This window comes from Kitasatospora sp. NPDC101108 (assembly GCF_055584725.1).
In genome coordinates this window covers 1-57,671 of the sequence record NZ_JBVJLM010000022.1, presented here as the reverse complement: position 1 = coordinate 57,671, position 57,671 = coordinate 1, and the positions used below count along the sequence as shown (strand labels likewise).

Here is a 57,671-nt window from a genome sequence, read left to right as displayed (position 1 = left end):
TGAGCTTGCCGGCCGCGCCCCAGTTCTCCGGCTGGTACTCCTGGATCCACACGTACACGCTCTCGGCGGGGACCTCCAGCGCCTCCACGAACGCCTCGGTGACCTTCTTGACCAGCTCGCGCTTCTGCTCGACGTTGCGCGGGCCCTGCTGAATGGTGACGATCGGCATCTTCGGCTCCTGAACGGTTCTCCGGCCGGGCTCTTCCGTCCGGCTCTTCCGCCGGTCTCCCCGGCTGGGAACAGTCCACCCGATCAGGCCGCCCGCACCCAGACCCGAATCGCTCTGACAGCGATCACGAATCCTGATCGTCCCAGGTCGGAGGCGTTTCGCGGCAGGCCGTCAGGAGCAGCCGGGGGAGCGGGGCGGACCGCCGTACGGCGAGCGAGGTCGGCAGCGCCAGCGGGGTGCGGCAGGGCCGGAAGGCCACCCGGGGGGAGTTGGTCATCCGGGCGTTGGCGGCGTAGACCACCGTCCACATCGGGGTCCCGGTGCCGATCGAGGCCAGGGTGTCCTGGAGGGCGCCGTGCGCCGGCCCGAGGACCGGCCGGAACCCTGCCCGTTCGCAGGCGCCCGTCACCAGGTCCACCAGCGCCGGGTTGTTGCCGCGGTCGGTGAGCCGGAGCGGAAGGGTGGCGAGGTCGGAGAGATCCACCTCGGGCCGTTGCGCGAGGGCGTGCCGGGCCGGCAGCGCGAGCACCAACTCGTCCTGCCAGACCGGCAGGAAGCGCAGCTCGGGACTGTTCTCGGCGATCGCCCCGCGCACGAAGGCGGCGTCGAGCCGCCCGTCCGACAGCCGCGCCAGCCGCTCCCGCACCGGCACCGACTGCAGTTCGACGCGCACCCCCGGCGCCTGCCGCTGACAGGTGTCCAGGATCAGGTCGAGCCGCTCGCCCAGCCCGCTGACGGTGCCCAGCCGCAGGACCGCGGGCACGGCCAGGTCGGCGGCCAGCGCCCGGGCGGCGTCCTCGGCCGCCAGGACGTCCCTGGCCGCCGGCAGGAACCGCTCGCCCGCCGGCGTCAGCCGCACGTACCGGGGTGACCGGTCGAACAGCTCGACCTTCAACTCCCGTTCCAGCCGCCGGACCTGCTGACTGACGGCGGGCTGCCCGAGCAGCAGCCGCTCGGCGGCCCGGCCGAAGTGCAACTCCTCGGCGACGGCGACGAAGCAGCGCAGCTGCCGTAGCTCCATGCGGACCGGACCCCCTGCTCGGTGTGGCGACTCTCAGCCGGCGGTCGGCCGTACGAGCTGCTCGCCCGCGCTCCGGCCCTTGTGGCTCACCTTGGGCAGGCGCGCCAGGAACGCGTCGAACTCGGCGCGCTGCGCCTCGGTGAACGGCGCCTTGAGGACCGTCGCCGACTGGGGCGGGGTGCCCACCTTCTGCGAGAGCACGACCCAGGCCACCGGGTTGTGCGCGACCTTGTTGACCGCGGACCAGGGAATGCGGCGGTCCGTGGCCGGGGTGGTCAGCTGGAGGGCGTCGTCGGTGATCCGGACAGTCGTCGCCCCGACGTAGCGGGGGGCGACCTTCAGCCCCATCCGCCTGCCGCCCGCGTTGATGTTCACCACCTGCACGAACCCGAAGCAGAAGGCGGCTGTCGCGAACCAGATGCTGCCCGCGGCCGCACAGGCCACGGCCAGCAGCAGCCACAGCCCGACGATGGCCCACCGCAGCCAGGGCCGGGCGGACGCGTTCGCCGTCACCGAGGCGATGATGTCCTCGGTGGTGGCCTCGTAGGTGACCTGGATGTCCATGCTCGTCCGCTCCTGCTTCGTAGTGGCGGCACATCATGGCGGCCGTGCGTCGTCCACGGCAAACAGGGGCGGACCAGGGGCGGACCAGGGGCCGGCCGTCTCCAGGTGGTCGGAGGCACCCCTCCGGGTGGTCTATAGTTAACCCATCACCCAGATGCGCGGGTGGCGGAATAGGCAGACGCGCTGGATTCAGGTTCCAGTGCCCGAAAGGGCGTGGGGGTTCAACTCCCCCCTCGCGCACAGCGAACGGCCGGTAGATCCTCGGATCGACCGGCCGTTCTGTTTCCCCGCTCAGCGGCACGCTGAGCCGCCTCCCGCCCGCGAACAGGGGCCGCACTAGGCTGGGCCGGTCGGCCGTACACACCTGGGGGGAATCGGCACGTGAGCTTGATGGAGCAGGATCCGCGGGAGATCGGCGGGTACCTCCTGGAGGGCAGGCTCGGCGCGGGCGGGATGGGCGTCGTCTACCGGGCCCGGTCGGTGTCCGGGCGGCAGGTGGCGGTCAAGGTGATCCGGCCCGAGCTGGCGGCGGACGCCGAGTTCCGGGCCCGGTTCCGGCTGGAGGTCACGGCGGCGCGCAAGGTCAGCGGCGCGTTCACCGCGCCCGTGCTCGACGCGGACGCCGACGCCCCGGCGCCCTGGCTGGTCACCCTGTTCGTCCCCGGCCCCTCCCTCGGTGAACGGGTCGCCGGCCAGGGCCCGTTGGCCCCGCCCGAGGTGCGCCGCCTCGCCGCCGGGCTGGCCGAGGCCCTGCGGGAGATCCACCGGGTCGGGCTGGTGCACCGCGACCTCAAGCCCGGCAACGTCCTGCTTGCCGAGGACGGCCCGCGCGTCATCGACTTCGGCATCGCCCGCAGCGCGGGCGAGACCCAGCTCACCAGCACCGGGGTCGCCGTCGGCACCCCGCCGTTCATGGCGCCCGAGCAGTTCCGCGACGGCACGGCGACGACGGCCACCGACGTCTTCGCCCTCGGCTCGGTGCTCGCGTTCGCCGCCACCGGGCGCGGTCCGTTCGGCGCGGACTCCTCGCACGCGGTGGGCTTCCGGGTCGTCTACGAGGAGCCGGACCTGGCCGGCCTGGCGCCCGAGCTGTACCCGCTGATCATCGGGTGCCTGGCCAAGGACCCGGCGCAACGGCCCACCGTGGACGGGCTGTTGAGGATGATCGCGGAGGGTGCCCGGGAGCGGACCGTCCAGCTGCGGACGGGGCCGGTGGCTCCGGCCGTGCCGCCGGCGGTCGCCACCCCGACGGCCCCCAACCCGGTCGCTCCCGCGCCCGCGGCGCCACCCGGGCCGCCGCCTGCCGTCGCTCCGTCCCCGCCGACCGTCGGCCCCGGCCGCCCCCGTCGGCGGAAGGCCCTGGTGATCGGCGCCCCGGTGGCCGCCGTGGTGGTCGCCGCGGCGGGCACGCTCGGCTACGTCGCCTGGCAGGACCAGCAGCGGCGGACCGGGCCGTCCGCGCTCCCCTCCGGGGTCAGCTGCGCCCCGGCGGGCAAGGCCACGGTCGGCGCGGACGGCATGGAGGCCGCCCTGGTCCAGCAGTGGACGGCGGACTTCGGCAAGGCCTGCCCGAACGACGAGCTCAGCTACAAGCCCCCGACGGACCGCACCGACGATCCGTTCAAGTACGCCAACGCCAGCTCCTTCGCCAACGCCGAGGCCGACGGCATCGCCTTCGACACCGCCGTGACCGACCAGCAGGCGTTCCAGTACGGCAGGCACTGCACCGACGGCCGGATGTCCCAACTCCCGGTCACCGTGGCCCCGGTCGCGGTCGTCTTCAACGTGCCCGGGGTGACGGACCTGGTGCTCGACGCCCCGACGCTCTCCAAGGTCTTCCAGAAGCAGATCGAGACCTGGAACGACCCGGCGATCAGGGCGCTCAACCCGGCCAGGGCGCTGCCGAGTTCCCCGATCGACATCCGGGTCCCGGCCGGCCAGGCGTGGTCCGGCTACGTGTTCAAGCAGTACCTCAGCAAGGCCGGCGGCTGGCCCTACGAGGTGGACGCGGTCTGGGAGTCCACGCTGAAGGCCGCGCCCGGCACGACCGAGGCGAGCATCCCCGGCGTCATCGCCGGCGCACCCGGGTCGATCGGCGTCGTCCCGCTGAAGAACGTCGGGAACCTCCACACGGTCCGGGTGCGGACCGGTGACTCCGACGTGGCCCCGAGCGTCCAGGCCGCCGAAACGATGGCCGCGACCGGCACGGTGGAGACCTCGGACAGCCGGTTGGCGGTCAAGCTCGACTACCAGCGGCAGGTGAAGGGCGGATATCCCGTGGTCGGCTTCGGCTACCTCGGCTTCTGCGAGCGGGGCGGGGGCTCCGCGGCCGTCATGGCGGCCTTGGCGTCCTACGCGGCCAGCGGGCCGGGCCAGGCGACGGGCGAGGCGCTGACGTACGGCACGCTGCCCCCGGCCGTGGCCGAGCAGGTGCGGAGCACGCTGGCCGGGCTGCGGGCGCGATAGCGCGGGCGCGCCCGGACGGCCGTCGGCTGCCCGGGCGCGCGCGGATCCGCCGGGTGCTACCCCTCGACCTGGACCTTGTCGGCCTGCATGCCCTTCTGGCCCTGGACGGCTTCGAATGTGACCTTCTGGCCCTCCACCAGGGACTTGAAGCCGCTCCCCTCGATCGCCCTGAAGTGCACGAACAGGTCGGGGCCGGACTCCGGGGTGATGAAGCCGTAGCCCTTCTCGTCGTTGAACCACTTCACGGTGCCGCGCTGGCGCTCGGCCATGTCCACTCCTCGGGATCGGATCGCACTGTGCCGCGATCCTCTCACGCAGAGGGGCTCATTCGACACGAAGAGTAGCCGGTGTGGGCGTCGGCGTCGGAACGGCTCCCGCCGCGGGCCCATCGGCGGTGGTCGGGCCGCCTCGTCAGACCCGGGGGTCGATCGGCGTGAGGGTGCCGAGCCGGTCCTCGACGTGCTGGGCGGCGGCCAGGCAGAGGTCCTCGCGGAACGGGCGCCCGATCAGCTGCACGCCGGTGGGCAGGCCGTCCGTGTCCAGCCCGGTGGGGACGGCGACCGCCGGGACGCCGACGAAACTGGTGACCGAGCAGAGCCGCATCGCCGAGGCGACCCGGGCCCGCCCGGCCTCGTCCCGGGACTCCAGGCCGGGTTCCACCGGCGGCTCGGTGAAGACCGGGCCGAGCAGCAGCGGGTAGGCGTCCAGGAACTCCGTCCAGGAGCGGCGGATGTTCATCCAGGTGCCCATGAGCCCGATCAGCCCGGCGGCGTCGACGGGCGGGCTGTGGCGCATGGTCAGCTCGATGTAGCGGTCGCCGCCCTCGCCCAGCAGCTGCCGCACGGCGGGCCAGCTGGGGGTGAACTCGGTGTTGGTGAGCTGCTGGTAGGCCTTCAGCGCCTCGTCCAGCCGGGGGACGTCGGGGACCTCGTCCACCTGGTACCCGGCGTCGCGCAGGGCTTCGGCGGCGGCCTCGACGGCGCGGCGGACGGAGGGGTGGACGCCGTGGCCGCCCGGGTCGGCGACCACGGCGACCCTCGTCGGGCCGTCCGGGGGCTCGCCGTACAGCGGGGCCGGGACGGCGCGCGGGTCACGCGGGTCCGGCCCGGCCAGCGTCTCGTAGGCGAGCCGAAGGTCGGCCACCGTACGGGCCAACGGGCCGTCCGTGACCAGGAGTTGGGAGGCCGGTCCGGGGTCGTCCGGGCCCAGCATCCGCTGGTCGGCGGCGAACCGGCCGGTCGTCGGCTTGAGCGCGGCGACCCCGGAGAACGAGGCCGGGATGCGGACCGAGCCGCCGGAGTCGTTGCCGAGCCCCAGCGCGGACATGCCGGTGGCCACCGCCACGCCGTCCCCGCCGCTGGAGCCGCCGGGGGTGCGCGCGGCGTCCCAGGGGTTGCGGGTGTCGCCGTAGAGCTCGCTGCGGGTGTGCATCCCGGCCAGGATCAGGGTCGGCATGTTGCTGTGCCCGATCGGGATCGCCCCGGCGGCGCGCAGCCGGGCCACCGGGACGGCGTCGGCGGGGGCGATCAGCTCACGGAAGCGCGGTGTGCCGAAGGTGGTCGGGACGCCCTCGACGCGGATGCACTCCTTCACCGTGAACGGCACCCCGGCGAGCGGGCCGAGCCGCTCGCCGGCCGCCCGGGCCCGGTCGGTCTCCCGGGCGGCGGCGCGGGCGCGGTCGGCGAGCAGCTGGGTGACGGCGTTCACCTGCGGGTTGACCTCGGCGATCCGGGCGAGGTGGGCGTCCACGACCTCGCGGGCGGACACCTCGCCGCTGCGGACGGCGGCGGCGATGGCGGTGGCGGGGAGTTGCCACACGGGGGCTCCTCGGGGTTGGTTCCGATGCGGTTGCATCGGAACCTTAGCGGGGGATCCGATACGCTTGCATCGGATTAGTGCGGATGCGGATGCGGGCGTTCGGGCGCGGACCTTCGGGGCGCGTGCGGCGTTCGGGGACGCGGACGGGAAGTGCGGGGAGCGGTATGCCGAAACAGGTCGACCACGAGGACCGGCGCCGCCGGATCGCCGACGCCGTGTGCGCGCTGATCGACGCCCAGGGCCTCGAAGGCGTCACCCTGCGGGACGTCGCCACCCGGGCGGACGTCTCCATGGGCGCCGTCCAGCGCTGCTTCCGCACCAAGGAGGAGATGCTGCAGTTCGCCCTCGGCCACGTCGGCGCCCGCGTCACCGAACGCGCCCACGGCCGGGTCGTCGGCAGCCCCGCCCAGTCCGCCGCCAGCACCGTCGGACACGTCGTCGACGAGATCGCCCTGCTGCGCGACGAACACCGGGCCGAGGCGCGGATCTGGCTCGCCTTCCTCGCCGCGGCCGCCGTCAACCCGGCCCTGGCGGCCGCCCTGCGGGCCGGCTACGCCGACCTCGAAGGACTGCTGGCCCGGCTCGTCGCGGAGGCCTCGGACGCCGTCGACGCCCGGCGCGAAGCCCGTACCCTCCTCGCCCTCGCCGACGGGCTCACCGCACACGTGCTCCTCGGCCACCGGACGGCGGCGGAGGCCGAGGAACTGCTGCACGCCCACCTCGCCGGGGTGTGGGCGACCGGCGCCGGTCGCTGAGGACCCGTCCGAATTCCGTTGCCACGGGACGGCGTTACAGCGAGGATCTGTTCGTGGCCGAGCTGAATCCGTACCCGAAGATCCCCGCCCGGCGGCGCCCCGGCACGCCCGGGAGCCGCGCATGGGTCGCGGCGGAGAAAGTGCACGGCGCGCACTTCGCCGTCATCTGCGAAGGCCCCTCCGTGCGGCCCGCCAAGCGGCGCGACCTGCTGGGCGACGAGGAACTCGACGCCTTCTTCGGCGTCAGCCGGATCTGGCCGCAACTCCTCGTCGCGGCCGGGCGCTTCGCGGCGGTGCTCCGGGCGACCCGGGGCGAATCCGCCGTCGTCACCGTCTACGGCGAACTCGCCGGCGGCCGCTACCCGCACCCCGACGTGCCCGCCGTCACCGGAGCCGAGCCCGTGCAGACCGGCGTCTGGTACGCCCCAGGGCTGCGCTGGCTGCCCTTCGACGCGACGGTGGAGACGGCCGGAGGGCGGTGCTGGATCCCCGACCGCGAACTCCGGGCCGCCGCGTCCGCCGCAGGCCTCACCTGCGTGCCCCTGCTCGGACACGGCAGCCTGAACGCCCTCCAGGACCTCCCGGTCACCTTCCCGAGCCGCGTCCCGGCGCTGTTCGGACTGCCGGAACTGGCCGACAACCTCGCCGAGGGGTACGTGCTCAAACCGGCCGGTGAATGGTACGAGTCGGACGCCGCCCGGCCCGTCGTCAAGGTCAAGCAGAAGGCCTTCGCCGAGGACGACCGCTACGACGGCGCCCGGCCCTACCTCCCGCCACCGGGGGGCGCCGCGGGCGTCCCCGCCTGGCTCCTCGTCCAGGCCTCCGCCTTCCTCACCCCCACCCGCGCCGCGGCCGCCGTCAGCAAACTCGGGCCGCGGGTCGCGGCGGGCACGGTGGCGGCGGAGATCGCCCACGACGTGGCCGACGAACTCTCCGACGCCCTCGGCGGCCTGGAGCCCGCCACCATGACGGCACTCGCGCACGCCCTCGAACCCGCGGCCCTCTCCCTCGCCCGCTTCGACGCGGCCGACCGGCGGTGACACCGCGCCGCCCCCGGCCGGGAAAAACTTTCCGCCCGATGTCGAAGGCCCGTGCCGCGGCTCCGACCGAGGGGTGACGGCACGCCGAAGGGGCGGGCGGGACGACGAGGAGAACGACCGTGAAGTACGTCGCGATGATCTACGGCAACCAGGCCAAGTGGGACTCCTTCCCCGCCGAGGCCTGGCCCGAGGCGATCGCCCGGCAGGAGGCGTTCAACACCAGGTACCGGGAGACCGGCGAACTCATCGGCGCCTACGGGCTCGCGGACGCGGCCGCCGCGCAGCTGGTGCGGCGCGCCGAAGGAGTGCCGGTGATCACCGACGGGCCGTACCTGGAGACCAAGGAGTACCTGGCGAGCTTCTACCTCCTCGACTGCGAGAGCCTGGAGCGCGCCCAGCAGATCGCCGCCGACATGCCGTTCGCCGACCTGGAGCCGGTGGAGCTGTGGCCGATCCTGCACGAGTCGCCGGCGAACGGGTGAACACCCCCGCTGCCGCCGTCGAGGACCTGCTGCGCGAACTGGCGCCGCAGGTCCTCGGCGTGCTCGTACGACGCCACGGCGGATCCTTCGACGCCTGCGAGGACGCCGTGCAGGACGCGCTGCTCGCCGCCGCCGTGCAGTGGCCGGCGGACGGGCTGCCGGCGAACCCGCTCGCCTGGCTGGTCACCGTCGCGGGCCGCCGCCTGATCGACCGGGTGCGCAGCGAGGCGGCCCGGCGCCGGAGGGAGGAGGCGATCGCGCTGGCCACCCCCCGGTCGGCACTGCTGGCCCCGGCGGCCGACGCCCCCGACCCGGCCGCCGACGACTCGCTCGCCCTGCTGTTCCTCTGCTGCCACCCGGCACTGTCCGTGCCGAGCCGGATCGCGCTGACCCTGCGGGCGGTCGGCGGCCTGAGCACGGCACAGATCGCCGCAGCCTTCCTGGTGCCGGAGGCCACCATGGGGCAGCGGGTCAGCCGGGCCAAACAGACGCTCAAGGCCACCGGCGGCGGGCTGACGCTCCCGGAGGACGGGAGCGGGGCGGAGCGGCTGCGCGAGGTGCGGCACGTGCTGTACCTGATCTTCAACGAGGGCTACACGGCCAGCGGTGGCGAGGAGTTGACCGCACCGAGGCTGGCCGCCGAGGCGATCCGGCTGACCCGGCTGCTGCTGCGCCTCACCCCCGGCGACGCCGAAACGGCCGGTCTGCTCGCCCTGATGCTGCTCACCGACGCCCGCCGCGGCGCCCGCACCGGGCCGTACGGGGAGCTCGTACCGCTGGAGGAGCAGGACCGTGGCCGCTGGGACGGTGAACTGATCGCCGAGGGGCTGGAGTTGCTCGCCGCCGCGCTGCCGCGCGGTGCGGCCGGGCCGTACCAGGTCCAGGCCGCGATCGCCGCCGTCCACAGTGAGGCGGGAACGGCCCGGGACACCGACTGGCCGCAGATCCTGGCGCTGTACGACCTGCTGCTGCGTTTCGACGCCAACCCGATGGTCGCCCTCAACCGGGCCGTCGCGGTCGCGATGGTCCACGGCCCGGCCGCCGGCCTGGCCCTCCTCGACGACCTGGCCACCGACAAACGCCTGGCCCGCCACCACCGCCTCCTCGCCACCCGGGCCCACCTCCTCGCCCGCCTCGGCACGGACCCCGCAGCCGCCGCCCACACCTACCGCCAAGCCGCCGCCCGCACCACCAGCGCCCCGGAACGCCGCTACCTGACAGACCGCGCCCGCCACCTCCTGGCCGATTCCTGACCACCCGGAAGCCATCTCCCGCCAATCCCGGGCCCGGAGGGGCGGCGCGCCGGGTGCACAGGAAGTCGGCCCAGCCGACGTTTCGTTTGCGGGGCTGCTTTTCGGCGGGCCGGGGTGGCCGGGCTGGGGGTGTGCGGCGCGCGCCGCGCGGGTTGGCGTCGGTTCGCACGTGCGCGGGGGGTTCTCGGCACTCGGCTCTTATTGTACTGTCCGTCTAATAAGCGGGGGAGCGGGAACCCGCAGGAGCAGGCACCTGGAGGCAGCCATGGCTCTCACCCGGCAGGCGACCGAGCACGGCCACACGGCGGCCGACGACGACGTATCGAAGCGGCTGCTGGAGTCGGCCGCCACCCTGTCCTTCGACCCCATGACCGAGATCGACTGGGACGCCCCCCTCCCGGAGGAGCACTACGGCCTCAATCCCGAGTGGAGCACCCTCTACGGCACCCGGCTCTGGGACGAGATGACCGAGCGGCAGCGGGTCACCCTCACCCGGCACGAGGTCTGCTCGATCATGAACACCGGCATCTGGTTCGAGATGATCCTCCAGCAGATGGTGCTGCGCGACCAGTACCTCAAGAACCCCGCCAACGCCGAGTTCCAGTTCGCGCTCACCGAGATCGCCGACGAGTGCCGCCACTCGATCATGTTCGCCCGCGCCTGCCAGAAGATGGGCGTCCCCGCCTACCGGCCCAACAAGGTGATCGCCCAGGCCGGGCGCGCCTTCAAGGCGCTCGCCAAGGGTGAGCTCGCGTACGGCGGCATCCTGGTGGCCGAGGAGGTGCTGGACGTCATGCAGCGCGACTGGATGCGCGGCGAGAACGTCCTGGAGATCGTCCGCGGCACCTCCCGGATCCACGTGGTCGAGGAGTCGCGGCACATGAAGTTCGCCCGGCAGGAGATCCGCGAGCGGATGCGCCACGCCGGCCCCGCCCGCCGCCGTACCTCGGCCACCGGCATCGCGATCGGCGCGTACGTCATCGTCAGCAGCATGGTCCACCCGGGCGTGTACAGGGCGGCCGGGCTGGACGTCGCACGGGCGCTCGCGGAGGTGAAGGAGAACGAGCACCGCAAGGCGATGATGCGCAACAGCTCCCGGCACCTGATGGCGTTCCTCGCCGAGGCCGGTCTGCTCACCAGCCGCTCGGCGGCCGTCTACCGCCGCGTGCACATGCTCTGACGACGAACCAGGGCGACGAGTCGGAGCGACGAACCAGAGCGACCACCCCGGACGACCGACCAGCTAGAGCGAGGACCCCACCCCGGCCATGGCCTACGCGATCACCCGTACCTGCTGCAACGACGCCTCGTGCGTGTCCGTCTGCCCGGTCAACTGCATCCACCCGACCCCGGAGGAACCGGAGTTCGGCAGCACCGACATGCTGTACATCGACCCGCAGGCGTGCATCGACTGCGGCGCCTGCGCGGACGCCTGTCCGGTGGACGCGGTGTTCCCGGTCGACCGGCTGCGCGGGCCGGACGTCGTCTTCGGCGACCTCAACCGGGACTGGTTCCGCGACCACCCCAACGACCACGCCTGGGGCGCGCCCAGCTTCCCGCGCAGTCTGCCCGGCGAGCTCGGCACGCTGCGGATCGCCGTGGTCGGCACCGGCCCCTCCGCCGGGTACACCGCGCAGGAGCTGCTGCGCTGCACCAGCGCCGAACTCACCATGATCGACCGGCTGCCGGTCACCGGCGGTCTGCTGCGGCACGGGGTGGCGCCCGACCACCAGTCCACCAAGCGGATCGCGGAGAGCTTCGCGAGCGTCTTCCACGACCCCCGGCTGCGGATGCACCTCAACGTGGACGTCGGTACCGACGTCACCCACGAGGAGCTGGCCGCGCACCACCACGCGGTGGTGTACGCGGTCGGCGCGGCCGCCGACCGGCGCCTCGGCGTGCCCGGCGAGGACCTGCCGGGCAGCCTGCCCGCGACCTCCTTCGTCCGCTGGTACAACGCCGACCCGACGGTGCCGGCCGACGCGGTGGAGCTGTCCGCCGAGCGGGTGGTGGTGGTCGGCAACGGCAACGTCGCGGTGGACATCACCCGCATCCTGCTCACCGACCCCGACCGGCTCGCCGCCACCGACATCGCCGACCACGCGCTGGCCGCGCTGCGCCGCAGCAGGGTCCGGGAGGTCGTGCTGCTGGCCCGGCGCGGGCCCGAGCAGGCGGCCTGGACCAGGCCGGAGTTCCTGGTGCTGGCCCGGCTGCCCGGCGTCGAGCTGGTGGTCGAGGACCATCCGGAGGTGCGGGCGGCGATCGAGGCGGCCGCGCCGGACTCGCGGGCCGGGCTGCTCGCCGGCCTGCCGCTGGTGCGCCACGACGGGGGCGCGGAGCCGGGGCCGGGGCGGCGGATCGTGCTGCGCTTCCTGTCGGCGCCGGTCGAGCTGACCGGCGAGGACGGCCGGGTCTCGGGGCTGACCGTCGAGCGGACCACGCTGACGGCGGACGGTGAGCCGCTCGGGGTGGCGGGGGAGAGGGACGCCCTGCAGGCCGGGCTGGTGGTGCGTTCGATCGGGCACCGGGGTGTACCGCTGCCGGGGCTGCCGTTCGACGAGCGGACCGGGACGGTCGCGCAGCGCGGCGGACGGGTCGTCGACCCGGCCACCGGACGGGCGCTGCCGGGCGCGTACGTGGTGGGCTGGGCCAAGCGCGGGCCGTCCGGCGGGATCGGCGCCAACCGGGCCTGCGCCCGGGAGACGGTGGGCGCCTTGCTGGACGACGCGGTGGCCCGTGCGCTGCCCGAACCGGCCTCGGGGCGTGCGGAGTTCGAGCGACTGGTGCGGCGTCGCCGGCCGGACGCGACGGGGCTGAAGGAGCTGCGCGCGGTGGACCGGGCGGAGCGCGAGCGGGGCGCGGCGCAGGGGCGGCCGCGGGTGAAGCTGGCGACGGTGGCGGAACTGCTGGCGGCGGGCCGACGACGCTGAGGCGCGCCCCCGACCCGGCGCCCCCGACCCGGCGCCCGGGCTCAGCACCCGGGCTCAGCACCCGGCGCGGTCCGCGCGGGTGGACGCGCGGACCGCCCGGTTGACGTGGCCGTGACCCGGTGCACGGGGGCCGCGTTGGGTGGATGTGAGTAGTTTTGGGGTGGCCTCGGCCTCGTGGCATCGGCCGATGGCTGAAGAAACGATCCTGCAGTGGGCGGGGCACCCTCCGGAACCCGACCCGGAGGCGCCCATCTACGCCGAACTGGCCCGCCGGTGGCAGTCGGAGGGACGGTCGGTGCCCGGACTGCCCGACCCGGTCTGGGAGTCGCTGGCCGCCCGGGGCGCCTCAGCACGCCTTGGCGCCTCAGCGCCCCCGGCCGGCTCGGCCACTCCGGCCACCTCGGCCGCCGCCGAACCCCCGGGATAGAACTGCCCCACCCACCGCCGGAACAGCCCGATCGAGCGCTCCCCGGGCGCCAGCCGCGGCTGCGCCAGGTACCGCTTGTGGGCCAGCACCGGCCGGTCCTGCTTGATGATCCGCACCGCCGCCCGGAGCGCCAGCCAGGAGGCCGCCCGGTCGACGCTCCTGACCGCCCGCGCCGACCCGACCCCCGGCACCGGCAGTGGCAGCGGCACGGTGCTGGTCACCGCGAACCGCACCAGGGTGCGCCAGGGCGCGACCGGCGTCGGCAGCAGCCACACCCGCAGTGTGCTGCCGAGTTCCGGCAGTTCGGCCGTCAGCCGCATCATCCCCAGCCCGGCCAGCAGCATCGGCTGCTCCAGGCTCACCGCGCCCAGCCCCGGGAACCGGGTGGTGGTGCGCTGGTGGACGGTGAACAGCGGGCCGGCCGGCTCCGGCGGCGCGGTCTCCCGGGTGTTCAGGCCGTGCAGCACCGACACGTGCCGGAAGTCCACACTGTTCTCCATCACCTCCTGCGGGTGGGAGAGCACCTCCCCGCTCCACCAGGCGAGCGGCCGCACCCCGACCGCCGGCGGCAGCTCCCAGCCGGGCTCCGCGCCGTCCGCTCCTCCGTGCCACACGAACAGCGCCCCGTCCCGCTCGACGAGCCGCCGCCTCGCCGGCGAACCGCGGAAGGGCGTGCCGTCCGGCGAGCCGGTGCAGGAGCCGTCCGGGGCGAAGGCGAAGCCGTGGAACGGGCAGACCAGCTCCTCGCCCCGGACCCGCCCGCCCGCGCCGAAGTGCGCGCCCAGGTGCGGACAGTGCGGACCGATCGCGCGCACCACGCCCCGCCCGGTCCGGTACAGCACCACGTCCTCGCCCATCAGCCGGGCCGTCCGCACCCGGCCCGGCGGCAGATCGCGTGTCCGGCCGACGCAGAACCAGCCGCTCGGGTACGGCAGAGGGGCGGAGCGCTCGTCCATGGCGGTGGTCACCTCGCGGGCTTGACGGCAGTGTGAACGTACCAGGCGACGTACTCCCGCACGTCGTACATCTCCACCGTGGAACGGAGGTTGAGCCATCGCGCCGGGTCGCCGAAGCGGCGCAGCACCTCCCACGGAAGCCGGAAGTACGCGTGCACCGCCTCCGTGGTGGGCGTGTAGTACGGCGTGGCGTCCAGGGCCTCCTCGACCTCGAACCCCGCCTCGGCGAGCAGCTGCGGCAGGTTGCCCGCATGGTAGAGCCGGGCGCCGGTCATCGTCATCGCGTCCAGGTACGGTTCGAGCAACGCCCTTGCCGTCGGCGGGAGTTCCTCCAGCGGTCCGGTGCTCATCGGGCCGAGCAGCACCAGCCGCCCGCCCGGGCGCAGCACCCGGTGGAACTCGGCCAGGGCGCGGGCCGGGCGGTAGGAGTGGACGAGCGTCTCCATCGAGTAGGCGCCGTCGAACTCACCGTCAGAAAAAGGCAGTTCATGGTAGTCGCCCCAGTGGAAGACGGTCCGGCCGTCCAGCGCCGCACGGGCACTCAGCCGACGGGCCTCGGCGAGGTGGAAGTCCAGCACGTCGATCCCGGTGACCAGCAGCCCGAACCGGGTCGCCATTGCCCTGGCCACCACCCCGGCCCCGCAGCCCGCGTCCAGCACCCGCGACCCGGCGGGCAGCGCCAGCTTGCGGCCGAGCACGTCCTCCAACTGCCGCTGCGCCCGCCACAGTCGCCACTTCGACTGCCCGGGCTCGGTCCATCCCCAGTGCCGGGCGTTGCGCGCCACCCGGGTGTAGAACCACCGGCTGCCGGGGCGTCCGTACACCCGGCGCAGCCCGGCGAGGTCGAGTTCCTGAGCCTCCATGCGGACAAGCTAGCCGCGGACCGGCAGCCCCTCCCGGCGGCGCCACGGCGGCTGCGCCGTCAGGAGGGTTCGTACGGTGGTCGTACCGGGTGATCGGCCGACGGGATTTCCGCCGTCCCGCGGTTCGGCGAGGTGATGGCCGCGATCGGGCCGTGGCCATCACCGGCGCCCGGGGACCATCGGGTGGACCGGCAGGCCGGTGTCGCCGCCGCGGTGGACTCAGGCGGCGCCCGCCGCGGGGCGGAGGATGGTCTGCCCGTCGCGGCCGCGCAGGGCCAGCGCGGCCGGGAGCACCGCGGCCGTCAGGGCGATGGCCGCGCAGGCGGCGGCGAGCACGCCCATCGGCGTCCAGGGGATGACCGCGGGCGTCGGGCCGACCAGGTCGGTCAGGGCGGCCCAGGAGCCGCCGACGCTGATCACGGTGCCGAGCACGCCCAGGAGCGTGCCGGCCGCCACGCACATCAGCGTCTCGACGGCGACGGTGCGCAGCACCTGGGCCTTGGTGGCGCCGGCCAGGCGCAGCAGGGCGAGCTCCTGCCGGCGGTCGCTGACCGTCATCACCAGGGAGTTGGCCAGCGCGATGGCCGCGTAGCCGATCGCCAGTCCGAGGATCATCAACAGGGCGTTCCAGGCGGCCTGTTCGGTGCTGTCACCGGCGCTGGACCAGATCTCCGTGGGTGTGGTGAGCCGGGCGCCGAGCCCGTCCACGGCGTCGTGCAGCGCGGTGGCGGCCTGTCGGGGGTCGGTGCCGGGCAGCAGCCGCAGGTCGATCCGGGTGGCCAGGGCCGGGCCGCCGATGCCGCCGGTGACGGCGTCGGAGTCGTTCACCCAGGCCTGGACGGTCTCGGCGCCGGTGCCGAGCAGGGCCGCGACCCGGAGGTCGCGCGGGGTGCCGTCGGCCAGCCGGACGGACACCTGGCCGCCGACCCGGGGCGAGCCCGGCCAGGTGCGGCTGAGCGCGACCGAGCCGGGGCCGAGGTCGGCGAGCGAGCCCGCGACGACGGGGAGGCGGTCGACCTCGGCCAGCGCGGCCGGGTCCGCGGTGGCGGCGCTGAGCGGCACCAGGACCTGGCCGGTCGGGTCGACGGTCATCAGCGAGGTCGGGGTGATGACCAGTGCCCGCACCCCGGGCACGGACCGGACGCGGTCGACCACGGCCCGGTTCAGCCCGGGCGCGCCGGCCGGGGTGACGACCAGGTCGGCGGCGGACAGCTGGCGGCGGACCTCGCTGACCTGCGAGCGGTTGATGGTGTCGATGCTGCCGAGCAGGCATCCGGCGAAGGCGATGACCAGCACCACCGGAGTGGTGGTCGCGGCGGTGCGCCGGAAGGCGGTCAGCGAGCTCTGCCGGGCGGTGGCCCAGACGATGCCGCCGCCCTCCTCGGCGGGGCGCCCGCGCAGCCGGGCCGTCAGGGCGGGCAGCCCGGTCAGCAGCCGGATCGCCGGGCCGGCCAGTACGGCGGCCAGCAGCACGAAGCCCGCGACGATGCTCAGCAGCAGGCCGAGCGAGTCGGCGGCGTTGGCCGCCGCGTCGGGCCAGACGCGGGCCGTCACCGCGAGGGCCGCGATGCCGCCGCCGAGCACCAGCAGGCCGCTGGTCCAGCGGAAGGCCAGGGCGAGCCGCGAGCGCCGTTCGGCGTCCGCCTCCGCGAGCGCCTCGCCGGGGCTGATCAGCCCGGCCTTGACCGAGGAGAGCAGGACGCCGCCGATCGCGGTCAGCAGCCCGATGGAAGCCGCGACCAGCAGCCCCCACCAGGTGATCGGCACGGTGAAGCCGGACGGCACCATGTCGTGGTCGACCAGCCAGCGGCCGGCCGGCGCCGCTCCGGCCGCGCCGAGCGCGCACCCGGCGGCGGAGGCCAGCACCCCGACCACCAGGGCCTCCCGGTTGACCAGGGCGCGCAGCTGCCGGCGGGTGGCGCCGATCAGGCGCAGCAGGGCGAGTTCGCGGCGTCGCTGGGCGATCGACAGCGCGAAGGTGCCGGCCACGACGAACACGGCGGTGCCGCCGGAGACCGCGGCGGACAGACCGAGCGGGGTCTGTACGTCGTCCAGCCGGGCGCTGACCTCGGCGTGGTGCGGGTCGGCCTGGCTGCGTTCGGCGCCGGTGAGCACCCGGGCGACGGCCGCGCCGCCGGCCGCGTCCACGGCCCGGCGCACCGCGTCGGCGGGGCCGAAGGCGGCCAGCACGTCGACGGCGGGGCAGTACCGGGCGGCCTGGGCGTCGGTGAAGAAGACGGCGTGTTCGAACGCCTCGGCCTCGGTGACGCCCGAGACCGTCGCGGTGTGCGGGCCGTCGGCGGTGACGTACCGGACGCGGGTGCCGACCTGCTCCGGGCGGCCGCCGCCGATGACCACCTGGTCGTCCGCGGCGGGGGCGGTGCCCGCGGTGAGCCGGTAGCCGCCGAGGGCCGCGCCGGACCAGGCGCGTCCGACCTGCTCGCGCGGGCCGTCCGCGAGCTGGGCGTAGAAGGTGCGGTCCGCGACGGTGGGGCCGGTCGCGGCGACGGCGGTGAGCAGTCCGGCGGGCAGGCCCGGCTGGGCGGGGACCGGGGTGGGCTGGGGGTCGCCGCCGGCCGCGGGGGTGAAGTCGACGTTCAGGTCGGCGACGACCAGGACCGGGGCCTGGGAGTAGCGCTGGCGGCCCTGGTCGGGGACGTCGGCGGTGGCGGCGATGACCAGGAGCGAGGTGGCCATCAGGGCGACGCCGCAGGCCAGCGCGACGAAGCTGCCGACGAAGGAGGCCCAGCGGAGCCGGACGGAGGCGAGGGCGAGGGTCAGCATGCCGCGGCCTCCGGCGAGTGAGCCCCCGACGGGCGAGCCTTCGACGGGCGAGCCTCCGGCGAGTGAGTCCCCGACCGGTGAGTCTTCGACGGGCGGGCCGCCGTCGAGCCGGTCGCCGGCGCGTCGGCCTCCAGCGCGGTCATCCGCGCGGCGACCTGCTCGGCGGTGGGCCGCTCCAGCGAGCCGTCCAGCCGGCCGTCACGGAGGAACAGCACCCGGTCGGCGTAGGCGGCGGCGACCGGGTCGTGGGTGACCATGACGACGGCCCGGCCGGGGTCGTCGGCCATCCCGCGCAGCAGGGCGAGCACCTCGCGGCCGCTGCGGGTGTCCAGCGCGCCGGTGGGCTCGTCGGCGAGCAGCACCGCGGGGCGGGTGATCAGCGCCCGGGCGATGGCGACCCGCTGCTGCTGGCCACCGGAGAGCTCGCCCGGCCGGTGCCCGGCCCGGTCCGCGAGGCCGACCGCGGCCAGCGCGGCGGTCACCTCGGCGGCCGCCGGGCGGCGGCCCGACAGCTTGGCCGGGAGCGCCACGTTCTGTGCCGCGGTCAGCGCGGGCAGCAGGTTGAAGGACTGGAAGACGAAGCCGATCCGCTCCCGGCGCAGCACGGTCAGCTGCTTGTCGCGCAGCCCGCCCAGGACGGTGCCGTCGACCCGCACCTCGCCGCCGTCGATCGCCTCCAGGCCGGCCGCCGACCGCAGCAGGGTCGACTTGCCGGACCCGGAGGGGCCCATGACGGCGGTGAAGGTGCCGAAGGGGAACCCGACACTCACGTCGTCCAGGCCGACGACGGGCTCGGGCCCGCGGCGGTAGGTCCGGCGGACGGAGCGTAGTTCGACGGCGAAGTCCGTGGCGTTCATGATCCCCATCCCACCGCGCCGGACGGGGGTGGCTCAATGACCAGGGGTTCACTTCCGGGGGTGTAGCCAGCTACACCCCCTCAGGCCTCCCGCCAGGTCCGCTTCAGTTCCGCCCACCGCCGCGCCTGCTCCGGCGTCAGGGCGTCGCGCAACTCGGCGAGCTTGAGCAGCTGAGCCTCGGCGTCGGCGCCGAGCGGTTGGGCCTCGGCCCGGTAGTGGTCGGAGAGCAGGGCGTCCAGTTCGGGCCGGGTGAGCGCGGGGTCGAGGCGCTGGGCGAGCTTGGCCATGTTGCGGTAGGAGCCCTGGAGCAGGAACGGCGGCTCGGTGCGGGCGCGGTCGTCCTGGGCGGCGGAGGCCAGGTAGGCCCGGTTGACGGCCAGGACGGTGCCGCGCAGGTGGAGCAGCCCGGCCAGGACGGCGGTCATCCGCTCCACCTCGGCGGCCGGCCAGGCGCCGGCCAGGGTGCCGCCGGGGGTGCCCGCGGCCCGGGCGAGCAGGGTGTCCAGGTCGGCGCGTTCGGCGGTGGCGAGCGGAGCGAGGTGGGGGTTGGCGGGCAGGGAGTTCTCGACGAAGCTGAGCGCGAAGAGGTCCTCGCGCCCGGCGACGGCGTCGCCGAGGTTCCAGACGTCGGCCCGGTTGGCGAGCATGTCGGGCAGCCGGAAGAGCCGGCCGGACTCGGTGTACGGGTTGGCGGCCATCACCACGGCGAATCGCTTGCCGCGCAGGTCCCACTCGCGGGCCTCGCCGTCCCAGACGCCGTCGATCCGGCGCTGGGCATCGCACAGCGGGATGAAGCGCTGCAGGAACTCGGGCGAGGTGTGCTGGACGTCGTCCAGGTAGAGCAGCACGTTGTCGCCCGCGTGCAGGGCGAAGTTGAGCTTCTCCAGCTCGCGGCGGGCGGTGGCGTCGGGGGCCTCGGCCGGGTCCAGCGAGGTGACGCGGTGGCCGAGCGCCGGGCCGCTGACCGTGACCAGCAGCAGGCCGAGCCGCTCGGCGAGGTACTCGACCAGGGTGGTCTTGCCGTAGCCGGGCGGGGAGACGAGCAGCAGCAGGCCGCTGCGGTCGACCGGCCCGCCGGAGTCGACGGTGCCGAGCTGCTTGGCGAGGTTGTCGCCGATCAGCGGCAGGTACACCTGGTCGATCAGCCGGTTGCGGACGAAGCCGTTGAGCGGTGCGGGGCGGTACCGGTCGAGGCGCAGCCGGGCGTGCTCGGCGGCCAGCAGCTCGCCGCGCAGCCGCTGGTAGGCGCGGTGTCCGGGCGCCTCGACGGTCTCGAACTCGCGGACGCGCGCGAGCAGTTCGTCCAGTCGCAGGTCCAGGGCGCCGCCGGAGATCCGCGGGTGGTCGCCGAGCAGTCCGGTGAGCCGGGTGGCCACGGCGCCCTCGGCGGGGCGGCGCGGCAGGGAGGGGCAGAGCAGTACGGCGGCGGCCTCGGCGAGGTCGCCCGGGTCGGCGTCGGGTGCGGCCGACTCCAGCCAGGCGGCGGCCAGTTGGCGCCGGGCGGGGAGCAGCGCCGGGTCCTCCGGCAGGGCGGCCAGCGCCTCCGTGAGTCCGGCGGACTCGGGGGTGGCGTGGAACTTGTCCAGCAGGGCGGCCGCGCCCGCCGAGTGGACGAAGGCCGGTGCCGCGGCGGTGAGTTCGGCCACCAGGTAGCCACCGGCGTCCGCCACCTCCGGCACGAACTCCGCGACGGCGCCGGACAGTTCGGAGGCGAGTGCGGCCAGCGCCGGCACCGGCCCGTACGCCTGGCGGGCGAGGCCGAGGGAGCGGGCCCGGGTGTGCCAGACCAGCCGTCGGCGCTCGTCCGTACCGTGCGCCCAGTACAGCTGGGCCGCCGCCCGGGTGGCCGCCGAGTGGCGCAACAGGCCTGCTTCGGCTGCGAGTTCGAGCAGGGCGCGGAGCACCAGGGCGGCGTCGTGGTCGTGCACCCCGCGCTGGTAGCCCTCGTCCGGGCGCTGTTCGGCGGCCCGGCGGACGTACTCCAGCAGGTCGTCCCGGTCCGCCGACCCGTCCACCGCCAGGGAGCCCGACAGCGCCTCCGCCGACAGCGCCTCCGCCGTCAGCGCGTCCGGAGCGGCGGCCAGCAGCAGGCTCCCGGCCAGGTACTCGGCGCGGTAGAGCGCGGGCGTCTCGGAGGGCAGCGGCCGGTCCCAGTACCGCTCGGTGGCGGCGAAGGCCGGGTCGGTGACGGGCGAGCGGTAGTCGGTGCCGGCGAGGGTGAAGGCGGGCCGGCCGCGCCAGGGCAGCAGGGTGAGTTCGGGGCGCTGGGTGGTGACCGCGAACAGGTGGCGGCCCAGTCGCAGGGTGCCGGGGCCGTCCCCGGCGAGTTCGGCGCGGTCGCGCAGGGCGCGGTGGGCTCGGCCGCGGGCGGCGCGCAGCCGTCCGGTCAGCTCCTCGGCCCGGACCCGGTCGCCGAGTTCGGTCAACTGCCGGGCCAGGTCGCGCAGTTTGACGGCGGTCGGGTCGGCCGCGAGCGTGGTCTCGATCTCCTCGGGAGTGTCGAGGGCGTCGAGGCGGCGGTGCAGGGTGTCGAGGACGCGCTCGGCGGAGGCGGCCAGCCGGTCGGCCCGGCGGGCCCGCTCCTCCAGCAGGTGCTGGCGGCGGGCGGAGAGCGCGTCGTGGATCCCGGTGCGGCGCTCGGCGAGCTGCTCGCCGAGCGCCGGGTCGGCGTCGGCGAAGCGGGTCTCCAGCTGCTCGACCCGCAGCAGGAGCCGGCCGAGCCGGTCGTCGCAGGCCTCCGGGGTGTCGGCGGCGGCGAGGGCGGCGGTGACGGCCTGGGCGAGCAGCGCGGTCTCGGCGGCGAACTCGGCGGCGGCCTCGCGGGTGCGCAGCTCCCGGCGTCGCACGGTCAGGGTGGTGCGGGCCCGGTTGAGCAGCCCGAGCACGTCGGCGAGCCGGTCCAGGATCGCGGTGCGGGTGGTGGCGTCGGCCAGGTCGAGGGTGCCGACCAGCTCGGAGACGGTCTGCAGGGCCTCGCTCTGCTCGCCGAGCCGCTCGGCGAGCGGTTCCGCCTCGGCGGCGGTGGCGATGGCCGCGCTCTGCTCGGCCAGTTCACCGGCCCGGCGCCGGTGCGGCTCGAAGGCGGCGGGTTCGGCGAGCTGGACCACCGCCCGGTCGGCGGCTTCGGCCAGCCCGGCGGCGAGGTGCTCGGCGAGTGCGTCGATCCGCCGCCCGTCCACCCGCGGCAGGTCGCGCAGCGCCTCGACCCGGCCCTGGGCGCGGCGCAGTGCGGCCAGCCGGTCGACCCACTCGGCGGCGTCGGCGAGGGTCTCGCCGCGCGCGGTGCGCAGCAGGCCCTCCACGTGCTCGGCGGTCTCCTCGGTGCGGGCCGCGGCGTGGGCGGTGAGCCGGGCGATCGCCTCGTACTCGGCGATCACCTGCCGGGCGGTGTCGCGGATCTCGGCGAGCGGCGCGGCGAGGTCGCCGAGGCCGTCCTGGCCGAGCCAGTGGTGCCGGTCGGTGGTGCGGGTGCAGGCGGCGAGCACGGCCCGGTGCCCGGCCGGGGTGTCGGCGCCGGCCGCGGCCAGCCGGGCCAGGGCCAGGCAGTCGGCCAGGCCGCGGACCAGGTCGGCGTTCCCGATCCGGGCCAACGGGCCGGTGCCGGGCGGCTGTTGGGCGGCGTGGCGCTCGCTGGTGAACGGGCTCCGCCACAGCTGCACGGGGTGCAGCCGGGTGGGGCCGTCTTCGGCCGGGCGCAGCGCGACCAGGGTGCCGTCGTCGAGCAGCGCGTAGCCCTGGCAGGCGAGCGGGACGGCGGCCTCCTGGCGGACGGAGTTGTACGGCTGGAGCAGCGCGTGTCCGTCGACGGCGGAGCGGAACTCGTACAGCACGTCCTCGCCGTTGGGGGAGAGGAGGGTGCGCTCGTACTCCAGGCCGTCCACCGGCTGGTCGAAGACGCGCACGGTGCCGTCGGCGAGGTGGCAGCCGCCGGGGAAGGCCACGCCCTGGTCGGCGGGCAGCCGCAGGCAGGCCCGGCCGAGCGCGTCGATCCTGGTGACGCGGCCGGTGGGCAGGTGCACCACCAGGTGCCGGACGGTCTCCTCCTGGTACGGGCGCACCCGCACCAGCAGCAGGGTGGCGAGCCGGGCGTGGGCGATCCGGGCGTCGGCGAGGGTCTGCAGGGCCTCGGCGAGCGGCTCGTGGTGGAGTTCGCGGCCGTCGGGGGTGGTGAGGGTGAGCCGGCCGCCGTCCACGCCGAGGTGGAGTTCCCCGGCGAGCTCGGCGCGCGGCGCGGTGCCGGGGGCGGCGGGCAGCTGGTCGTCCCGGGTGAGGGGCGTCCAGTCGAGCTGCTGGCCCTCGGCGGGGGTGTGGTCGCGCTCGCCGTGCCCGTCCTGGTAGTCGGCCCGGTCGTCGTCGAGGCGCCAGCGCAGCACCCGGACGTCGGCGGCGGCCGGGCCGGTGCGGAAGACGGCGAGCAGTCGGCCGCCGACCGGGCGCAGCCGTTCCAGCCGGGCGTCGCGGAAGTAGCGGCGCAGGTCGGCGAGGTCCTGGCGCAGCCGGGGGTCGTCCAGCAGGGTGCCCTCGGCGGTGGCGGGGGACAGGTCGGGGTGGTGGAGGCCGAGGACGTCCCCGGGGCCGTCGGCGTCCCTGGTCCCGGCGGGCCGGGTGCCGAGCAGCAGCATCCCGGCGGCGGCGGTGAGGTCCTGCGGCAGGCAGGGCCGGGCGGTGGTGAGCCGCCCGGTGCCGGTGAGCCGCAGCTCCCCGCCGCCGAACTCCTCGACCCGGCGGGCGTTCAACGCCTGGGCGCGGTCGGCGAGTTCGGCGGCGGCCCGGGCGAGCCGGTCGCGCAGGACCTCGTAGGTGCCGGCGTCGAGCCGGGTGTCGGGGGCGTCCACGGTCAGTTCCTCGGGTGCTCGGGGGCGGCCGGTCATCCGGCCGCCCCTCCGGGTCGTTACTTGGAGCCGTTCACGGAGGCGGCGGACAGCGCCCCGATCGGCGTCTCGGCGATCCCCAGCTTCTTCGCCGAGTCCAGCAGTTGTCGCAGCTGCCCGGCCTGCTCGCCGCCGCTGCCGATCAGCTGGAGCAGCAGCGCGGAGACCGTCAGGTTCTGCACGTCCGCGGTGGACACCGAGGACAGCACCCGGGTGAGGTCCTCGGTGAAGTCGGCCCGTCCGTCCAGCCACGGCCCGGCCAGGGTCCGGGCGGTCTGCGAGTGGCCGACGAAGGCGTCGACGCTCCTGCCGGCCGTCACCGACTGCACCAGCTTGTCGAAGAACACCGAGTCCCCGCCGACGATGTCGATCTTCGCCTTCTCCAGGCCGGTCGCGACCAGCGCGGCCTGGGCCTCGGCGATCTGCCGCTGCGTCTCCAGCCCGGCGAGGCGGACGTCCTTCTCGGCGGCCAGCCGCAGCCGGTACTCCTCGTGCTCCCGCGAGGCCTCGTCCAGCTTGGCCATCGCCGCGGCCTTCTCGGTCAGGCCCTCGGCCTCCGCCTTCAGCCTGGCGCCGACCTCCAGCGCGGCCGCCTTGGCCTTCTCGGCCTGCACGGCGGCCTCGGCGCGGCCGACCTTCTCCACCGCCGCGGCCTCCTGCTCCCGCACCTGCACCCGGGCCAGGCCCTCGGCGGCGGCCTCGGCCCGGACGCCCTCGGCCAGCTTGACCTTGGCGGCCGCGTCCAGCTCGGCGGCCTGCTGCCGGGCCTCGGCCAGCACCAGCGACTCGCGGGCCTTGTGCGAGGCGGCCTGTTCGGCGGCCTCGGCGGCCTTGATGTCCTTGACGAGCTTCTCCTGCGCCTCCGCCTCGGCCTGGATGACGACGGCCTTGCGCATCCGCTCGGCCTCCTCGGTGGCCCGCAGCGTCTTGACGGCCTCCTCCTGCTCGGCGACCGTGCGCTCGACCGCGACCCGCTCGCGGACCACGTCGGCGACCTCCCGGCGGCGGGACTCGACCTCCTTGGTCTTGGCCATCACGGCGAGTTCGGTCTCCCGCTCGCGGCCGACGACCTCCAGCAGCCGGTCCTTCTCGATCCGCTCGTTCTCCACCGCGATCACCCGCTCGCGGTTCTTCTGCGCCACCGCGACCTCGCGGGCCTGGTTCTCCCGCTGCACGCCGAGCAGTTCCTCGGTGCGCAGGAAGGCGGTCTGGGCGTTGAGCCGCTCCTCCTCCTGCACCCGGGCGATCACCGCGTCCTCCTTGGCCCGCAGGGTCTCGATCTCGCGGCGCTGGCGGATCTCGGCGTCGGCCTGGCGGCGTTCGAGCTCCAGGACGGTCTCCCGGGCGTCCACGTTCTGCCGGGTGATCTCCTTCTCCTCGTTGCGCTGGTACTCGTTGGTGCGCACGTGCTCGATCGCGGTGAGCTCGGTGATCTTGCGGATGCCCTGGGCGTCCAGGATGTTGTCGCCGTCCAGCTGGCTCATCGGGGTCTGTTCGAGGTGGTCGATGGCCGCGTCCTCAAGGGTGTAGCCGTTGAGGTCGGTGCCGATGACCGCGATGATCTGGTCCCGGAACTCGTGCCGGTGGGTGTACAGGTCGGTGAAGTCCAGCTGCTTGCCGACGGTCTTGAGCGCCTCGGCGAACTTGGCCGCGAAGAAGTCCTGGATCGCCTGCGGGTCGCTGGCCCGGGCGGTGCCGATGGACTGCGCCACCTTGACGACGTCCTCGACGGTCTTGTTCACCCGGACGAAGAAGGAGATCCGGATGTCCGCCCGGATGTTGTCCCGGCAGATCAGGCCGTCCCGGCCGGCCCGGTGGATCTCCACCGTCTTCGCCGTGATGTCCATCAGCTCGGCCTTGTGCAGGATCGGCAGGACGATCGCGCCGGTGAAGGTGACGTCCACCTTCCTGGTCCGCGAGACGATCAGGGCCTTGCCCTGCTCGACCTTCTGGAAGAGGCGGCCCACGAAGAGCAGGACGGCGAGCAGGATGAGCAGTACGACGGCGACGAGTACGCCGAAACCCACGGCGATGGTGTCCATCACGGAGTCCTTTGACGAGATGGTGGTGCGAAGTGGTGGGTGGATCGTTGGAAGCGATGTGGCGTCAGAGGCCCGGCGGGGACGGGTCGAACGGCGCGACCAGGAAGTGCTCGCCGTCCGGGTCGTAGTCGTAGATCAGCGCGGTGCGCCCGGCCGTCAGTCCCGGCTCGGCGTCGGCGGTGCGGACCTGGACGGTCGCGGTGGAGCCGTCCTCGGCGGTCACCTCGGCCTGCCCGAAGTCGGCAGTCACCCGGCCGGTGCGGATCACGCAGACCCGGCCCACGAAGTCGGCCCGGGTGACCGGCCGGTCCTCCGGGAAGAGCCGCCGCAGCGGCCGGACGAGCACCCGGGTGCCCGCCCAGGAGGCGACCAGCGCGACGGCGAACACGCCGCCGCGCGCCGGTGCCCCCGAGGTGAGGACGGTGCCGGCCAGGCTGACGAACCAGGCGAGCGCGACCAGCAGCGAAACCGCCACCGTCACGGGCACCCCGCCCAGCCCCAGCCCGTCCAGCACGCCCCCGTGGTGGCCGTTCCCGTGCTCGGAACCGTGGGCGCTCCCCCCGCCGGTGCTCCCCCCGCCGGCACCGTGCCCGCCGGGCGTCCCGTGGGCCGCGTGCCCCCCGACACCGTGCCCCCCGGCACCGTGTCCGACGTGACCCACCGGGCCCACGTGCCCGGCGTGCCCGGCGTGCCCGGCACCCGGGTGGTGCCCGACGCCGTGCCCCCCGTGCACGGCGTCGAACCCCAGGCCGCCGATCAGCATCAGCAGCCAGTACCCGACCACCACCAACAGCGCGAAGCTGAACAACGCCGTCGGAAAGGCCAGCGCGGCCGCGAAGAAGTCCCCCGTCCCGGCCATGCTCCCCCGCCCTTCCGGCGGCGCCGCACATCGGCGCCGGGGAGATCATGGCAGCGGGGGAGGCGCCCGCACATTGCCAGGATCCGGCAATCTTTACGGCCTTTTGACACCCTGGTACGCGCGTTCCCCGTGACACTGCAACAGGCGGGCAACAGGACGGCCCCGGGCAGGTCATCGGCCGTTTGCCGGGCCGTTCGAGGACGGCCCCTACAGCGGCTGCTCCGGCCAGTTCAGCAGCCGCGCCCCCATGGCCGCCGTCTCCAGGGTGAACCGCTGCAGCGCGTCCGCCGGGTCGTACCCCGTGAGCACCTTGATCCGCTCCAGCCGGTAGCCGAGGGTGCGCACGCTCAGCCCCAGCCGGCGCGCCGCCTCCGCGTTCACGTACGCCGCCTCCGCCTGCACCGCGATGGTGTCCAGCAGCGGACGGGCGCCGCCGCGCGCCTCGGTCAGCGGGCCGAGCACGCTGCGCACCAGGTCGGCCATCGCCGCCCGGTCCCGCATCAGCACCGGGAAGACCAGCAGCTCCTCGGCCTTCAGCCGGCAGGCCGGCAGGTCCAGCCGCTGCGCGTAGTCCAGTGCGTCCAGCGCCTCGTCGTAGCTGCGCAGCACCCCGCTCGCGCCCGAGTGCCGGCGCCCGGTCGCCACCCGCAGCACCGGGCGGTAGCCGGGGCCGGGGCGCAGCGTCAGGTCCGCGAAGGCGTCCAGCACGGCCCGCTCGGAGTCCGGGGCGATGCACACCAGCCGGCCGTCCTTGCTGGCGAGCAGGACGTCCCGCTCGCCGAACCGCCCGGCCAGCTCCCGCTCCACCCGGTGCACCATCGGATGGACGTCCGCGAACGGCTCGTCGCCGACCGCCACCGCCACCGTGTACGCGCCCGCCAGCCGCAGCCCGAACCGCTCCGCGCGCTCGGCGAGCAGGCCGAGGTCGCTGCGGCCGTGCAGCAGGTCGTCGATGAACTCTCTTCGGGCGGCCTCCTCCTGACGGACCGCCAGGCGCTGCGAGCGCTCGTGTCCCTCGCCGAGCGCGGCCAGCGCCGCGTCGGTGGCGGCCAGCACCGCGTCGCCGGTCCGGCGCAGCTCGCCGACGCTGGCCGCGGCCGTCGCCCCGGGCAGCGTCTGCCAGGCCCGGCGGGCCGCGGCCAGGCAGTGCGAGACCACCTCGCGCAGCCCGTAACCGGCCTCGGCGCACTGCTCACCGAGCCGGCGCAGCCCCTCCAGCTCGTCCCGGCGCAGCAGGCGCCCGGTGCGGGAGACGTCGGCGAGCAGGACGAGGTACGCCTCGGCCAGCTCGGTGGGTATGTCGCAATCGTCCGTCTCGGTCACCGTGTCCTGCCCACCCCGTGCGGCCTGAATTTCGGGCGGTGAACCCTATCAGGGTCCTCGCGGCCGGGGCTCGCGCCCTACCGCTCGCGGAAGTGCAGCACGAAGCGCGCGCTGCTGCCGTCGATCCGCCGCCGGACGTACAGCGACGGGGTGCCGTCCGGGGTGCAGCTGACCCCCTCGCGCACCAGCAGCGGGGTGCCCGCGGGTACGTCCAGCAGCTCCGCGTCCGCGAGGTCCGCGCCGATCGCGCCGAAGGCCCGCCAGTCGTACTCCAGCTCCACCCCGGCCGCCCGGGCCAGGTCCCGCACCAGGTTCCCGGCGTGCCCGGGCCGCACCAGCTCGGCGGGCAGCGGCCCGAACGGGACCCAGTAGCTGCATGCCGCCCGGGCCCGCCCGCCGAGGCGGATCACCGAGTCGAGGCGGGACAGCCCGCCCGAGGCCCGGCCGAGCTGGCGGGCGGCCTCCTCGTCCTCCGCCGAGCCGGTGACCGGCGGGGCGGCGACCACGAACTCGCCGTCCCCCTGCTCCCCCTCGGGCAGGGCCTCGTGCACGCTGCCCAGGTCGAAGCGCTGGCTGCGCGGGTCCACCGCGATCGAGACGCGGACCGCCGGCGGGCGGACGAAGGTGCCCACGCCCCGGCGGATCTCCACCACGGCCGCCCGCTCCAGCTCCGCGACGGCCTGCCGTACGGTCAGCCGGTTCACGCCGAACTCGGCGCTCAGCTCCGGCTCGCTCGGCAGCCGGGCGCCGGCGGGGTAGCCGCCGGCGTCGATCCGCTCCTGGAGCCGGCGGGCCAGCCGGCGGTACAGCGGGGTGTTGGGGGGAGTGCTCGGGAGGTTCGTCGCCACGCACCCGATCCTACGAAGCCCACGAAGCCGGCGGCCGCCGCTCCGGCTCGCCGTGGCGGCCCGGCGGGAGTGGGATGGAAAGGTGCTCCGAACCCCGGCGGGGGATTGGACATCTAGACGTCTAGATGTCCTACTGGATGCCCTCTCCCCTCCGTGTGCGGCTCCACCGAAAGGCCTCTCGCATGTCCCTGGTCAACTTCCGCGACCCCGCCGTCCTCAGCGACCCGGACGGCCTGCGGATCCGCCCCGGCGTGCTGTACCGCTCCGCCCAGCCCTACCCGGCCGCCGACGAGGCCGTCGTCGCCCAGCTGCGCTCCTGCGACATCCGCACCGTCGTCGACCTGCGCGACCCCCGCGAGATCCGGCCCGCCGACTGGGCCGCCGCCGAAGCCGCCGGGATAGCCGTCGTCGCCGCCCCGGTCAACCCCGCCACCGACGTCCTCACCGCCCACATGGCGACCATGACCACCGCCGCCGACCTCGGCGAGTTCTACCTGCTGCTCGCCGAGTCCGCCCCCGAGGCCGTCGCCGCCGCCGTCGAGGCGGCCACCCGCCCCGGCGCCGTCCTGCTGCACTGCGCCGCCGGCAAGGACCGCACCGGGCTGCTCACCGCCCTGCTGCTCGACCTCCTCGACGTCCCCGCCGAACGGATCGTCGACGACTACGCCCGCACCGCCGACGCCCTCCCGCAGATCTTCGCCAACCTCGCCGAGCGCCACCGCACCGCCCTCAACGGCAGCGGCACCAGCCGCGTCACCGACTCCCAGGGCCGCCACCTCAGCATCCCGGCCCCCCTCCTCCAGGCCCCCGCCGAGGCCATGTCCGTCTTCCTCACCCACGTCCGCACCCGCCACGGCGGCGCCGCCTCCTTCCTCCCCGCCTGCGGCATCCCGGCCGCCACCCTCACCGCCTTCCGCACCAAGGCCGCCGCCCCCACGGCCTGAGCAAGGCCCGCTGTCGGGGCCCGCGTCTACGCTCGGGGGCCATGAGCTACTCGGGCATGTGGTTCCTCGTCCCCGCTCCCGCCACCGCGATCGAGCGGCACGGGCCGAAGCTGCAGGCGCTGCTCGACGGGCACGCGGCGCAACCGGGGAAGGTCGCGCTGCGGCGGCGCTGGGAGCAGGGCGAGGGGCTCGGCGCGGACGAGCTGGAGGCGCTGGTGTCCGGCCCGTTCGGGCAGGACGTCAACGGGCTGTACGACGCCTGGAACGACTGCGGTCCGGAGATCGGGCCGGCCCTCTGCGTCTCCGCCCGCAACCGCTACCCGGTGCTCGGCCTGGCCCACGCCCTCGGCCCCGAGCGGCTGGCGGGTCTGCCGGGCTGGTTCGGCGACCTGGTCCTCACCCCGGGGGAGGTGCGGGTGGCGCTGCCGGCCGTGGAGGGGGTGTTCGACCTGGACGGGACCGCACGGGCGGCGGCGAGGGAGCGGGCGTACGAGGTGCTGGGTGACTCGGACGACGTCCCCGCCCTGTTCGACGCCGTCGTCCCGGTCTGGCGGGCCGCCGTCGAGGCCGGCCGCGGCCTGATCGGCGCCCAGCTCATCCCGTGACCCCGGCGAGGGGACACCTCAGACGTCCCGCCGCCGTACCACGACCACCGTCACCGCCACCGAGACGACCGCCCACGCACCCATGGTGATCCACGAGTCCAGCACGCTCGGCGCCCACTTGCTGATCGTGGAGTTGGAGTCGGGGTTGTAGGTGAGCCGGTTGACGGTGGCCATCGGCAGGTGGCTGCCGATCTCGTTGAGCCACCGGTAGCGGTCCCCGCCGAACATCAGCGGCAGGATGAAGAGCAGCATCACCAGCGAGACGATCGAGGCGGTGGCGTGCCGCAGCAGTGCGCCCAGGGCCATTCCGATCAGCGCGCAGACCGGCACGATCGCCGCATAGGCGATGACGGCCCGGAGGCTGACCCCCTGGGTGATGGAGAGCCCGACGTGCCGGGAGGCCAGCATGGCGTTGCAGGCGAAGAAGGACACCGTGGACACCACCGCCCCGGCCAGCGCGGTGATCCCGCCGATCAGCAGCACCTTGGCGGCGATCACCCCGCGCCGGTCGGGCACGGCGGCGAAGGTGGTGCGGATCATGCCGCTGGTGTACTCGCCGAACACGGTGATCGCGCCCAGGCTGCCGGCCGCGATCGCCATCACGTAGCAGGCGATGCTGCTGAGGCTGTGGTAGAGCGCGTCGTAGCGGTACGGGGGGAGGCCGGGTACCGGCCGCGGCGGGTGGTCGATGTACGTCAGGTCGGAGTGGACGGCGTTCAGGTTGATCCCGATCGCCACCAGCGAGGCCAGTGCCAGCACCCAGTACGTCGACCGCAGCGAGCGCAGTTTGATCCACTCGGCGGCGAGCAGGTCGGTGAACCGGGGGGCCGGCTCGGTGGCGCGGGCGCTCTCCGTACGGGTCAGGGTCATGGTGCTCATCGGGCCTCTCCAGCCAGGTACTCGACGCTGTCGGCGGTCAGGGACATGAACGCCGACTCCAGGGACGACGTCCGGGAGGCGAGCTCGTGCAGTACCACGCCGTGGCACCGGGCGAGTTCACCGATCCGCTCGGCGGGCATTCCGGTGACCACCGCGAACTGCGGCTCCACCTGGCCGACTTCGGCGCCCTCGGTGCGCAGGGCGTCGGCCAGCAGGGAGAGTTGCGGCGTCCGCACCGTCACGCTGGAATCCGCGTGGCGGGCCGAGAACTCGGCGAGGCTCTCCTCGGCGATCAGCCGGCCGCGGCCGATCACCACCAGCCGGTCGGCGGTGTGCTCCATCTCGGCCATCATGTGACTGGAGACGAAGACCGTCCGCCCCTCGTCCGCGAGCCGGCGGAACAGCCCGCGCACCCACAGCACGCCCTCCGGGTCCAGCCCGTTGAGCGGCTCGTCGAAGAGCAGCACGGGCGGATCTCCGAGCAGGGCGCCGGCGATGCCGAGCCGCTGCTTCATGCCCAGCGAGTAGCCGCCGATCCGCCGCCCGGCGGCCTTGCCGAGCCCGACCTCGGCCAGCACCTCGTCGACCCGCCCGAGCGGGATCCGGTTGCTGCGGGCGAGCGCCGACAGGTGCGCCCTGGCGCTGCGCCCGCCGTGGACGTCGCCCGCGTCCAGCAGGGCGCCGACGTGCCGCAGTCCGCGCGGCCGGCCGGCGAAGGGCACGCCGTCGACGGTGACGGTGCCCTCGGTGGGCGTGTTGAGGCCCAGGACCATCCGCAGCGTGGTGGACTTGCCCGCTCCGTTGGGGCCGAGGAAGCCGGTGACGGTGCCCGGCCGGACGGTGAAGGTCAACTGGTCGACGGCCGTGGTGGCGCCGTACCGCTTGGTCAGTCGCTCGATCTCGATCACGGGGACAACGGTGCCGGTCAGGGGCGTGCCCGGGCATCGGGCGGCGGGACACAACCGGGAGCGGCCGCCCCCGCCCCCGGGATTACGCCCGCGGGCCAATGTGCCGCCGCCCGGCCCGCCGCTACCATCGCGTCATGATCATCGAACCCCGCCCGCCCCTGCTCAGGCGCCTGCCCGCGGGCGTGTGGGTGGGGGCGTTCTGGACGGCCGTCGTGGTGTTCCGGTTCTTCACCCGGGTCGACGAGATGCGCCTCCTCTTCGAGTACCACGGCAACGTGGAGGACATGCCCCTGGTGGTCACGGCCGTGGTCACCACCCTGGTGGCCTTCCTGCTGGTCCGGTTGCCGCTGGCGGCCGTCGCGGTGGCGCTGGCGGGCGGCGTCTACGCGCTCGGGATGTGGGGCGTCCCGGAGACGGCTCCGGTGCAGTTCCTGATCGCCGAGACGGTGGTCGCCTACTGCGTGGCCACCCGGTCGCGCCCGGTGTCGACGACCGCGACGGCGATGCCGCTGGCCCTGCTCGCCGGGCTGTCCGTCTGGGGCGCGGTCAACGGCTACCCCGTGAACCCCTACGCCTACGGGGGCCTCGCCGCGACCGTGCTGATCGCCTGGCTGATCGGCAACACCGTCCGCCAGAGCCGCTCCCACACCGAGGCCCTGCGCGGCCGTGCCGCCGAGCAGGTCGTGACCGCCGAACGGCTGCGCATCGCCCGGGAGTTGCACGACATGGTGGCCCACAACATCGGCATCATCGCGATCCAGGCGGGCATGGGCAGCCGGGTCATGGACACCCAGCCCGCCGAGACCCGCAAGGCGCTGGAGGCCATCGAGGCCACCAGCCGGGAGACCCTGGCCGGGCTGCGCCGGGTGCTGGGCGCGCTGCGGCAGGGCGAGGGCGAGCCCGCCCCGTTCGAAGTCGCCCCGGGACTCGGTGAGTTGGACCGCCTGGTGGAGAAGGCCGCGGGCGCCGGGGTGCGGGTCGCTCTCACCCGCGGCGGCGAAGCCCGTGCCCTGCCGCCCGAGGTGGACCTCGCCGCCTTCCGGATCGTCCAGGAGGCGGTCACCAACGTGGTCAAGCACTCCGGCACCCGCGACTGCCACGTCACGGTCGACTACGGCGCGGAGCAACTCGCCGTCACCGTCGTCGACCTGGGCGCGGGCGCGCCGGCCCACTCCACCGGCACCGGCTACGGCCTGGCCGGTATGCGCGAGCGGGTCGCCCTGCTCCACGGCGAGTTCAGCGCCGGCCCCCGCCCCGGGGGTGGCTTCCGGGTCGCCGCCCGTCTGCCGATTCCCGCTCGGACCGAAGCGTCCGCAACAGCCGCCCCGGAGGTGGGACCGTGATCCGCGTCGTCCTGGTCGACGACCAGCCGCTCATCCGCACCGGTCTGCGAGTGCTCATGGCCGACGCCCCCGACCTGGAGGTGGTCGGGGAGGCCGGCAACGGCGCCGAGGCCGTCGAGCTGGTCACCCGGCTGCGCCCGGACGTCGCCGTGATGGACATCCGGATGCCCGGCACGGACGGCATCGAGGCGACCCGCCGGATCCTCGCCGACCCCGAGCTGCCCACCCATGTGCTCGTCCTCACCACCTTCGACGACGACGACTACGTGTACGGCGCGCTGCGCGCCGGGGCGAGCGGCTTCCTGGTCAAGGACCTCGCCCTGGAGACCATCCTGGACGGCGTCCGGGTGGTCGCCGCCGGCGACGCGCTGCTCGCGCCCGGCATCACCCGCCGTCTGATCGGCGAGTTCGCCGCCCGGCCGGACGCCTCCGCCCGGCCCCGGAAGTCCGCCGAGGGCATCACCGAGCGCGAGCGCGAGGTGCTCACCCTGGTCGGCCGCGGCCTGTCCAACACGGAGATCGCCGAGGAGCTCACCATCAGCGTGGCCACCGCCAAGGCGCACGTCGCCCGGCTGTTCACCAAGCTGGGCGCCCGCGACCGGGTCCACCTGGTCATCCATGCCTACGAGTTCGGCCTCGTCGCGCCCTCGTAGCGACGTGCGGTGGACAGCGCGAAGCGCCGGGGTGGGCCCACACAGCCCACCCCGGCGCTTCTCCGGTCCGGATCCTCAGGACACGTGACCCCTCAGGCCGTTCGGATCCGCCGGATCATCCGGTCCCCGAGCCGCCCCACGCTGCCCGGGGGCCCTGGTCAGGGGACGATCGCGTGCGAGATCTGGCAGCCGCTGACCGCGTTCGACCAGGTGCCCTGCATCGCGAACGACCCGGTCGCGAACGCGACGTTCTGCGAGCCGCCGGTGCCGCCGACGCCCTTCCACGCGCACTTGTCGGCGTTCTCGTAGCCGGTCGAGTCGGTCCAGCCGCCGGCCGGGTTCTGGTCGGTGACGGTCTCCGCGTACTCGTGGCCGAACACCATGGTCACGCCGTCGAGCAGGCCCGCGGTGCCGCTGTTGACGTAGTTCTGGCCGCAGGAGGTGCCCATGTCCGTCACGTACGGGTCGTTGCTGAACGCCACGTCACCGTACGGCGAGGTGGCCGCGCCGCCGCTCAGCGTGGTGTCGCCGTTCCAGTCGTGCCAGGCGCAGAAGTTGCCGGTGGAGGTGTTGAAGCCGTCCGGGTGGGTGCCGGTCGGCGAGAGCACGACGTACTGCACGTTGCGGTTGGACGCGGAGGTGGTGTTGCCGAAGTGCCCGGCGGCCTTGATCGCCTCGTTGGCGATCTGGTTGCCGGTGGCCTGGCCGGGGGCGGCGGCGGAGTTGTCGACCCAGACGCCGGCCAGCGCGCCGCCGGTCGGGTAGCCGACGTGCGCGGCGGTGGACGCGCAGGTGGTGGCGCCCTTGGCGACGCCCTCGCAGTACTGGGTCATGACGCCGGACCAGGTCTCGTTGTTGGTGCCGAGGCCCTTGAACAGCTGCTGGGCGCGGACGGCCTCACCCGACGGGTCACCGGTCAGCGTGGTGTAGCCGTTGGCATCGGTGCCCGCGGTGCCCCACTGGGAGCCCCAGAAGATCACGTACACCTTCGGCGCACCGGTGGTGACGCCGATGCCGTCGACCCCGCCGCCGTAGTGCAGGTTCGAAGTGCGCGTCGCGGCGGCCGAGTTGGCGTTGGCGTGCTCGGCCGCCTCCTTGGTGGGGACGGTGCCGTGCCGGTACGGGTGGCTCTGTCCGGCGAACTCGCTGCCCGGCTGGTCGGCCTGGGCGGCCGGGGCGGCGGCGAAGCCGGTGGCGGCCAGCGCCAGCGCGCTGAGCCCGGTCAGGGCCCGGACTCGCGCCCGGCGGGAGGTGGGGGACATGCCCATCGTGAGGGTTCCTCTCTCATGCCGACCGCACACCGGTAGGGCGCGGCGACACCGTGGGGGACAAAGGGGGAGGGGCGACGGCGGGCAAGCCGGTTGCCACCGACCGTTCGTCATGAACGACCGGTGAAGCGGGGATGGGGGACCGGTTCACTGCCGACGGCCGGAAGCAAAGCACCGCCGCCGAAACCGGGTCAACGGCGCCGAGAGTAAGACCAGCCCCAAGCGCGTCCCCGAAAAAGGTATCGAAAGTCAAAAGCCCCCAGCTGACGCCGCGTTGATGCGCGTAGCGACGGCGAATCTCAACAGTTGAAGGGGGCTTTTACACCGTATTGCCCCTCCCCACTACCTGCACGAACCGCCCACCCCGGCCCCCTTCCCACCCCCGGCCGAGTGCCCTACGGTGTCGGCACTCCGACCTCGGCGATCCGCACGATCCGGCCGTGCGGGTCCAGGACCACGTCGTAGGCGTTGCCGTGGCAGCCGTACGGGTCGGCCGGGTCGCGGTCGGCGAGGCAGTCGTTGAGGTGGGTGACCAGTTCGTCCAGCTGGACGGGCTTCGCCGCCTCCCCGTTCGAGCGGTCGACCAGCGTCGCGGTGACGCCGGACGCGGCGAAGCCGTAGTGCACGGGGCTGCCGGTGGCCCCGTAGCGGGGCGGCGTGCAGCTGAAGCGGGCGGGCTGGGCGGTGAGTTCGGCCGGACCGGCGGCGACCACGATCATCACCTGGTGGCCGGGGACGGCCGCGGGCGCCGTGCACTCCGGCGCGGAGGCGCCAGGGTCGGTGGAGGCGCCGGGGTCGGCGGGGTCGGCGGGGTCGGCGGGGTCGGCAGGATCCGCGGAGGCACCGGGGTCGGCAGGGGCACCGGGGTCCGCGGGGGCCGCGACCGGCCCCGCGGTGTAGGCGCCGTCGTCACCGAGGTCGTCGCCGAAGTCGATCTCGTCGTCCAGCGGTTCGTCCGCGCCGTCGTCGGCGAGGGCCGCGGCGGAGGACGCGGCGGCCACCGTCGGGCGGGACTCGGCGGGGGTGCAGCCGGTGAGGCCGGCCAGGGCGGTCACGGTCAACGCGGCTGCGGCGAGGAGGATGCGGGGCACGGCCATGGCACAAGTCTCCCCGGGCGGCGGTGGCGGTCGGCACCGGGGTGCACGCCGGGCGTGCCGAAAGGTTCCCGCCCCCGCCGGATGTGCGGATCCGGCGGGGGCGGGAGGTCTCGGGCAGGGCGAACGGTCAGGCCGCGACCGTCCGCTGCGCCTCGTACACCTCGCGCACCCGCGCCTGCGCCGCCCCGTCCGCGCCCAGGTGGTCGAGCCCGAGCAGCGCCGCGCCCAGCACCGGCGGCGCGACGACCACCCGCGGCTCGGCCAGCGGCGCGGCCCGCGCCAGACGGGCCGTCAGGTTGTCCAGCAGCAGCGGCTGGCGGGAGGCGAGCACCCCGCCGCCGAGCACCACCGGGGTCGGCGAGTCCAGCAGTTCCAGCCGTCCGAGCGCGACCACGGCGAGCCGGACGATCTCGTCGGCCTGCCGGTCGATCAGCTCCAGGGCGACGGCGTCCCCCTCGACCGCGACCGCGAACAGCAGCCGGACGATCTCGTGCAGCCGCGCGGCCGGCAGGTGCCCGAGGTGGACGGCCTCGGCGACCGCCCCGGCACTGGGCAGGCCGAAGTGTTCGGCGATGGCCCGGGCCAGCGCGGTGGGCCCGCCCCGCCCGTCCTCGGCGCGGACGGCGTGCCACATGCTGTTGACGGCGAGTCCGGAGCCGCCGCCCCAGTCGCCGGTGAGTTCGCCGAGCGCCGGGAAGCGGGCGGTGCGCCCGTCCGGCAGCAGTCCGACGCAGTTGATCCCGGCACCGCAGACCACCGCGACCCCGCGCGGGCCGTCGGTGCCGGCCCGCAGCAGGCCGAAGGTGTCGTTGACGACGGTGTTGCTGAGGCCCCAGGGGTGCGATTCGAGGGCGGTGCGCAGCGCCTCCTCCTCGATCGGCAGGTCGGCGTTGGCCAGGCAGGCGCTGACGTGGCTGGTGAGCACTCCGGCGGTGCCGGCCAGACCGGCGGCCGCGGCGGCCTGCTCGACCAGGGGGGCGAGGCCGGCCACGGCCGCGGCCCCGCCGACCTTCTGGGGGGCGAAGCCGCCGCCGCGGGCGGTGCCGAGGACGGTGCCGTCGGCGCCGATCAGGGCGACGTCGGTCTTGGAGTTGCCCGCGTCGATGGCGAGGACGCCGGACAGGAGCGGTTCGGGCTGGTGGGTCATCTGGTCCCCGGGCTCGTACGTGGCCCGGCCGTGGAGCCCCGGCCGGGGTGGTCGGTCTCCTCGCGGTGCCCGGCCCGCCGTCGCGGCGGGCCGGGCGCTGGGGGCGTTCAGGCCCAGGCGAGGTGCTCGCGGTTGTGGGCGAGCAGCCGGTCCGTGAGCTGGTCGGCGAGCTCGATCTGGCCGACCAGCGGGTGGGCGAGCAGGGCGTCGAAGACCCGGTCGCGTCCGCCGTGCAGGGCGGCGTCGAGCGCGAGGTGCTCGTACGCGGTGACGGCGGCGACCAGTCCGGCGAACAGCGGCTCGACCGGCCGCTGCGGCAGCGGCCGGACACCGTCGGCGTCCACCTCGGCCGGGACCTCGATGACGGCGTCGTCGGGCAGGAAGGGCAGCACCCCGTCGTTGCGGGTGTTGACCACCTGGACGGACGTCCCGCCGCCGGTGCCCAGCAGCGCCGAGATCAGCTGGACGGCGGCCTCCGAGTAGAAGGCGCCGCCGCGCTTGCCGAGCAGCTCGGGCTTGGTGTCCAGCGCGGGGTCGGCGTACAGCTCCAGCAGCTGCCGCTCGATCTCGGCGACCTGCGCGGCCCGCGAGCCCTGGGCCCGGAGTTCCTCGACCACGGCGTCGTGCTGGTAGAAGTACCGCAGGTAGTACGAGGGCACCACGCCGAGCCGCTGGACGAAGGCCTGCGGCAGGTGCAGGTCGTCGGCGATCTCCTTGCCGAAGTCCCGCAGCAGTTCCGGGAGCACCTCCCGGCCGCTCACGGCGCCCGGCGCGTCCAGCAGGGTCACCCCGCGCTCCCAGGTGAGGTGGTTGAGCCCGACGTGGTCCAGCCGGACCAGCTCGGGGTCCACCCCCAGGTGGGCGGCGAACCTGCGCTGGAAGCCGATCGCGACGTTGCACAGCCCGACCGCCTTGTGCCCGGCGCTCAGCAGGGCGCGGGTGACGATGCCGACCGGGTTGGTGAAGTCGACGATCCAGGCGTCCGGGTTGGTCCGGCGGACCCGCTCGGCGATGTCGAGGACGACCGGCACGGTGCGCAGCGCCTTGGCGAGCCCGCCCGCGCCGGTGGTCTCCTGGCCGACGCAGCCGCACTCCAGCGGCCAGGTCTCGTCCTGGTTGCGCGCGGCCTGTCCGCCGACCCGCAGTTGGAGCAGTACGGCGTCGGCGTCCGCGACGCCCGCCGTCAGGTCGGTGGTCACCGAGACGGTGGCGGGGTGCCCCTGCCTGGCGAAGATCCGCCGGGCGAGCCCGCCGATCAGCTCCAGCCGCTCGGCGGCCGGGTCGATCAGCACCAGTTCGCCGATCGGCAGGGTGTCGCGCAGCCGGGCGAAGCCGTCGATCAGTTCGGGGGTGTACGTCGAACCGCCGCCGACGACGGCCAGCTTGAGCGCGGTCCTGCCGGACGTGAGTGTGGCGGCCATCAGCCCTTGACCCCTGTCAGTGTCACGCCTTCGATGAAGGCCTTCTGAGCGAAGAAGAACAGGACGATCACCGGGGCCATCACCAGCAGGGTGGCGGCCATGGTGAGGTTCCAGTTGGTGTGGTGGGCGGCCTTGAACGACTCCAGGCCGTAACTGAGCGTCCAGGCCTCGTGGTTGTTGCTGGCGTAGATCTGCGGGCCGAAGTAGTCGTTCCAGCAGTAGAAGAACTGGAACAGGGCGACGGCGGCGATGGCCGGCTTGGCCATCGGCAGGACGACCCGCAGCAGGGTGCGCAGGTCGCCGCAGCCGTCGATCCGGGCGGCCTCGATGTACTCCTTCGGGATGGTCATCAGGAACTGGCGCAGCAGGAAGATCGAGAACGCGTCGCCGAAGGCCATCGGGATGATCAGCGGCCAGAGTGAGCCGCCCAGGCCCATCTGCTTGGCCCAGAACAGGTACATCGGGATCACGGTGACCTGCGGGGGCAGCATCATCATCGCGATCACCGCCATCAGCGCCAGGTTGCGGCCGCGGAAGCGGAACTTGGCGAGCGCGTAGGCGACGGGCAGGCTGGAGACGACGGTGAGCAGGGTGCCGGCGCCGGCGTACACCAGGGTGTTGCGCCACCAGGTGAGGAAGCCGGGGGTGTCCCAGACCTTGCCGTAGTTGCCCCAGTTCCAGGAAGTGGGCCAGTAGTCGGTGGTGAGCGCCTGTTGGTCGTTCATCACCGAGGTGAGGAAGACGAAGACGAAGGGCAGCAGGAAGAACAGCGCGGCGGCGACGGCCAGCGAGTGCACGGCCACCCAGTTGAGCAGCGCCCGGCGCCGGGCGGCCCGGGCGGCGGCGGTGCCGGTGGCGGCGCGGGCCGGCGCCTCGGTCAGTGTGGAGCTGAGAGTCATGGGAGGGTCCTCACATCCGTCCGCTAGTCGTCGCTCGCCATGAAGCCGGACCTGCGGCGGAGCAGGATCGAGGTGACGGCCATCGACAGGGCGAACAGCACCAGGGCGACGACGCAGGCCGCGCCGTAGTTGAAGCGCTGGAAGCCGAGGTTGTAGACCATCTGCGGCAGGGTCCAGGTGGAGCCCTGGGGGAAGCCGGGCTCGAACGGCTGGCCGGAGTTGCCCGCGATGCCGCTGGCGACCTTCCCGGCGACGATCGCCTGGGTGTAGTACTGCATGGTCTGGATGACCCCGGTGACCACCGCGAACATGATGATCGGCGAGATGTTCGGCAGCGTGACGTACCGGAACCGCTGGAACGGGCCGGCGCCGTCCAGTTCGGCCGCCTCGTACTGCTCCTTGGGGACGTCGAGCAGCGAGGCCATGAAGATGACCATCAGGTCGCCGACGCCCCACATGGCGAGCAGGGTGAGCGCGGGCTTGGACCAGTCCGGGTCGGCGAACCAGCCGGGCTGCGGCAGGCCGAGCTCGCCGAGCAGGTGGTTGAGCGGGCCGGTGCCGGGGTTGAGCAGGAAGGCGAAGGCCACCGTGGCGGCCACCGGCGGGGCCAGGTAGGGCAGGTAGAAGGCGGTGCGGAAGAAGCCCGCGCCGGTCCTGACCTTGGTGATGAGCAGCCCGATGCCCAGGCCGAAGGCGACCCGCAGGCTGACCATGATCACGACCAGCCACACGGTGTTCCGCAGGCCCTGCCAGAAGGTCGGCAGCTCGTCGAGGACGTAGTTCCAGTTCTTCAGGCCGTTGAAGGTCGGGTTGCCGAAGCCGTTGTACTGGGTGAAGGAGAAGTAGACGGTGGAGACCAGCGGGTAGACGAAGAAGACGCCGAACCCGATCAGCCAGGGGGACAGGAAGGCGAGGGTGCGGGCCGCCTCCCGGCGGCGCTTCCGGCGCAGCAGGTGCTGCGTGGACCGCGCCGCCGGGTCGGTCGCCCCGGTCCCAGCGCCCTTGCGGGTGCCGAACGCGAGTGACATGGGGAGCTCCGTGGACCGTTCCCGCTACTTCGCCTGGGCGATGTCGGTGTCGATCTGCTTGGCCGTGGCGGCGAGGCCCGCCCGGACGTCCGGCTGCTTGCCGGACTCGATGTCGTAGCCGAGGTTCTGCAGCGAGACGATGTAGCCGCCGCCGTTGACGCTCGCGGGTGTGGTGCCCGAGTCGGGGTTCTTGGCGACGTCCAGGAAGGTCTTGAAGTTGGCGTCGCCGACCAGCTTCGGCGAGTTGAGCGCGTCGAAGGTGCTGGGCACGTTGTGGATCGCGTTGGCGAAGCCGACCACCGCGTCGGTGTCGGTGGTCAGGAACTTGACGAACTCCCAGGCCGCGGCCTGCTTCCTGCTGGTGCCGGCGATGCCGACGATGGTGCCGGTCTGGTAGCCGCGGCCGTAGGTGGCGGCCTGGTCGTCCGGGACGGGGAACGGCGCGGTGGCCCAGTCGAAGTCGGGCTTGTTCTCGGCGAGCGAGGCGGTGCGCCACTCGCCGTCGATGGCCATCGCGACCTGGCCGGTCTGGAACGGGTTCTTGGCGCTGAACTCCTCGCCGAAGGTGGCGCGGTACTTGTCCAGCTTGGCGTAGCCGCCGAGCTGGTCGACCAGGCCCTTCTGCCAGCTGAGCATCGCCGCGACCCTGGGGTCGGAGGCGATGTTCGACTTGCCGTCGGCACCGAAGTAGGTGGCGCCGTACTGGCCGAGGAAGTGCTCGGTGGTGGACTCGTAGCCGTGGTAGAGCGGCATGAACCCGAGCTGCTGGTACGAGTCGCCGTCGGCGACGGTGAGCTTCCTGGCGTCGTCGGCGAACTCGCTGAAGGTCTTCGGCGGGGCACCGATGCCGGCCGCGGCGAAGGCCTTCTTGTTGTAGTACAGCCCGTAGGCGTCGCCGAGCAGCGGCAGCGAGCACTGGTTGCCCTGGAACTGCGTGTAGTTGAGCATCGCGGCCGGGAAGGTCCTGGCCGCGTCGATGCCGCTCTTCTGCAACAGCGGCTTGAGGTCGATGAAGGCCTTGGTCGAGCAGAACATGCCGACGTTGTTGGTGGTGAAGGAGGACACCACGTCCGGCGCGTCGTCGCCGCCGGCCCGCAGGGCCTGGTTGACCTTGTCGTCCGCGACGTTGCCCACCGGCTTGACGTGGATGTTGGGATGGGCCTTCTCGAAGGCGGCGATGGTGTCGTTGATCGCCTTCACCTCGCTGTCCTGGCTCCAGCCGTGCCAGAAGGTGATGGTGACGTCCTTGCCGCCGGCGGAGTCGTCGTTGCCGCCCGACTCGCTGGAACCGGTGCAGGCGGAGGCGAACAGGGCCAGGACGGCGCTGCCCGCGACGGCGGCCATCGTGCGGCGGCCTCTGCGGGAGGTGGTGGCGTGCACTTCGAGGTCCTCCTGGGGGTGCGCGGGCAGGCGTCATCGCCTCGGGGCCCGCGTAGGGGATCGGGGAGAGGTGGGTGCAGGGGCGTCGGAGGGGGTGGTTCGGCGGGTGGGTAGTCAGTGGGTGGAGAAGACCGCCTCACGGGCGTCCGTCAGGGCGCGCTGCAGGGCGCCGAGCAGGACGGGCGAGCCGGGCAGGGCACTGCTGCGGATCTCCGGACGGGCGAGGCAGATCCGGGCCAGTTCGTCCTCGACGAGCGCGCGCAGCCGCTCGCCGCCGGCGCTCGGCACCGCGCCGGAGAGGACCACCAGCTGGGGGTCGACCACGGCGACGATCACGGACAGCCCGACGGCGAGCCGTCCGGCCAGTTCGGTGAGGAACGCGTCACCGGCGCCCGGGGTCTCCAGGGCCTTGGCGATCGACTCCTCCGCGGTGGGCGCGCCGAGCCCGTGCTCGCGCGCCAGGGCCCGGACGGCGGGTGCGCCGACCTGGGCCTGGAAGCCGCCGAACTTGCGGCGGCGGGCGTCCCACTCGACCGGTGAACCGGGCACCGGCATGTAGCCGACCTCGCCGGCGCCGCCGGTGAAGCCGCGGTGCAGCCGCCCGGCCAGCACGATCGCGGCGCCGACGCCGGCGCCGGCCCAGAGCAGGACGAAGTCCTCGAAGCCGGCCGCCGCGCCGGAGACCTGCTCGGCGACCGCGGCCAGGTTCACGTCGTTCTCGATCGACACCGGTGCGCCGATCGCCTCGGTCAGCTCGGCCACCAGCCGGGGCGAGTGCCAGCCGGGCAGGTGGGAGGCGTAGTGCAGCTTCCCGGTGACCGGGTCCGGCGCGCCGCCGACCCCGATCGCGACCGTCCGCAGACCCCCCGCCGGCACCCCGGCCGCCCGCACCGCCTCGCCGACGGCCGCGGCCACCCGCGGCACCGTCCCGGCGGCCGGGACGCCCCTGGTGGACACGCTGTGCTCGGCCAGCGTGCTGCCGGTGATGTCGGCGACGGCGACTCTGATCCCGCTGTTGGTGACGTCCAGTCCGGCGACGTACCCCGCGGCCGGATTCACCTGGTACAGCTGCGCGTTGGGGCCAGGGCCGCCCTCGGTCGTCCCGACCGGCAGGACCAGCCCGGCCGCCTCCAGCCGGGACAGCAACTGCGAGGCGGTCGGCTTGGACAGCCCGGTCAGCGCCCCGATCTGGGTGCGGGACAGCGGCCCGTTCTCCAGCAGCAGTTCGAGGGCGGCGCGGTCGTTGATGGCGCGCAACAGGCTGGGGGTGCCGGCGAGGGGGGTCTTGGCGGTGCTCTTGGTCATGCCCGGAATCCTCCCCTTCCCACCGATCGACGTGAACTGTTAGGAAACTTTCCAGTCGCTTGGCACAGGACCGTACGGTCCGCCTCACCGGGGTGTCAATGGCCCCCGAACCCCCGGATGCCGAAGCGTTACCGCCCACCCGGGCGCCGCCGGCAGCCGGAGCGCCACCTGGAATGACGGAGGGCCCCGCCCCCACCGGAGTGGGAGCGGGGCCCTCGGGCGACGGAACGGCCTACGGCTTGGCGGTCGTGGGGTCGTCCGTCGGGGGCTTGGGCAGGGGGATCGGTTCGCTCGCGCGGTAGCGGGGCGAGGCGGGGTCGGCGAGGGCGGACGGCGGGGCGGGCTCCGCCGCGGTGATCGAGACGCCGGTGGCCACCGCGGTGGCCTCCTCCTTGACCTTGATCCCTGCCTGGTCGAAGGCCGTCTTCAGCCGCTGGCGCAGCGCCCGGGAGACCGTCGACGCCTTGCCCGGCGCGGTCCGGGCCTCGACCCGCACCATCACCGAGTCCGCCGCCACCGACTCCACGCCCAGGACCGACACCGGCGCCCAGACCAGCTCGTCGTACGGCGCCTCCTTGGCCAGCCCCTCGGCGGTCTCCTGGATCAGGTCCTCGACCCGCTGCAGGTCCTCCTTGTACCCGACCTGCACGTCCACCGAGGCGGTCGCCCAGCCCTGGCTCATGTTGGCGATCCGCTTCACCTCGCCGTTGCGGATGTACCAGATCTCGCCGTTGGCCCCGCGCAGCTTGGTCACCCGCAGCCCGACCTCCAGCACCGTGCCGGTGGCCACCCCGGTGTCGATCTCGTCGCCGACGCCGTACTGGTCCTCCATGATCATGAAGACCCCGGAGAGGAAGTCCGTCACCAGGTTGCGGGCGCCGAAACCGATCGCCACACCGGCCACACCGGCGCTGGCCAGCAGCGGCGCCAGGTTCATCCCCAGCGCGGAGAGCACCATCAGCGCCGCCGTGCCCAGGATGGTGAAGGACGCCACGCTGCGCAGCACCGAGCCGATCGCCTCCGAGCGCTGCTGGCGCCGCTCCGGGTTCACCACCCCGTGGTTGGCCAGCAGCCCGCCGAGCCGGCTCTCCTCCTGGTGGTCGTGGCCGCGCGCCATCCGCGTTATCAGCTGGGTGATCAGCTTGCTCACCACGGCCCGCAGCACCAGCGCCAGCACGATGATCAGGACGATCTGCAGGCCGGCCGCCAGCCAGCTCTGCCAGTGGGTGTCGAACCAGCTGGCCGCCTGCTTGGTGGTGTCGGTGACCTCCTGCGCGCTGGTGGGGATCCGCAGCTGCGGCAGCTCCGGCGCGGTTGGGGACGGCGCCGGCGTCGGGGTGGAGAGCGCCGAGGACGCGTCGATCGGACCGGTGGCGCCGAAGCGGAACACGTGCGGAACCTTCCTTGCAGGGGGCCTGACCGGTCCGCGCCGCGCAAGCGGCCCACGGACCGTGCGGGCTAGCCTATCCGGCGCCGAACACCTGCCCGGACCGCGAGCGGGGCGTACGGCGCACTCCGGACGCCCCGTCAGCGCCCCGGTGCGCTCCCCCGGGGGCACCCGCCGGCACCACCCCGCGCCCTGCCCGCACCCCCCCGCACCCACCGGCCCCACCACCCCGAACGGCCGCAGGCCCGCCCCCGTACGGCCCAGCGGGCTGCTCCGACCGGGTGAGCCGCGCTGCCCGGCCGGCCCCCGCCCCCGCCCCGGCGGCACCCGGGTGCAACCGGACCTTCCCCCGGGCATACCGGCTATGACAGACACCACACCCGGAGTTCACGTCAGGTCCGTTACACAGGAGTGGTGGCGCCGTACGAAGGCGTAAGGCGACACTGGGGGAGATCGCGCACTCGTTGCGGGATCCAACCGCTCGTCCCGGCGCGAGCCACGCGCCGCAGGCGTCCAAGGAGGCATCCGTGCCGCATGTCCTGGTCCTCAACGCGTCCTACGAGCCACTCGGCGTCGTATCGATGCGCCGCGCACTCATCCTGGTCCTCAACCACAAGGCGGTCAGCCTGGAGGACACGGGAGTCACTCTGCACAGCGCCACCAGCGCCCTACCGGCGCCGTCCGTCGTCCGTCTGACCCGCTTCGTCCGGGTCCCGTTCTGCGGGCCCGTCCCGCTCACCCGCCGGGCGCTGTTCGCCCGCGACCACGGCCGCTGCGTCTACTGCGGGGCCGCCGCCACCAGCGTCGACCACGTCATCCCGCGCAGCCGGGGCGGCCAGCACCGGTGGGACAACGTGGTGGCGGCCTGCCGCCGCTGCAACCACACCAAGGCCGACCGCCACCTGACCGAACTCGGCTGGCGGATGAAACGACCACCCGCACCGCCCAGCGGCCTCGCCTGGCGGATCATCGGCACCGGGATCAAGGACCCGCGCTGGCGGCCCTACCTGGAGCCGTACGGCGGCGGTGACCAGCTGCGCGCCCCGCAGTGGGGCGAGTACGAGCACCACGACCATACCGAGCCGACCCACTCCGTCCCGATCGGCCGGGCGCACGCCGCCCACGCCGCCCACCCCGCCCCCGTCCGCCGCGGCGAGCAGCCCGAACCGCTCTCCGCCTGACCGAAGCGACACAAGGGCCCGCCCGTCACACGTCGGTACGCGCCTCATGGGCCGCCGCGCCCCCCGCGAAGGGGAGCCCGGCGGCCCGCCGCTGTTCCGCCGAGACTGCTGCGGCTGCGGCTACGGCTACCGCGACCGTTACGGCTTCGTCGTCGGCGGCGCGACCGGCGCCCCCGACTGGCCCGGCTGCCCCGGCGGGTTGGCCGGCGGCTGCGGCGGGGCGGCCGGAGCCGTGACGGCGTACAGCTCGATGCCGTACAGCGAGTAGCCGAACTTGGTGGCCCGCGCCACGCCCTGCATCCGGACGTACCGCACGTTCGGCGCGTCGAAGCGCACCGTCTCGTCGCCGCCCTTGCCGTTGTCCACCGTCGCCGCGTCCGTCCAGCTGCTGCCGTCCGCCGAGACCTGGATCTTGTACGAGGAGGCGTACGCGGACTGCCAGTGCAGCACCGCCGCCCCCAGGTGGGACGCCTGCGGCAGCGCCAGCTGCACCCAGGCGTCGTCCTTGGCCGGCGAGGACCAGCGGGACTTCGGGTCGCCGTCGGCGACCGCCGAGGCCGGGAAGTTCGGCGTCTCGTCGCCCGAGGAGCTCGCTTGCGAGCCGACCGCCAGGTCCGGGCCGCCGGTCGGCGGCACCACGTGGACCTGCAGCACCTGCTTCATGGTCGTGCCGCCCGCCACGTACGACACCGGCACCTGGTACGTCCCGGAGGGCGTCCCCTGCGCGGCGGTGACCAGCAGCGGCACACCCACCCGTCCGCCGCGCGGCACGGTCACCGGGCCGGACGGGGTCACGGTCAGGCCCTTGGCGGCGGCCGGCACCTCGGTGTGCAGCTCGCCGGTGGTGCCCTCGGGGCGGCCGGCCTCGACGGTGGCCTGGGTCCTGGCGGGTGCGGCGGCGCCGGTGACCACGTCCACGGCGGGGTCGGCGAGGCTCAGCCGGGCCGCCGGGGCGTCCGCGTACCAGGGGATCACCTGGTTGACCACCGGCGGGTCGCCGCCGGGCTTCCAGGTCAGCCGGAACGCGTCGGAGGCCTGCCCGCCGGCCGGCAGCTCGTTGTAGCCGGGCTGCACGGTGCCGATGTCCACCCAGCTGCCGTCCGCGTGGCGCACCGCGACGGTGGCGGTGGCGCGCACGTTGGGGTCGGTCAGCACGGTGAGCCGGTCCAGCGGGCGGGCGCTGCCCAGCTCGACGACGAGCGGCTCGTCCTGAGCGGTGGGCGCCTCGGCGGCGCGGTACGCGGTGTCCGGGTTGCCGTCCAGCACGGCCGCGGCCGAGGAGCCCGGCAGCGCGGCCGGCCCGCCGGAGACGCTGGCCGGGGACTCGTCCGGGGCGGTCACGGTGAACTCGCGCACCGCGACGGCGGTCTTCTGCGCGGCGGTCGCCCGCAGCCGCACCGCCCGCACCACGGTGCCGGCCGGCAGCTGGGCGCTGACCGTCTTCTGGTTCTTCACCACGGCGAGCTGCTTCCAGCCGCCCTCGCCGGTGCTGTACTCCAGCACCCCGTCGCGGATGTAGTCGTCCACGGCGTTCTGGGCGTCCGGACCGGCGCCCCAGCCGCCCATCAGCACGGTGACGCCGCTGATCTGCCGGCCCGCGCCGAGGTCGACGCCGACCGAGTCGCCGGCCTGCGGGGGAGCGGAGCTCCAGTAGAAGGTGTCGGCCTGGCCGTCGACCATCAGCGCGGGCATGTGGTCGTGCGCGGTGCCCATGCTGGCGGTCGGGGTGATCCCGCCGCTGACCACGCCGGACCAGTTGTCGGCGGCGCGCACGGCGCGGTCCAGGAACGGGCCGAGCACGCCCGCGCCGATGGTCGCCGGGGCCTGGGCGAGCTGCGCCCGCAGCTGGTTGAGCCTCACGCGGGCCTTCCAGGCCGCCGCCCCGTCGCCACCGTGCTGGGCCAGCAGCATGTCCAGCGCGGCCTGCCCGGCCAGCCCGTAGTCGCGCAGCGGGCCCAGCCAGGGGCCGGCCTCGGCGGCCAGCTGGGCGGTGGCCTGGGTGCCGGCCAGGGTCTGCTGGGCGCCCGCCATCGCGGTGAAGGCGTCCCGCAGCGGGGCCGCCGCCGCTATCAGCTTGTTGAGGTCGGGGGCCGCGCCGGAAGTGGGCTCGGCGTTGGCCCAGAGCTGGTCCAGCAGCGGCTGCAGGTAGCCGGACTCCTGCTTGGCCAGCGGCGAGGAGGTGCTGTTGCCGGCCAGCGCGGTGACGGCGGCCAGCGCCGACCCGGCGGGCGTCGCGCCGGCGCCGGTCGGCCCGGCCAGCGAGCGCACCGCGGCCCGCCAGGAGTCGTCGGGCTTGTAGCCGGCCGGGTTCCAGGCGAAGTCTCCGGCCGTGGCGAGCGCGATCCGGGAGGCCACCGGCTGCTGCATCGCGCCGGTCAGCAGCACGGCGGAGCGGGTCGCCACCTCGGGGTCGCGGCCGGTGTAGGCACCGAGGAAGAGCCGGTCCGGGCTGGCGTCGTTGACCGGGTAGTTGTCCATGGTGACCAGCGGGTGCCCGTACAGGCTGCCGGTGTCCGAGGCCTGGGCACCGGTGATCTTCTCCGGGATCACCCCGCCGCCGCTCCAGGCCACCTGCACCCCGGCGGGCAGCGCGTCGGCCAGCGCCTTGCGGTACGGCGTGGAGCCCTGCTTGTGGTACTCGGTCGGGACGACGGACAGCGGCGCCAGGCCCGGGTTCTTCGCGATCAGCCGGTCCTGCACCTTCTTGACCAGCGCGGCCTGCGCCTTGGCCGCGGCGGCCGGGCCGGTGCCGTACTCGTCGCGGTCGTCGCCGCAGTGCCACTCGTCGTAGCTGACGTCCAGGAACTGCAGCTGGAACGCGGTGAAGCCGAGCTTGCGCAGCCCGTCCAGCTTCTTGACCAGCGCGTCGACGTCGTCGTCGTCGGTGAAGCAGAGGGACTGCCCGGGGTCGATCGCGTAGCCGAGGGTGACGTGGTTCAGCCGGGCCCGGTCGCCGAGCTCGCGCAGGTCGGACTGCTGGTCGGCGGGGTAGGCGTCGCGCCAGCGGTTGAGCCGGAACGGGTCGTCACCCGGGGCGTAGAGGTAGAAGTTCTGCTTGGAGCGGCCCAGGAAGTCCACCTGGTCGAGCCGCTGCTGGGTGGTCCACGGGGTGCCGTAGAACGCCTCCGCGGTGCCGCGCACCGCCGCGCCGCTCGGCCAGTCCCGCAGCGTGATTCCGGGCACGCCGAGCCCGGCCGCGCCCGGCCCCTGGCCCTGCCCGGCCGGTACGGCGGCGAGCAGCTGGCGCAGGCTCTGCGCGGCGTAGAAGGTGCCGGCGGCGTCCGCACCCGCCAGCACCACCGCGCCGTACGTCCCGCCGCCCTGGGCGGGCAGCTGACCGGCCGACAGCACGTAGCCGCCGGGGGGCATGCCCGCGGTGGACGGCGCGGAGCCGTCCTTGCCGCCGGCCGCGGCGGTCAGCTGGCGCAGCGTCCGGTCCACATCGCCCCCGGCGCCCTCGGCGGGCCCGCCGACGTACACCACCAGCGAGCCGGCCGCCGGCGTCCCGTCGTCCGCCTGCGGCGACACGTCGGTCGCCCCGGCCACGGTCAGCACCTCGCGGACGGCGTCCACCGCGCCCCGGTCCACCTTGGGCGCGGTCACCAGCGTCACGGCGGCCGGAACGGTGACGGCCTTGCCCGCCACGGTCTGCTCCTGCGGATGCGGGAACACCTGCGGGTCGGTCACACTCCCCAGCGGCGTCTGCGGCGCGGTGCTCACCACGTCCGGCCCGGGCGTCGCCGCGTACGCCGTCGACGGCAGCGGACCGGCCAGCAGCCCGCCGACCACCGCCGCGGTCACCACCCCGGCCGCGATCTGCATCGCCCGCCGCCCCGGCCGCCCGGCCGCACGCTCCGCCCGCACCGATGCCAACAGCGGCTCCGTCCCCTTCAGATCGGCGATCACCCGGTCCGCGGTCCGCGGCGCCAGCTGACGGCACGTCCGCGCCGTCGCCCGCCGCGCCGCCAGGGCCGCCGGATGGTGCAGCACCTCGCGCAGCGCCGGAGTCTGCTCCAACTGCTGCCGCAGCCGCCGCCCGGCCACAACGGACACACGGGCTTGCACAGGGGCCTCCTCGCCAGGCCTGGACCACAACGCGAGCAACCCCACCAGCTACCCAACCCGGTGTCAATGTCACCGACGGCTATGACCACTTTGCCCGACTTCATCCCACCACCCGAACCACCCCTGACACACCTCGGGCCCGCCCCGCCGAGAGGCGGAACGGACCCGGGAACCAGCAGCTCAGGACGCGGATGCGACGTAACCGCACTGTTCCGACGATCCTCAGCCGCAGGCCCGTGCGGCCACCGTCGTGTCGCGCAGCGTCATCGGGTCGTCACGCGGGTAGGACTTGGGAGTCCTACCCGGGTGTTGCCGAGACATCGCAGGAGCCGCGAGTGGCCGCTTACCACGACAGTGACGGAGCTGACGGGCTGAAGGTGCCGGCGCAGGATGCGCCGCCACCGCCGGCCGAACTGGTGGCGCTGGCGCAGGCGTACGGGGTGGATGCCCGCTACCCCGGGCCGGGTGGGCAGGCGGTGGGGGCGCGGACGCTGGTGGCGGTGCTGGGGGCGCTGGGGGTGGCGGCGGAGACGCCGGAGGAGGTGCGGGAGGCGCTGGAGCGTCACCGTGCCGAGCAGCGCGAGAAGTTGCTGCCGCCGTGTGTGGTGGTCCGGCAGGGGCGGCGCACCGCGCTGGACGTGCCGGCCGACGCCCGGCTGCGCGTGGAGCTGGAGGACGGCGGCGGTTGGGAGCTGCCGCGTGGCCACTCGCACTGGCTGCCCGCCGACCTGCCGCTTGGGCGGCACACCCTCACGGCGGAGTGCAACGGCAGAAGAGAACAGGCGCCGCTGATCGTCGCCCCGCAGCGGCTGCCCCAACTCCCCGGCCGTAGCTGGGGTTTCCTCGCCCAGTTGTACTCGGTCCTGTCCGACCGCTCCTGGGGCATGGGCGATCTGGGCGACCTCGCCGAGCTCGCCCAGTGGGCGGGCGCCGGCCTCGGCGCGGGCTTCGTGCAGATCAACCCGCTGCACCAAGCCCTGCCCGGCACGCCCTCCGACCCGTCCCCGTACCGCCCGTCCTCCCGCCGCTTCGCCGACCCGGTGCACCTGCGGATCGAGGCCGTCCCCGAGTACGCCTACCTCGACACCGAACAGCGACAGCAGGCCGAGGACCTCACCCGCCGCGCCGCACGCCTTCGTGACGAAGTCCTCGCCCACGACGGCCTGGTCGACCGCGACGCCGTCTGGGCACTCAAGTGCGAGGCCCTCCAGCTCCTCCACGAGGTCCCGCGCGGCCCGGGCCGTCAGGCCGCGTACGAGGCGTTCCAGCGGCGCGAGGGCGAGTGGCTGCGCCGGCACGCGCTGTGGAACGCCCTGGCCGAGGCGCACGGCGCCGACTGGCACCACTGGCCGAAGGGCCTGCGTCACCCGAACGGCCCACAGATCGAGCAAGCCACCAAGGAGCTCCAGGAACACGTCGAATTCCACCGCTGGCTCGCCTGGCAGGTCGACCAGCAGCTCGCCGACGCCCAGCGCACCGCCCGCGAGGCCGGCATGCCGGTCGGTCTGATCCACGACCTCGCCGTCGGGGTCCACCCGGACGGCGCCGACGCCTGGGCGCTCCAGGACGTGCTGGCCGGCGGCATCTCGACGGGCGCCCCGCCGGACGCCTTCAACGCCCACGGCCAGGACTGGGGCCTCCCGCCCTGGCGTCCGGACGCCCTGGCCGCCGCCGGCTACGCCCCGTACGCGGAACTCCTGCGCGCGGTCACCCGCCACGCCGGGGCCCTCCGCATCGACCATGTGATGGGCCTCTTCCGCCTCTGGTGGGTCCCGAACGGCCACCCGCCCACCGAGGGCGCCTACGTCCGCTACGACGCCGAGGCGATGCTCGGCGTGCTGGCCCTGGAAGCCCACCGGGCCGGTACCGCGGTGATCGGCGAGGATCTGGGCACCGTCGAGCCGGGCGTGCGCGAGGAGCTGGCGGCCCGGGGCATCCTCGGCACCTCCGTCCTCTGGTTCGAGCGGGACTGGGAGAGCACCGGGCAGATCCTGCCCCCCGACCGCTGGCGCTCCGGCTGTCTGGCCACCCTCACCACCCACGACCTGCCGAGCACCGCGGCCCGCCTCTCCGGTGAGCACGTCGAGCTGCGCCACCGCCTCGGCCTGCTGGCCCGCCCGCTCCCCGAGGAGCAGCAGGAGGCCGCCGCCGAGCTGGCCGACTGGCGGGCCGAACTGATCGACCGAGGGCTGCTCAGCCCGGACGAGCCGCTGTCGATGCCGGCGCTCTACCGCTTCCTCCGCTCCACCCCGGCGGAGCTGGTCGGCGTCTGGCTGCCGGACCTGGTCGGCGACCCGCGCCCGCAGAACCTGCCCGGCACCTGGGACCAGTACCCGAACTGGCGCCTCCCGGTCGCCGACGGCACGGGCGACCCGGTCACCCTCGACCGCCTCGCCACCGCACCGGCCGCCCGCCTGCTCGCCCACCTGCTGGCCCCGCCCAACCCCCGGCACCCGTAACCCCCCGGCACCCGTAGCCCCAGCACCCGTAGCCGGAGCCCCCGGCCCCACCCCGACGCGCGCCCTCCGGTAAGTGCCGGGTAAGTTGGAAACGTGGACAAGAGGAACGCTTTGCGAGCCGGCGCGGTCACCGCAACGGTCACGCTGATGATGCTGCTGTCGTCGCCCGCCATGGCCCTCACCAGGGACGACGGTGACGACCCGGGCCCCGGCCTGAGCGTCGGCCAGACCATCGGCCTGTACGTGCTGATCCCGCTCGCCGCGTTCGCGATCATCGCGGGCCTGGCGGCCATGCCGTACGGCAAGAAGAAGAAGTAACCGTCCACCAGGACCTGCACTACCTGCACCACCCCGCACCACCCCGCACAACCCCGAAGGGGGCGCCGGACGATCCGTCCGGCGCCCCCTTCGGGGTTTCAGGCGTTCAGAAACCGCTTCACCGCGCCCCGGCCGCCTTGTCGACCGCCTGCGCCTTGAGCGCGCGCTCGACCCCGGCCCGGGCCTCGACCACCTGACGCCGCAGCGCCGGCGCCGGCTCGGCCGAGGCCAGCCAGGCGTCCGTGGCGGCCAGCGTCGCCTCGGAGACCTGCAGCGCCGGGTACAGCCCGACGATGATCTGCTGCGAGATCTCGTGGCTGCGGGTCTCCCAGATGTGCTTCACCACGGCGAAGTACTTCTCCGCGTACGGCGCCAGCAGCTCTCGCTGGTCCGACTGCTGGAAGCCGGCGATCACGGCCTCCTGCACATAGTTGGTCAGCTTGTCGGACTCCACCACCGAGGCCCAGGCCTGCGCCTTGGCCTCCGCGGTCGGGCGGGAGGCGCGGCAGGTGGCCGCGTGCTCCTGGCCGGCCGCCGTGTTGTCCCGCTCCAGCTCGGCGACGACCGCGGCCTCGTCGGCCCGGCCGGTGGCGGAGAGCCGGGACAGCAGCGTCCAGCGCAGCTCGGTGTCCACGGCCAGGCCCTTGATCTCCACCGAGCCGTCCAGCAGCCCGGCCAGCAGGTCCAGCTGACCGTCCGTGCGGGCGACCGAGGCGAGGGTGCGGGCCCAGGCCAGCTGGTGGTCGCTGCCGGGCTCGGCGGCCCGCAGGTGCTCCTCGGCGGCGGTGGCCCAGCGGGCGAGGCCCTGCTCGCGCCAGTCCGGGTCGGTGTAGGCGTCGAGGGCCAGCTTGACCTGGCGCTGCACGGACTGCACGACGCCGATGTCGCTCTCCCGCCCGATGCCGGACAGCGCCAGCGACAGGTAGTCGCGGGCGGCCAGCTCGCCGTCGCGGGTCATGTCCCAGGCGGAGGCCCAGCACAGGGCACGCGGCAGCGACTCGGTGAAGCCGCCGAGGTTCTCGGTGACGACGGCCAGCGAGTCCTCGTCGAGGCGGATCTTGGCGTACGACAGGTCGTCGTCGTTCAGCAGCACGACGGCCGGCCGGTGGCGCCCGACCAGCTCCGGCACCTCGGTGCGGGCGCCGTCGACGTCCAGCTCGATCCGGTCCGTGCGCACCAGCGCACCGTCGACCAGCTCGTACAGGCCGACCGCGATCCGGTGCGGCCGCAGCACGGCCTCGCCCTTGGCGCCGGCGGGCAGCGCGGGCGCCTCCTGCAGAACCGCGAACGACTCGATGTCACCGTCCGTGTTCACCGTCAGGGACGGGCGCAGCACGTTGATCCCGGCCGTCTCCAGCCAGGCCTTGGACCAGGCCTTGAGGTCGCGTCCGCTGGCCTCCTCCAGGGCGCCGAGCAGGTCGCTGAGCCGGGTGTTGCCCCACGCGTGGCGCTTGAAGTAGGCGCGCACGCCCTCGAAGAAGGCGTCCTGGCCGACGTACGCCACCAGCTGCTTGAGCACCGAGGCGCCCTTGGCGTAGGTGATGCCGTCGAAGTTGACCTGGACGTCCTCCAGGTCGTTGATGTCCGCCATGATCGGGTGGGTGGACGGCAGCTGGTCCTGCCGGTAGGCCCAGGTCTTCATCTGGTTGGCGAACGTGGTCCAGGACTGCGGCCACTTCGAACCGGGGGCCTCGGCCTGGCAGACGGCCTCGGCGAAGGTCGCGAAGGACTCGTTGAGCCAGAGGTCGTTCCACCACTCCATGGTGACGAGGTCGCCGAACCACATGTGGGCGAGCTCGTGCAGGATCGTCGCGGCGCGCGCCTCGTACGCGGCGTCGGTGACCTTGGAGCGGAACACGTACTGGTCGCGCAGGGTGACGGCGCCCGCGTTCTCCATCGCGCCGGCGTTGAACTCCGGGACGAAGAGCTGGTCGTACTTGGCGAAGGGGTACGGGTAGTCGAACTTCTCCTGGAAGTAGTCGAAACCCTGCTTGGTGACCGCGAAGATCGCCTCGGCGTCCAGGTACTCGCGCATCGAGGGACGGCAGTAGACGCCCAGCGGCACCCGCTGCTCGCCCTTCTCGTAGGCGTCGAAGACCCCCACGTACGGGCCGGCGACCAGCGCGGTGATGTAGCTGGAGATCCGGCCGGTCGGCTCGAACTTCCAGACCTGCGTGGCGCCTTCGCCGACCGGCTCGGGGGTCGGCGAGTTGGAGACCACGACCCAGCCGGTGGGCGCGGTCACGGTGAACGCGAACGTGGCCTTCAGATCGGGCTGTTCGAAGTTCGCGAAGACCCGCCGGGCGTCCGGCACCTCGAACTGGGTGTACAGGTAGGTCTCGCCGTCGACGGGGTCGACGAACCGGTGCAGGCCCTCACCGGTGTTGCTGTACGCGCAGTTGGCGACCACCCGGAGCTCGTTCTCGGCCGCCAGACCGGGCAGCGGGATCCGGCTGTCGGCGAAGCTCGCCGGGTCGAGTGCCGCGCCGTTGAGGGTGATCTCCTCGACGCCGGGGGCGACGAGGTCGATGAAGCTGTCGGCGCCGGGGGTGGTGGCGGTGAACCGGACCACGGTCGTGGACCGGAAGGTGCCGCCGTCGCGGGCCGAGCCGAGGTCGAGCTCGATGTCGTACGCGTCCACCCGGATGAGGTCGGCCCGGGTGCGGGCCTCTTCGCGGGTCAGGTTGGTGCCGGGCACTCGCTGCACTCCTTCGTCAGGCTGATGGACCGAATCCTCGCATGCCCGAGGGGTGCCCCGACCGGATAAACCGAAGGCGGGGCGGCCCCGGGACCATCGGCCCGGACCCGCCCCGCCCTTGCTGGGGACGCCAGTCCCCCTACGTCACTTCGACCACTTCGTCAGCGGCGGCGCGTAGCCGCTGCCGCGACGGTAGGCGACCACCTGGCTGTTGTCGTCGGGAATGAAGTACTGGACCATGCTCATCCCGATGTCCAGGCCGTTCGGCATCGCCATGGTGCCGATGTCGCTCATCGAGCCGTCGGTCGGCGACAGCGCGACCAGCTTCGCCGGCTTGTCGTAGCCCTGGCCGACGATGGCCCGGACCTTGCCGTCCTTGGTGGTGCCGGGGACCAGGCGCATGTCGTTGCTGGACGACGGGGAGCTGGCCGACCAGATGCGCCTGCCGGTGCCCAGGTCGTACGCGTTGATGCCCGACTTGCCGCCGTCGACCTGGACGTACAGCGTCTTGCCGACGACCACGTTGTTGCTGATGGGGTCGGACTGGCCGGACAGGCGCAGGCTGTCCGAGCCGGCCTCCTTGGTCGACATCGGGTTCCCGGGCTTGTAGCTGTCGTCGAACGGCAGGATGTAGTCGCCGTTCGTGCCGCCGGACATCAGGACCACCAGCGGCTGGGTGCTGATGACCGCGTCGATGCGCTCGATCTGGCCGTTGAGCGGGATCGCCTGGCTGACGGGGTTGCCGGTCTCGGCGTTGACGACCTGCAGCACCGACTTCTGGAGGCCGGTGTCGTAGCAGCGGTCACTGGCCGCGATCACGGAGCCGGCCGCGGCGCCGTACACGGTGCAGTCCTTGCCGCGCCCCTTGAACTGCCAGACGGACTGTCCGTTGTCGATGTTCAGCGCGCCGAGGGAACCGACGGCGACCACCTTGTCGGTGACGCTCAGGGCCGGGTTGGACAGCTTGTCCGGGCTGGCCTTGACGCTCCAGAGCAGCTTGCCCTGGGCGATGTCGACGGCACCGATGGTGGAACAGTCGTAGTCACCGGTGTTGAAGGAGACCGCGATGATGTTCTTGGCGTTGCGCGAGCGGGAGGCGGTGCACAGCTCCTTGCTGCCGGACGGCACCGGGATGTTCCAGGCCTGCTTGCCGTCCGCCAGGTTGTACGCCCGGATGCCGTTGGTGTCCGCGCGCACGGCGAACGAGTCGGAGCCCGAGGTGGCTCCCCAGACGCCGAGCAGCTGCGAGGACGAGTCCCCGTTGGGGTCCTTGGCGGCGTTCCAGGCGACCTTGTACGTGGCGTTGGACGAGTCCGTGGTGCCCCCGGTCGTCCCGCTGGTTCCTCCGGAGGAGGTGCTGGTGCTGGTGCCGCCCGAGTCGGCCACAGGACCCGGGTTCGGGTTGGGCTTGGGGCCCGGCTGGAGCAGCACGACCAGTCCGATCACGATGGCGATCGCCAGCACACCGCCGATGATCCCGCCCCACAGCATCACCGGGTTGCGCTGCTTGGGCGCCGCGGGCACCGGCATGCCCGGGTAGGTGTACCCCTGCTGCTGGTAGTCGTACCCGTACCCCTGGGACGGGTCCGGCGTGGCGTAACCGCCCCCGGGCACCGGGTCGTACGGGCCGATCGGCGCACCGGGCGGCGGCGTCTGCGCGGGGAACCCCCCGGCCGCGGTCGGCGCGTACGCCGCGTAGTCGGCACCCCCGGTCGGCGGCTGCGCCGGCGGCGCGGGCGGCTGGGCCGGCGGCGGCGGGCCGACGGGCGCGGCCTGACCCGGGATCGCCGAGCCGTCGAGCTGCGTCATCTGATCCGCGACGGCGGCAGGATCCACGCCGCCTGCCGGGCGCCCGAACGAAACGCCCCGGTTTTCCTGCGGGCCGCTGCCGGCTGCGTCGCCCGCACCCGGCGTAGGGTGATCCCCTGCCATCTGATTCCCCGTCATGTCTGGAAGCGTCCCCCTGCCGGTACCGTCCACGGTCCGGTGGGACGGGTGAGATTCGGCACCATGCTAGTGGCGAGTGGGATTTCAGCCGTTGCCAGGACCACCCGCCCCACCCCGACACTCCCTGACCACGCAACACCTTCACCCTGCACCCACCCCACCCCCACGCACCCACCCCCTCACGGGCCCGCGGGCAACACCCCATGCGCCACCACACCCCTCCCCCCACCGTGGGCGCACGGGCACCGCCCCGCGCGCCCACCCCTCCCCGCCCACACCCACCCCTCCCCCTCCCACCCCTCCCCCTCCCACCCCACCCAGGCGAGAGGGACGCGCTGCGGGAGGGGGCGGTGGAGGGGGTGGGTGCGGAAGGGGGCGTAACGGGTGATTTTCAGACTGCCAACGGCGACC

The 57,671-nt window shown here is 74.1% G+C and carries 41 protein-coding genes, 1 tRNA gene and 1 pseudogene (1 of these 43 running past the window's edge); 15 read left to right on the top strand and 28 right to left on the bottom strand.

The genetic code is table 11. The features are described 5' to 3' along the window. From dmpI to ACZ6Z8_RS32415, 3 genes are all read right to left on the bottom strand, one after another. Positions 1-169: the 5' portion of a 4-oxalocrotonate tautomerase DmpI gene (dmpI, locus tag ACZ6Z8_RS32425; protein ID WP_030287947.1), read on the bottom strand. Its footprint begins 14 nt before the window's first position; the window shows 169 of its 183 coding nt (coding positions 1-169); its start codon is at positions 167-169; the stop codon falls past the left edge of the window. Positions 170-293: 124 nt separating this feature from the next. Continuing rightward, complete coding sequence (locus tag ACZ6Z8_RS32420; protein ID WP_465613608.1) at positions 294-1,190, bottom strand: LysR family transcriptional regulator; 897 nt, start codon at positions 1,188-1,190, stop codon at positions 294-296. 33 nt (positions 1,191-1,223) lie between these two features. Beyond that, on the bottom strand, positions 1,224-1,754 hold the full coding sequence (locus ACZ6Z8_RS32415; protein WP_465613607.1) for a YcxB family protein: 531 nt from the start codon (positions 1,752-1,754) through the stop codon (positions 1,224-1,226). 156 nt (positions 1,755-1,910) lie between these two features. On the opposite strand from ACZ6Z8_RS32415, the gene ACZ6Z8_RS32410 reads away from it, so the two are divergent. Both ACZ6Z8_RS32410 and ACZ6Z8_RS32405 read left to right on the top strand, forming a co-directional pair. Beyond that, positions 1,911-1,994 (top strand) — tRNA-Leu (locus ACZ6Z8_RS32410). A gap of 150 nt (positions 1,995-2,144) precedes the next feature. Then, the gene (locus ACZ6Z8_RS32405; protein WP_465613656.1) at positions 2,145-4,220 is read left to right on the top strand and encodes a serine/threonine-protein kinase; all 2,076 of its coding nucleotides are present in this window, start codon (positions 2,145-2,147) and stop codon (positions 4,218-4,220) included. Between the two features lie 56 nt (positions 4,221-4,276). Here ACZ6Z8_RS32405 and ACZ6Z8_RS32400 read toward each other — a convergent pair whose 3' ends face one another. Further along, a complete protein-coding gene (locus tag ACZ6Z8_RS32400; protein ID WP_402821242.1) occupies positions 4,277-4,489 on the bottom strand; it encodes a cold-shock protein in 213 nt (70 codons plus the stop codon). Between the two features lie 142 nt (positions 4,490-4,631). Further along, on the bottom strand, positions 4,632-6,038 hold the full coding sequence (locus ACZ6Z8_RS32395) for an amidase (RefSeq protein WP_465613606.1): 1,407 nt from the start codon (positions 6,036-6,038) through the stop codon (positions 4,632-4,634). Between the two features lie 164 nt (positions 6,039-6,202). On the opposite strand from ACZ6Z8_RS32395, the gene ACZ6Z8_RS32390 reads away from it, so the two are divergent. From ACZ6Z8_RS32390 to ACZ6Z8_RS32365, 6 genes are all read left to right on the top strand, one after another. After that, the gene (locus ACZ6Z8_RS32390; protein WP_465613605.1) at positions 6,203-6,793 is read left to right on the top strand and encodes a TetR/AcrR family transcriptional regulator; all 591 of its coding nucleotides are present in this window, start codon (positions 6,203-6,205) and stop codon (positions 6,791-6,793) included. Between the two features lie 53 nt (positions 6,794-6,846). Continuing rightward, positions 6,847-7,833, top strand: coding sequence for an RNA ligase family protein (locus tag ACZ6Z8_RS32385; RefSeq protein ID WP_465613604.1), 987 nt, complete (start codon positions 6,847-6,849; stop codon positions 7,831-7,833). A 119-nt stretch (positions 7,834-7,952) separates the two neighbouring features. Continuing rightward, positions 7,953-8,315, top strand: a complete 363-nt coding sequence (locus ACZ6Z8_RS32380; protein ID WP_465613603.1) for a YciI family protein — start codon at positions 7,953-7,955, stop codon at positions 8,313-8,315. Further along, positions 8,312-9,568, top strand: a complete 1,257-nt coding sequence (locus ACZ6Z8_RS32375) for an RNA polymerase sigma factor (RefSeq protein ID WP_465613602.1) — start codon at positions 8,312-8,314, stop codon at positions 9,566-9,568. Before ACZ6Z8_RS32380 ends, ACZ6Z8_RS32375 begins: the two co-directional genes overlap by 4 nt. Before the next feature lie 265 nt (positions 9,569-9,833). Then, on the top strand, positions 9,834-10,748 hold the full coding sequence (locus tag ACZ6Z8_RS32370) for an AurF N-oxygenase family protein (protein ID WP_465613601.1): 915 nt from the start codon (positions 9,834-9,836) through the stop codon (positions 10,746-10,748). Between the two features lie 88 nt (positions 10,749-10,836). Further along, a complete protein-coding gene (locus ACZ6Z8_RS32365) occupies positions 10,837-12,498 on the top strand; it encodes a 4Fe-4S binding protein (protein WP_465613600.1) in 1,662 nt (553 codons plus the stop codon). Positions 12,499-12,750: 252 nt separating this feature from the next. Here the strand turns inward: ACZ6Z8_RS32365 and ACZ6Z8_RS32360 are convergent, their stop codons facing one another. The 9 genes from ACZ6Z8_RS32360 to ACZ6Z8_RS32320 form a co-directional block, all read right to left on the bottom strand. Beyond that, entirely contained in the window at positions 12,751-13,881 is a 1,131-nt protein-coding gene (locus tag ACZ6Z8_RS32360; RefSeq protein ID WP_465613599.1) for an aromatic ring-hydroxylating oxygenase subunit alpha, read from the bottom strand. Positions 13,882-13,889: 8 nt separating this feature from the next. Beyond that, complete coding sequence (locus tag ACZ6Z8_RS32355) at positions 13,890-14,744, bottom strand: SAM-dependent methyltransferase (RefSeq protein WP_465613598.1); 855 nt, start codon at positions 14,742-14,744, stop codon at positions 13,890-13,892. Between the two features lie 219 nt (positions 14,745-14,963). After that, on the bottom strand, positions 14,964-17,528 hold the full coding sequence (locus ACZ6Z8_RS32350; protein WP_465613597.1) for an FtsX-like permease family protein: 2,565 nt from the start codon (positions 17,526-17,528) through the stop codon (positions 14,964-14,966). Continuing rightward, positions 17,522-18,385 carry an ABC transporter ATP-binding protein gene (locus ACZ6Z8_RS32345; RefSeq protein WP_465613596.1) on the bottom strand — a complete coding sequence of 288 codons (864 nt, stop codon included), beginning with the start codon at positions 18,383-18,385 and terminating at the stop codon, positions 17,522-17,524. The genes ACZ6Z8_RS32350 and ACZ6Z8_RS32345 overlap by 7 nt, the downstream gene beginning before the upstream one ends. A gap of 80 nt (positions 18,386-18,465) precedes the next feature. After that, positions 18,466-23,256 carry a DNA repair ATPase gene (locus ACZ6Z8_RS32340; RefSeq protein WP_465613595.1) on the bottom strand — a complete coding sequence of 1,597 codons (4,791 nt, stop codon included), beginning with the start codon at positions 23,254-23,256 and terminating at the stop codon, positions 18,466-18,468. Between the two features lie 20 nt (positions 23,257-23,276). After that, positions 23,277-25,298, bottom strand: coding sequence for a flotillin family protein (locus ACZ6Z8_RS32335; RefSeq protein ID WP_465613594.1), 2,022 nt, complete (start codon positions 25,296-25,298; stop codon positions 23,277-23,279). A gap of 64 nt (positions 25,299-25,362) precedes the next feature. Then, entirely contained in the window at positions 25,363-26,157 is a 795-nt protein-coding gene (locus ACZ6Z8_RS32330; RefSeq protein WP_465613593.1) for a hypothetical protein, read from the bottom strand. A 207-nt stretch (positions 26,158-26,364) separates the two neighbouring features. Then, a complete protein-coding gene (locus ACZ6Z8_RS32325) occupies positions 26,365-27,480 on the bottom strand; it encodes a PucR family transcriptional regulator (protein WP_465613592.1) in 1,116 nt (371 codons plus the stop codon). Positions 27,481-27,557: 77 nt separating this feature from the next. Continuing rightward, positions 27,558-28,328, bottom strand: a complete 771-nt coding sequence (locus ACZ6Z8_RS32320; protein ID WP_465613591.1) for a GntR family transcriptional regulator — start codon at positions 28,326-28,328, stop codon at positions 27,558-27,560. Between the two features lie 182 nt (positions 28,329-28,510). Here ACZ6Z8_RS32320 and ACZ6Z8_RS32315 point away from each other — a divergent pair, with 182 nt between their 5' ends. After that, the gene (locus ACZ6Z8_RS32315; protein WP_465613590.1) at positions 28,511-29,272 is read left to right on the top strand and encodes a tyrosine-protein phosphatase; all 762 of its coding nucleotides are present in this window, start codon (positions 28,511-28,513) and stop codon (positions 29,270-29,272) included. Between the two features lie 41 nt (positions 29,273-29,313). Continuing rightward, on the top strand, positions 29,314-29,877 hold the full coding sequence (locus tag ACZ6Z8_RS32310) for a hypothetical protein (RefSeq protein ID WP_465613589.1): 564 nt from the start codon (positions 29,314-29,316) through the stop codon (positions 29,875-29,877). A gap of 18 nt (positions 29,878-29,895) precedes the next feature. On the opposite strand, the gene ACZ6Z8_RS32305 is transcribed toward ACZ6Z8_RS32310, so the two are convergent. Both ACZ6Z8_RS32305 and ACZ6Z8_RS32300 read right to left on the bottom strand, forming a co-directional pair. Continuing rightward, positions 29,896-30,756, bottom strand: coding sequence for an ABC transporter permease (locus ACZ6Z8_RS32305; protein WP_465613588.1), 861 nt, complete (start codon positions 30,754-30,756; stop codon positions 29,896-29,898). Further along, on the bottom strand, positions 30,753-31,664 hold the full coding sequence (locus tag ACZ6Z8_RS32300; RefSeq protein ID WP_465613587.1) for an ABC transporter ATP-binding protein: 912 nt from the start codon (positions 31,662-31,664) through the stop codon (positions 30,753-30,755). Before ACZ6Z8_RS32300 ends, ACZ6Z8_RS32305 begins: the two co-directional genes overlap by 4 nt. A 134-nt stretch (positions 31,665-31,798) precedes the next feature. Here ACZ6Z8_RS32300 and ACZ6Z8_RS32295 point away from each other — a divergent pair, with 134 nt between their 5' ends. Continuing rightward, a complete protein-coding gene (locus ACZ6Z8_RS32295) occupies positions 31,799-33,007 on the top strand; it encodes a sensor histidine kinase (RefSeq protein WP_465613586.1) in 1,209 nt (402 codons plus the stop codon). After that, positions 33,004-33,660, top strand: a complete 657-nt coding sequence (locus tag ACZ6Z8_RS32290; protein ID WP_465613585.1) for a response regulator — start codon at positions 33,004-33,006, stop codon at positions 33,658-33,660. Before ACZ6Z8_RS32295 ends, ACZ6Z8_RS32290 begins: the two co-directional genes overlap by 4 nt. A 158-nt stretch (positions 33,661-33,818) precedes the next feature. On the opposite strand, the gene ACZ6Z8_RS32285 is transcribed toward ACZ6Z8_RS32290, so the two are convergent. The 9 genes from ACZ6Z8_RS32285 to ACZ6Z8_RS32245 form a co-directional block, all read right to left on the bottom strand. Beyond that, a complete protein-coding gene (locus ACZ6Z8_RS32285; protein WP_465613584.1) occupies positions 33,819-34,928 on the bottom strand; it encodes a hypothetical protein in 1,110 nt (369 codons plus the stop codon). A gap of 395 nt (positions 34,929-35,323) precedes the next feature. After that, a complete protein-coding gene (locus ACZ6Z8_RS32280; RefSeq protein WP_465613583.1) occupies positions 35,324-36,025 on the bottom strand; it encodes a hypothetical protein in 702 nt (233 codons plus the stop codon). 127 nt (positions 36,026-36,152) lie between these two features. Continuing rightward, entirely contained in the window at positions 36,153-37,172 is a 1,020-nt protein-coding gene (locus tag ACZ6Z8_RS32275; protein ID WP_465613582.1) for an N-acetylglucosamine kinase, read from the bottom strand. A gap of 107 nt (positions 37,173-37,279) precedes the next feature. Continuing rightward, positions 37,280-38,593, bottom strand: coding sequence for a 6-phospho-beta-glucosidase (locus ACZ6Z8_RS32270; protein ID WP_465613581.1), 1,314 nt, complete (start codon positions 38,591-38,593; stop codon positions 37,280-37,282). Beyond that, entirely contained in the window at positions 38,593-39,492 is a 900-nt protein-coding gene (locus tag ACZ6Z8_RS32265) for a carbohydrate ABC transporter permease (protein ID WP_465613580.1), read from the bottom strand. The genes ACZ6Z8_RS32270 and ACZ6Z8_RS32265 overlap by 1 nt, the downstream gene beginning before the upstream one ends. Positions 39,493-39,515: 23 nt before the next feature. Further along, positions 39,516-40,520: a carbohydrate ABC transporter permease gene (locus tag ACZ6Z8_RS32260; protein WP_465613579.1), complete on the bottom strand. Its 1,005-nt coding sequence runs from the start codon at positions 40,518-40,520 to the stop codon at positions 39,516-39,518. Between the two features lie 24 nt (positions 40,521-40,544). Beyond that, positions 40,545-41,864, bottom strand: coding sequence for an ABC transporter substrate-binding protein (locus ACZ6Z8_RS32255; protein WP_465613655.1), 1,320 nt, complete (start codon positions 41,862-41,864; stop codon positions 40,545-40,547). Between the two features lie 150 nt (positions 41,865-42,014). Continuing rightward, entirely contained in the window at positions 42,015-43,205 is a 1,191-nt protein-coding gene (locus ACZ6Z8_RS32250; protein WP_465613578.1) for an ROK family transcriptional regulator, read from the bottom strand. 232 nt (positions 43,206-43,437) lie between these two features. After that, positions 43,438-44,595, bottom strand: coding sequence for a mechanosensitive ion channel family protein (locus ACZ6Z8_RS32245; protein WP_465613577.1), 1,158 nt, complete (start codon positions 44,593-44,595; stop codon positions 43,438-43,440). Between the two features lie 524 nt (positions 44,596-45,119). On the opposite strand from ACZ6Z8_RS32245, the pseudogene ACZ6Z8_RS32240 reads away from it, so the two are divergent. After that, positions 45,120-45,623, top strand: a pseudogene (locus ACZ6Z8_RS32240) (HNH endonuclease); the annotation flags it as partial. 288 nt (positions 45,624-45,911) lie between these two features. Here ACZ6Z8_RS32240 and ACZ6Z8_RS32235 read toward each other — a convergent pair. Then, a complete protein-coding gene (locus ACZ6Z8_RS32235; RefSeq protein ID WP_465613576.1) occupies positions 45,912-49,838 on the bottom strand; it encodes a beta-N-acetylglucosaminidase domain-containing protein in 3,927 nt (1,308 codons plus the stop codon). 377 nt (positions 49,839-50,215) lie between these two features. On the opposite strand from ACZ6Z8_RS32235, the gene malQ reads away from it, so the two are divergent. Together malQ and ACZ6Z8_RS32225 are read left to right on the top strand one after the other, a co-directional pair. Further along, a complete protein-coding gene (gene malQ / locus ACZ6Z8_RS32230) occupies positions 50,216-52,297 on the top strand; it encodes a 4-alpha-glucanotransferase (protein ID WP_465613654.1) in 2,082 nt (693 codons plus the stop codon). 93 nt (positions 52,298-52,390) lie between these two features. After that, positions 52,391-52,615 (top strand): hypothetical protein, encoded by a 225-nt coding sequence (locus ACZ6Z8_RS32225; protein ID WP_465613575.1) that lies wholly within the window; start codon positions 52,391-52,393, stop codon positions 52,613-52,615. A gap of 118 nt (positions 52,616-52,733) precedes the next feature. Here the strand turns inward: ACZ6Z8_RS32225 and pepN are convergent, their stop codons facing one another. Both pepN and ACZ6Z8_RS32215 read right to left on the bottom strand, forming a co-directional pair. After that, the gene (gene pepN / locus ACZ6Z8_RS32220; RefSeq protein WP_465613574.1) at positions 52,734-55,313 is read right to left on the bottom strand and encodes an aminopeptidase N; all 2,580 of its coding nucleotides are present in this window, start codon (positions 55,311-55,313) and stop codon (positions 52,734-52,736) included. Between the two features lie 144 nt (positions 55,314-55,457). After that, on the bottom strand, positions 55,458-57,122 hold the full coding sequence (locus ACZ6Z8_RS32215) for an outer membrane protein assembly factor BamB family protein (protein ID WP_465613573.1): 1,665 nt from the start codon (positions 57,120-57,122) through the stop codon (positions 55,458-55,460). Between the last annotated feature and the right edge of the window lie 549 nt (positions 57,123-57,671).

Bases quoted from the DNA above. Each gene is read 5' to 3' on its own strand.
- ACZ6Z8_RS32390 (WP_465613605.1), top strand. From the start codon at position 6,203: ATGCCGAAACAGGTCGACCACGAGGACCGGCGCCGCCGGATCGCCGAC.
- ACZ6Z8_RS32345 (WP_465613596.1), bottom strand. From the start codon at position 18,385: ATGAACGCCACGGACTTCGCCGTCGAACTACGCTCCGTCCGCCGGACC.
- ACZ6Z8_RS32280 (WP_465613583.1), bottom strand. From the start codon at position 36,025: ATGGCCGTGCCCCGCATCCTCCTCGCCGCAGCCGCGTTGACCGTGACC.
- ACZ6Z8_RS32265 (WP_465613580.1), bottom strand. From the start codon at position 39,492: ATGACTCTCAGCTCCACACTGACCGAGGCGCCGGCCCGCGCCGCCACC.
- ACZ6Z8_RS32255 (WP_465613655.1), bottom strand. From the start codon at position 41,864: ATGGCCGCCGTCGCGGGCAGCGCCGTCCTGGCCCTGTTCGCCTCCGCC.
- ACZ6Z8_RS32315 (WP_465613590.1), top strand. From the start codon at position 28,511: ATGTCCCTGGTCAACTTCCGCGACCCCGCCGTCCTCAGCGACCCGGAC.
- ACZ6Z8_RS32285 (WP_465613584.1), bottom strand. From the start codon at position 34,928: ATGGGCATGTCCCCCACCTCCCGCCGGGCGCGAGTCCGGGCCCTGACC.
- ACZ6Z8_RS32310 (WP_465613589.1), top strand. From the start codon at position 29,314: ATGAGCTACTCGGGCATGTGGTTCCTCGTCCCCGCTCCCGCCACCGCG.
- ACZ6Z8_RS32365 (WP_465613600.1), top strand. From the start codon at position 10,837: ATGGCCTACGCGATCACCCGTACCTGCTGCAACGACGCCTCGTGCGTG.
- ACZ6Z8_RS32360 (WP_465613599.1), bottom strand. From the start codon at position 13,881: ATGGACGAGCGCTCCGCCCCTCTGCCGTACCCGAGCGGCTGGTTCTGC.
- ACZ6Z8_RS32400 (WP_402821242.1), bottom strand. From the start codon at position 4,489: ATGGCCGAGCGCCAGCGCGGCACCGTGAAGTGGTTCAACGACGAGAAG.
- ACZ6Z8_RS32215 (WP_465613573.1), bottom strand. From the start codon at position 57,122: ATGACGCAGCTCGACGGCTCGGCGATCCCGGGTCAGGCCGCGCCCGTC.
- ACZ6Z8_RS32270 (WP_465613581.1), bottom strand. From the start codon at position 38,593: ATGGCCGCCACACTCACGTCCGGCAGGACCGCGCTCAAGCTGGCCGTC.
- ACZ6Z8_RS32330 (WP_465613593.1), bottom strand. From the start codon at position 26,157: ATGGCCGGGACGGGGGACTTCTTCGCGGCCGCGCTGGCCTTTCCGACG.
- ACZ6Z8_RS32340 (WP_465613595.1), bottom strand. From the start codon at position 23,256: ATGACCGGCCGCCCCCGAGCACCCGAGGAACTGACCGTGGACGCCCCC.
- ACZ6Z8_RS32335 (WP_465613594.1), bottom strand. From the start codon at position 25,298: ATGGACACCATCGCCGTGGGTTTCGGCGTACTCGTCGCCGTCGTACTG.
- ACZ6Z8_RS32305 (WP_465613588.1), bottom strand. From the start codon at position 30,756: ATGAGCACCATGACCCTGACCCGTACGGAGAGCGCCCGCGCCACCGAG.
- ACZ6Z8_RS32275 (WP_465613582.1), bottom strand. From the start codon at position 37,172: ATGACCCACCAGCCCGAACCGCTCCTGTCCGGCGTCCTCGCCATCGAC.
- ACZ6Z8_RS32370 (WP_465613601.1), top strand. From the start codon at position 9,834: ATGGCTCTCACCCGGCAGGCGACCGAGCACGGCCACACGGCGGCCGAC.
- ACZ6Z8_RS32415 (WP_465613607.1), bottom strand. From the start codon at position 1,754: ATGGACATCCAGGTCACCTACGAGGCCACCACCGAGGACATCATCGCC.
- ACZ6Z8_RS32405 (WP_465613656.1), top strand. From the start codon at position 2,145: ATGGAGCAGGATCCGCGGGAGATCGGCGGGTACCTCCTGGAGGGCAGG.
- ACZ6Z8_RS32295 (WP_465613586.1), top strand. From the start codon at position 31,799: ATGATCATCGAACCCCGCCCGCCCCTGCTCAGGCGCCTGCCCGCGGGC.
- ACZ6Z8_RS32260 (WP_465613579.1), bottom strand. From the start codon at position 40,520: ATGTCACTCGCGTTCGGCACCCGCAAGGGCGCTGGGACCGGGGCGACC.
- ACZ6Z8_RS32420 (WP_465613608.1), bottom strand. From the start codon at position 1,190: ATGGAGCTACGGCAGCTGCGCTGCTTCGTCGCCGTCGCCGAGGAGTTG.
- ACZ6Z8_RS32350 (WP_465613597.1), bottom strand. From the start codon at position 17,528: ATGCTGACCCTCGCCCTCGCCTCCGTCCGGCTCCGCTGGGCCTCCTTC.
- ACZ6Z8_RS32355 (WP_465613598.1), bottom strand. From the start codon at position 14,744: ATGGAGGCTCAGGAACTCGACCTCGCCGGGCTGCGCCGGGTGTACGGA.
- ACZ6Z8_RS32250 (WP_465613578.1), bottom strand. From the start codon at position 43,205: ATGACCAAGAGCACCGCCAAGACCCCCCTCGCCGGCACCCCCAGCCTG.